Raw genomic sequence first — 55,708 nt, 5'->3', positions numbered from 1 at the left:
GCCTCGACAGGTCGTCGAGGCCGGGGACGGGGTTCCGGTCCGCGGCGGCGCCTGGGCGCGACAGGACAGATGTCAGCGCCGCCGCGGACCGGAAGTCTGGCTCAGACCCGGGCGCCGGACAGGCGCTCCACCGCCCGGAGCAGGGCCGAGTGGTCGAGCCCGCCGTCGCCCTGCGCCCGCAGGCTCGCGACCAGCTGGGCGACCACGGCCCCGACGGGCAGGGCGGCGCCGACCGCGCGGGCGGCGTCCGTGACGATGCCCAAATCCTTGTGGTGCAGGTCGATCCGGAAGCCCGGCTCGAAGTCGCGGTTCAGGAAGTTGTCCTTCTTGCGCGCCAGCACGGTGGAGCCGGCCAGACCGCCGTTCAGGACGTCGAGCGCCGCCTTCAGGTCCACGCCCGACTTCTCCAGGAAGACCACGGCCTCGGCGCACGCCTGGATGTTCACGGCGACGATCAGCTGGTTGGCGGCCTTCACGGTCTGGCCCGCGCCGTGCGGTCCGCACAGCACGATCGTCCTGCCGAGCGCCTCGAAGATCGGCCCGGCCTCGTCGAAGTCGGCCTGCTCGCCGCCGGCCATGATGGACAGCACGGCCTCGACCGCACCGGCCTCACCGCCGGAGACGGGCGCGTCCAGCACGCGGATGCCCTTGTCCCGGGCCGCCTTCGCCAGGTCGACCGAGGTCTGCGGGGTGATCGAGGACATGTCGATCAGCAGGGCGCCGGAGCGCGCGTGCTCCAGGATGCCGTCCGGTCCGTACGCGATGGCCTCGACCTGTGGGGAGGCGGGAACCATCGTGATCACGACGTCGGCGTCCCGGACGGCCTCGGCGATCGAACCGGCGGCCGTGCCCCCGGCGGCGGCCAGCCGGTCCAGCTTGTCCCGCTCCAGGGTGAAGCCGGTGACGTCGTAACCCGCCTTGAGGAGGTTCTCGGACATGGGGGAACCCATGATGCCCAGCCCTATCCAGGCGATCTTCGGGAGGTTCGTGGTCATGCGGGTGCCTCTCTGACTGCGGTTCTACGTCGATGAGCGGGCGCTCAGCGAGCGGCTCGGGCCTCGGCGGGCAGCCAGTCGAACGCTGCCGCGCTCGGGCGGTCGCCCGGCTTGTACTCCAGGCCGACCCAGCCCTCGTAGCCGGCCTTGCGCAGGTGGCCGAGGAGGTCCGCGAGGGGGAGTGATCCGGTGCCCGGCGCGCCCCGCCCGGGGTTGTCGGCGATCTGCACATGGCCGGTCTTGGCGGTGTACCGCTCGATCACCGACGGCAGGTCCTCGCCGTTCATGGCCAGGTGGTAGAGGTCCATCAGGAACTTCGCGTTGCCGAGTCCGGTCGCGTCGTTGACCTTGTCGACGACGCCGATGCCGGCCGGGGCGCTCACCAGCGGGTAGAGCGGCGACTCGGTCTTGTTGAGGGTCTCGATCAGGAGGACCGCGCCGATCCGGTCGGCGGCCCGGGCGGCGAGGACCAGGTTCTCCAGCGCGAGCGCGTCCTGCTCGGCCGGGTCCACGCCGTCGACGCGGTTGCCGTACAGCGCGTTGAGCGCCGTGCAGCCCAGGCTCTCGGCGAGCCCGGCCGCCACGTCGATGTTGGCGCGGAACCGCTCCGCCTCCGCGCCCGGGACCGACAGGGCGCCGCGGTCGGGGCCGGGCAGCTGTCCGGCGTAGAGGTTCAGGCCTGTGAGCCGGACGCCCACGTCCACGACCGCCCTCCTCAGGGCGTCGAGCTCGGACCGGTCGGGGGCGGGGGAGTCGGCCCAGGGCCACCACAGCTCGACCGCGGTGAAGCCGGCCGCGGCGGCGGCCGCGGGGCGCTCCAGGAGCGGGAGCTCCGTGAAGAGGATCGACAGGTTGACGGTGAAGCGCTGCTCTGCGAGGCGCTGCTCTGTGAATCCCATCAGGCCGGCGCTCCCTTCCGTAGCAAGTTTCCGTATTGTGGAAGTTCTTTTCTGCTTATTGGAAGACTGCCGTCGGGTGTCGGAGCTTGTCAAGAGGGCTCGGCGGAAACGGCGCGCACGTCAGGCGGTGGGCGGCGGAGGCGGCCGGCCGCCGGGGCGGTGGGTGCGAGGGCGCGCTCGGCGGCCGGTGGTCCGTCGGCGGGCGGCCGACGGCGGGCGGGAACGGTGCGGGCCCTGCCCGGCGTCTTCGCGTGACGAAGGGCATGACGAAGAGCGTGACGAAGCGGAGGCGCCTCGGCGGGACGTGTGGGCTAGGGTCGGCTGTGCGGCGGCCCGGACTGAGCCGTCGTGAGGGTGATGACCTGCGACGGCGTCACGGCGACCGGCGGCCGGCCGGTCACGCGTCACGCCTCCCGTGCCGTGCGCCTGCGGGCCGGGGACACACGCGGGCCGCTGCGATGCCATGGGGGCACAGTGCGACTGAGAGTGGAGTTCACGACCGAACCCTTCGACCTCGACGAGGCGCCCGCGCACGCGGTGGTGGCCCGCGAGGTCGTCGAGGCGGCCGACCTGGACGCGGTGGACGTCGGCCCGTTCGGCAACACGGTGGAAGGCGGTGCCGACGCCGTGCTCACCGCCGTGGACGTCCTGCTGCGCCGGACCCTGGAATCCGGCGCCACCCGGATCTCGCTCCAGCTCAACGTGATCGGGGAGAGCGTCGCCGGTCGGGGCGTCGCCGGAGAGGGCGAGAAGTGACCGCCGCCGGGGACGAGCCCTTCATCGCGGCCGTGAAGCCGCTGGTCGACGCGATGGGCGGCGAGCTGCTCCCCTCCGACGAGGCCGGCCCCGACGACGTGGTGCTCTCCTGGGAGGGCGTCGACGTCGTCGCCGTACGCCTGCCGCAGCTCGCGGACTCCCTCGATCACATCCTGGCCGCCCTGGAGCGCAAGAAAGGCAAACCCCTGGCCGATCTGGACCGCAAGGCCAAGCAGGAGGTCGTGCGGATGCTGGAGGCGCGCGGCGCCTTCTCCGTGCGGCACGGGGTGGAGACCGTGGCCGGCGCGCTCGGAGTCAGCCGCTTCACGGTCTACAACTACCTCAACCGCGAGAAGGAGTCCTGACCGGCGGGCGGTCCCGGCGGGCGGGCCCGGCTTCCGGGCGGGAAGGGCCTTCGGGCGGGAGGGGCCTTCGGGCGGGAGGGGCCTTCGGGCGGGAGGGGCCTTCGGGCGGGCCGGGCTGCGCTGTCCGGACCGGGCTTCGTTACCCGGAATTTTCAACAAAATGTTGACGCCGTCTTCGGGAGAGCGTTAGCTGGCGGCAGTCCGATCAGCACGAAGGCCGTTCCCGGCCACGGAGGCTCCCGTGACGTCGACTTCCACGCCCCCGGGTCTGGCCCGGTTCAACGCCCTGGAGGAGCACGCGGCCTACGCCGCGCTGCACGAGGTGTGCGCCTCCACGGCATGGGCGAAGCGGCTGCTCGCCGCCCGCCCCTACGCCACCGCCGACGAGCTCTACGCCGTCAGTGACGCGGCGACGGCCGAGCTGACCGCCGGTGACCTGGCGGAGGCGATGGCCGGACACCCGCCGATCGGCCGCCCCCGGCCGGGCGATCCCGCCTCCGCACGCGAACAACGCGGCATGGCCGGCGCCTCCGAGCAGCTCAAGGCGGAGATGCTCGAACTGAACCTGGCCTACCAGGAGAAGTTCGGCCACGTCTTCTTGATCTGCGCCACCGGCCGCACCGGTGAGCAGATGCGGGACGCGGCCAGGGAGCGGATCGGGAACCCGCCGGAACGGGAGCGGGAGATCGTCCGCACCGAGCTGGGCAGGATCAACCGGATCCGCCTGGCCCGCATCGCCGGCGAGAACTGAAGAAGCCGGAAGAGGACGGACGAGGACGGAAGAGGACGCCTGACATGAGCACCAGCACCACCGCCTCGGTGTCGACGCACATCCTCGACACCAGTGCCGGCCGCCCCGCCGAGGGCGTCGCCGTCCAGCTCTCCGCCCGCCTCGGGCGGGACGCGGACTGGCAGGCGCTCGGCGGGTCCGCGACCGACGCGGACGGGCGGTGCAAGGACCTCCCGGCGCTGCCGGAGGGAACCACCCACGTACGGCTCGACTTCGCCGTGGAGGCGTATTTCGAGCCGGACGTCCAGCACCAGCGAGCCGATGCGCAGCAGGACGCCCCCGCGAATCGGGACAGCGGCCCTGGAGTGTTCTTCCCGGAGGTGGCGATCACGTTCGCCGTCGTGCCGGGCGAGCACTACCACGTGCCGCTGCTGCTCAACCCGTTCGGCTACTCCGTTTACCGAGGGAGCTAGCAGACCATGGCAGACACTTCCCGCCCGGCCCGTCCGGTGTTCCTGGGACAGAACCAGTACGGCAAGGCCGAGAACCGGGTCGTCAAGATCACGCGGGACGGCGCCACCCACCACATCAAGGACCTGAACGTGTCCGTGTCGCTCAGCGGCGACATGGACGAGGTCCACTACTCCGGCTCCAACGCCAACGTCCTGCCGACCGACACCACCAAGAACACGGTGTACGCGTTCGCCAAGGAGCACGGCATCGAGTCCGCCGAACAGTTCGGCATCCACCTCGCCCGGCACTTCGTGACCTCGCAGGAGCCGATCCACCGGGCCCGGATCCGGATCGAGGAGTACGCCTGGGAGCGGATCGAGAACGCCGGTGAGGGCGCGCACTCCTTCGTCCGCCAGGGCCAGGAGACCCGGCTGGCGCAGATCACCTACGACGGCTCGTCGTGGGAGGTCGTGTCGGGGCTGAAGGACCTGGTCGTGATGAACTCGACCGACTCCGAGTTCTGGGGCTACGTCAAGGACAAGTACACGACGCTGCCCGAGGCCCACGACCGCATCCTGGCCACCCAGGTCTCCGCCCGCTGGCGCTTCGGCTGGTGCGACGACGCCCGGCAGCCGCCCCAGTGGGACGAGTCCTACGAGCAGACGAGGAAGCACCTGCTCGAGGCCTTCGCCGAGACGTACTCGCTGTCGCTCCAGCAGACCCTGTACCAGATGGGCGCGCGGATCATCGACCACCGCGACGAGATCGACGAGGTCCGCTTCTCCCTCCCGAACAAGCACCACTTCCTGGTGGACCTGGAGCCGTTCGGGCTGAAGAACGCCACCGACGACGGAGCCGTGTACCTCGCCGCCGACCGGCCCTACGGCCTGATCGAGGCGACCGTCCTGCGGGACGGCTGCGAGCCGAGGATCCCGGTGGACCTCACCAACCTCTGATCCGCCCCCTGCTCGGCGCCCGTGGCCGGGGGAACCCTCCCCGCCCGCCCCGGCCACGGCACTCACCTCTCCAGGGTCCTGCCGTGCCCTTTCCCCAGAGACGGCAGAGACGACAGACGACAGAGAGCAGTGAGACCGCAGGACCGGCGTGAGACCCCAGGGATGCAGTGAGACCACTGAGACCACTGAGCGAAAAGGACGCATCATGGCAGCAGACCGGCGCATCGTCATCGAGAACTGTGCGATCGCGACCGTCGACGCCCACGACACCGAGTACGCGAGCGGACACGTCGTCGTCGCCGGCAACCGCATCGAGTCGCTCGGCGCGGGCAGGGCCCCCGAGGGCCTGGAGAACGTCGACCGCCGGATCGACGCCACCGGGCACCTCGTGACCCCGGGCCTGGTCAACACCCACCACCACTACTACCAGTGGATCACCCGGGGCCTGGCCACCGACCACAACCTGTTCGACTGGCTCGTCGCGCTGTACCCGACCTGGGCCCGCATCGACGAGCGGATGGTCCGCGCGGCCGCCCAGGGCTCGCTCGCGATGATGGCCCGCGGCGGCGTCACCACCGCCATGGACCACCACTACGTGTACCCGCGGGGCTCCGGTGACCTGTCTGGCGCGATCATCGGCGCCGCCCGCGAGATGGGCGTCCGCTTCACCCTCGCCCGCGGCTCCATGGACCGCAGCGAGAAGGACGGCGGGCTGCCGCCGGACTTCGCCGTGGAGACACTGGACGGCGCCCTCGCCGCCACCGAGGAGACCGTCGGGCAGTACCACGACGCCTCCTTCGACGCGATGACCCAGGTCGCCGTCGCGCCCTGCTCGCCCTTCTCCGTCTCCACCGAACTGCTCAGCCAGGGCGCCGAGCTGGCCCGCCGCCTCGGCGTACGGCTGCACACCCACGGCTCGGAGACCGTGGAGGAGGAGCAGTTCTGCAAGGAACTGTTCGGCATGGGCCCCACCGACTACTTCGAGTCCACCGGGTGGCTCGGCGAGGACGTGTGGATGGCGCACTGCGTCCACATGAACGACGCCGACATCGCCGCCTTCGCCCGTACGAGGACCGGTGTCGCCCACTGTCCGTCGTCCAACGCCCGTCTGGCCGCCGGGATCGCCCGGGTCCCCGACCTGCTGGCGGCCGGCGTCCCGGTCGGCCTCGGCGTCGACGGCACGGCGTCCAACGAGTCCGGCGAACTCCACACCGAGCTGCGCAACGCGCTCCTCATCAACCGCCTCGGCGCCCACCGCGAGGCCGCCCTGAACGTCCGCCAGGCGCTGCGGCTCGGCACCTACGGCGGCGCCCAGGTCCTCGGCCGCGCACGCGAGATCGGCTCGCTGGAGCCCGGCAAGCTGGCCGACCTGGTGCTGTGGAAGCTGGACACACTGGCCCACGCCTCCATCGCCGACCCGGTGACCGCACTGGTCCTCGGCGCGGCGGCCCCGGTCACGGCCTCCTTCGTGAACGGCCGCCAGATCGTCGAGGACGGCCGGCTGCTGACCGCGGACGAGGACGCCATCGCCCGCTCCACACGGGCGGAGGCGCAGCGGCTGGCGGCCATCGCCGCGCGGTGACTCCGTAGTCACGCACGGCACTTGAGCCCCGGTCGGGAGGGACGGCTCCCGACCGGTGGCCGTGGACCCGAGCGGGGTCCACGGCGGCCGCGTCCGGGGCACGCACTTCCGTGCGTGCCCCGGAACGGTCACGGTCCCGCACGCGGCGAGGCAGGGGGGCGAACGTCACCCTCGCCCGAACGCCTGGCAGGGCCGGGGGTCCGGCAGCCGCCCGGTGCAGAACGACCCGGGCGGCACACCCATCAGGGTGCGGACGTCGGACGTCATGCGCGACTGGTCGCAGCAGCCGGTGACGGCGGCCGCTTCGGCCCGGGAAGCGTCGGCCGCGTGCGACGCGGGCGTGGTGATGCGGCGAGATTCCGACGCCGTCGCCGAACAGGATGCGCGACTGCCGTCCCCCCCACCGCCAGTTCACGGTCCGCCTCGCGGCGTCCCGGGGGCGTGATCCGGCCGGGTGGACAGGGCGTCGACGGCGGCGCGCGCAACAGCCGGGTGCGCGCGTCGGTGGCGGCCGGGGTCAGCCGTGCGGGCAGCGCGCCCAACGGCACGGCCCGCCCGGCGAGTTCGACCGTCGGCGTGCCGAGCAGTGGGCGCGCGGTCCCGGGCCGAGGCGCACCTGGACGCAGGACATCACGCGCTTGTCCGCGTCCGCGGGCCGGGGGGCCGGGTGCGCGGAGCGACGACCAGGGTGTCGCGCCGTCCCTCGACTTCCACCCCGGCCGGCCGGCTTCGCCGCGCGGGGGACGGCACAGGACACCCCGGCGGGCGCCCGGCTCAGAGGCCGAACAGGCTCGGATCCGACGCCAGTTCCTTGAAGTGTGCCCGCGGATCCGCCACCAGCTTGCGCGCCTTGAGGTCCATCAGGCCGCCGACGGCCGTGATCTCGGCAGCCACCGTGCCGTCCGTCCGGCGGATGGTCTGCTCGATGCGGAACGTCCTGCCCTCGCCCCAGACGAAGTCGCACGTCACCTCGACCTCGTCGCCGGCGAGCAGTTCGCGCCGGTAGCGGATGGTCGTCTCCAGCGCCACGGGGCCGACGCCTTCGCCGATGAGACCGGTCTGGCTGATGCCGGCCGCCGCGAGCAGCGACCAGCGGGCGTGCTCCGCGTAGTTGATGTACACGCTCTGGTTGAGGTGGCCCTGCACGTCCGTCTCGTACCCTCGGACGGTCACCGGGACGGAAAACGGTTCGGTCACGGCTTCCCCTTCTCGTCGTGGACGTTCTGCTCCACTGATCTTGGCATGCTCATCACGCCCGGCGGGGGGACGCCAGCAGATAGCGGGCCCTCGTCCGCGGCTCCGTGTGCTCGCCCGCCTGCCAGCCCGCCTTCTCCAGGGTGGCCGCGCAGGCCCGCAGCTCCTCGGTGTCCGGCGCGTGCACGGCGACGGCCTCCGGCTGCGGGGTCGCGCGCACCCGGTACCCGTCGGTGCCGTTCCGCCCCGCCGGGCGGTGTCCGGCGGCCTCCAGGGCGAGCGCGGCGGCCTGCACCAGATGCGTACGCTCCCAGCCGCACGGCTGGTCCGTGGCCCCGTCGGGCCGGGTCATCCGGCGCAGCTCCAGCATGCCCTGCCAGGCGCTGTGCACCTCACGCGTCCGGGACGGGCCGGCCTCGGGGGCGTCCGGTTCACCGCCCACCCGCGCGGCGAACACCCCGGACCCGGCGCTCTCCACGGGAGCCTCGGGCGCCGGCGTGACCTCCTCCCGTATCCGATGCCCGGCCGGGGTCAGGAAGTGGTCGTGCGGCGGTCGCGGATGCCGGAAGGCGAGCCCCTGCCTGACCAGCGCCGCCAGCTGTGCGTCCGTCCCCCTGAGCCGCCCGGTGACGGGATCGGCGGCGTCGATGACACGCCGCTGCGCGGCGGTCGGCGGTCGGGTCACGGCACGCTCCTTCCCGGTGCGGCGGAGGACGCCGGACCCCCGCCCGGACCCCGGGTCCGGGGCCCCTTTGCCAGTACGTCCGAGACTACGACGGGGCTCTGACATTCCACCCGGCGATCACCGGCCGCCCGTGCTCCGTGCCCAGCCGGCTCAGCGCCCCCGTGGCCAGTTGGAACAGCGCGCCGCCCGACGGCGGCAGCCCGAGCCGGCGGGCCGTGAGGACGCGGAGGAAATGGCCGTGCGCCACCAGGACCACACACCCCTCGGTGTTGGCGAACGCGGCGTCCACCTTGGCCAGCACGCGGTCGGCGCGCTCCCCGACCTGCTCCGGGGTCTCCCCGGGGCGGTCCGGCGGACCCGGCGGCACCCCGTCCGTGAATAGGAACCAGTCCGGCCGGGTGCGCTGGATCTCGACGGTGGTGATGCCCTCGTAGCCGCCGTAGTCCCACTCGTGCAGGTCCGCGTCGACCCGCACGTCGTGCAGGCCGATCAGCTCGGCCGTCTCGCGGGCCCGCTGCGACGGGCTGACGAACGCGGCTCCGATCCGGTGCGAACGGATCAGCGGCACCAGCCGGCGTGCCTCGGCACGGCCGCGCTCGGTCAGCGGGACGTCCGTCAGGCCGGTGTGCCGCCCTGATCGCGACCACTCGGTCTCACCGTGCCGTACCAGAAAGAGATCACTCATGCGGCCCAGGTTAGGAGACCGCCGGCACGATCGAGAAGGCCGGAATCCCCGGGCTCCGGCCCGAGGCGCACGTCACTGCCGATAGCCGCTCAGGAACCGCCCGATCCGGCCGATCGCCGCCTCCAGGTCGTCCGCGTGGGGGAGGGTGAGGATGCGGAAGTGGTCCGGCGTCGGCCAGTTGAAGCCCGTGCCCTGGACGACCTGGATCTTCTCCCGCAGCAACAGGTCCAGGACGAACCTCTCGTCGTCGTGGATCTTGTGCACCTTGGGGTCGAGGCGGGGGAAGGCGTACAGCGCGCCCTTCGGCTTCACGCACGACACGCCGGGGATCTCGTTGAGCTTCTCCCAGGCCACGGTGCGCTGTTCGTGCAGGCGTCCGCCGGGACGCGTCAGCTCGCGGATGGACTGGCGGCCGCCGAGCGCGGCCTGGATGGCGTACTGCGCGGGCGCGTTGGCGCACAGCCGCATGGAGGCCAGCATGGTCAGGCCCTCCAGGTAGTTCCGCGCGTGCTGCTTGGGGCCGGTGATCACCAGCCAGCCCGAGCGGAAGCCCGCCACCCGGTAGGTCTTCGACAGGCCGCAGAAGGTCAGGACCACCAGGTCGGGGGCGAGGGCGGCGGCCGAGTGGTGCACGGCGTCGTCGTACAGGATCTGGTCGTAGATCTCGTCGGCGAAGACCATCAGGCCGTGCCGGCGGGCGAGGTCGAGGATGCCCTCGACGATCTCCTTCGGGTAGACCGCGCCGGTGGGGTTGTTCGGGTTGATGATGACCACGGCCTTGGTGCGGTCGGTGATCTTCGCCGCCATGTCGTCCAGGTCCGGGTACCAGTCGGCCCGTTCGTCGCACAGGTAGTGGACGGCCCTGCCGCCCGCGAGGGTCGTCACCGCCGTCCAGAGGGGGAAGTCCGGGGCGGGGACGAGGATTTCGTCGCCGTCCTCGATCAGCGCCTGTACGGCCATGGACACCAGCTCGGAGACGCCGTTGCCGAGGAAGACGTCGTCGACGTCGACCTCCAGGCCGAGGGCCTGGTAGCGCTGGGCGACCGCCCGGCGGGCGGAGAGGACGCCGCGCGAGTCGGTGTAGCCGTGCGCCCGCGGCAGCATCCGGATCATGTCCTGGAGGATCTCCTCCGGCGCCTCGAAGCCGAACAGGGCGGGGTTGCCGGTGTTCAGCCGGAGGACGCTGTGGCCCGCCTCCTCCAGCGCGTCGGCCTGCTCGATCACCGGGCCGCGGATCTCGTAACAGACCTCGCTCAGCTTGTTCGACTGCCGGAACTCCATGCGCTTACGCCCCTCCGGTATGTGGTGTTGCTTGGTTTTACCAAGTGTGAGCTTGGAAAGTCCAACAACTTGTTTAGACTGCGTCGCATGCCACCTCGCCGAAGCTACGACCAGTACTGTTCCGCCGCCCGGGCGCTCGACGTCGTCGGCGACCGCTGGACGCTCCTGATCGTCCGGGAGCTGCTGGGCGGTCCGCGCCGCTACACCGACCTGCACGCGGACCTGCCCGGCGTCAGCACGGACGTACTCGCCTCGCGGCTGAAGGACATGGAGCGCGACGGCCTGACGACCCGGCGCCGGCTGCCGCCGCCCGGCGCGGCGTACGTGTACGAACTCACCGGGCGCGGGCGGGAGTTGCTGCCGGTGCTCCAGGCGCTGGGGCGATGGGGGCAGGCCGGGCTGGGCGAGCGGCGGCCCACCGACGCCGTACGGGCGCACTGGTTCGCGCTGCCGCTGCTGCGGTCGCTGGAGGGCGAGGGCCTCGTCGACGTACGGCTGGAGGAGGGGAACTTCCATCTGTACGTCGGCGCCGAGGACGGGCCCGTCTACGGCGACGGGCCCGCCCCGCGGGAGCCGGACGCCCGGCTGGTGCTGGACACCGGCACCTGCACGGCGATCGGGCGGGGCGAGCTGAGCGTCCTGGAGGCGGTGCGGACCGGGCGGGTGGAGGTGACCGGTGACGGCACACCGGCGAAGGCGCTCAGGGAGGCGTGAGGATCAGGGAGGCGGGAGGCTTGGGAGGCGTGGGGTTCCGGGAGGCGTGACAGGCATGAAGGCCCGCTGGAGGCGGGCCTTCTGACGCCTCGTCACGCTCCTGGTGGCACCCGTGCCGGCCGCCCCGGCCCGCGGGTCAGCGTGTACCCGCCGACACCGGCGAGCGCGGCCAGCACGCCGCCCACCGCGGTCCACACCCACCGGTCGGACCACCAGCCGGAGGACCAGCCGTCATCGGGGTCGATGCCGGACAGCACGGCGGAGTCCGCCGCACCGTCCTGCTCCGCCTTCGACGTGACCGCGATGCCCGGCACCAGCGGCTCGCCCAGCGAGCCGTCCACCGCGGCCGAACCGCCGATGTCCCGGGAGGCGACCCGCACCTGCGCGTCGACCGGAAGACCCAGGTCGGCGGTCGTGAGGCCGACGGCCGTCAGCCGCACGTAGTACGTCCCGGGCAGCGGGTCGTTCGCCCACGGCTCCGACCAGGCGCGGACCGTGCGCAGCGTGCACGCCAGCCGCACGGAGGCGGTGCCCGCCGCGGCGGTGCGGGTCTGCGCGCCGTACTGGCAGGACTGGCGCCGGCGCAGACCGTCGTACACGTCGAGCTGCCAGGTCTCGGCGGCGTGCGTCCCGGGCAGCCGCACCGTCGCCTCGACGGTGGGGCGCTGTCCCGCGTCCGCCGGGAACGCCCAGTACAGGTAGTCGCCCGCGGACCCGTCCGCCGTGGCCGTCCGCCCCTGCTCGATCTCGGTGGCCGTACGGAACGAGGTGCCGGCGGCGGTGGGCGCGTCGCTGTCCGCCGGGGACGGCGAGGCGTCGGCCGCGGCCGGGGAGGCGGCCAGCCCGAGCATCAGCAGGGATGCGCTCAACACGCGGGTGATCCGCATCAGTTGGTCCTCCAGACCGCGAGCCGCCAGCGCGACAGCCAGCCCCAGACGAGACCGGCGAGGAAGCCGGTGAGGATCAGCGCGCCCAGCAGCCACCAGCCGCGCCCGAGGCCGAAGGAGGCCACGTCGCTCGCGGGCGACGGCCCGTCCACGACGTCGATGGTCAGCTCCAGCGGCAGACCGGGCGTGGTCTTCACGCCGGAGGCCGCCGAGAAGGAGTGGGTGACCTGGAGGCACACGGTCTCGGCGGCGTCGGCGGCGTCGTCACGCTCCGCCTTCGGGTACCGCAGCCCCGTCGAGACCACGTCGGTACGGCCGTCGCCCGCCGCCTCGCCGCGCACGATCTCCCGGCCGTGCGTCGTGACCGCCCGCAGCAGCACCCCGTAGGAGGGGTTCACGGCCCGGTCGGCGCCCACGCTCACCGAGGCCCGCAGCTCCTGGCCGGGCTCCACGTCCACCCGGTACCAGCGCTGCCGCCCGAACTCCTCGCGGTCGGTGTACAGCCCGGACTCGACGGCCGGTGCCGTGGCGCACCCGGTGGCACCCTCGACCGCCACCGGCGTCACCACCGGCTCGGCCGCCCGGTCCACCAACTGGCTGACCTTGTCGGTCAGTTCGTCGGTGTGCCGCACCGACGTGTAGGTGCCGCCGGTGGCCTCCGCGATGCAGCTGAGCTGCTGCCGCATCTTGGTGTTGGGGACCAGCCCGAGGGTGTCGATGGTCAGACCGATGCCCTTCGCGGCGATCTCGCGGGCCACCTCGCACGGATCCAGCGGGGCGCAGGTGTCCTCGCCGTCGCTGATCAGCACGATCCGCTTGGATCCGGTGCCGCCGTCGAGGTCGTCGGCCGCCTTCAGCAGCGCCGGGCCGATCGGGGTCCAGCCGGTGGGGGAGAGGGTCGCCACCGCCGTCTTCGCCTCGGTGCGGTCCAGCGGGCCGACCGGGTAGAGCTGCGCGGTGTCCTTGCAGCCCGTCTTCTGGTCGTCGCCGGCGTAGTCGGCGCCCAGGGTCCGGATGCCGAGCTGGACCTCCTCGGGCGTCGCGTCCAGCACCTCATTGAAGGCCTGCTTCGCCGCCGCCATCCGGGTGCCGCCGTCGATGTCCCGGGCCCGCATGGAACCACTCACGTCGAGGACGAGGTCGACCTTGGGCGCGTCGCCGGTGGGTTCACCGGCGAGGGCCGCGGCCGGAAAGACGATCCCGGCCGTCAGGGCGGCGAGCAGGGCGCACACTCCCGCCGCCGGCCGTTTACTTGTGATCATCGGCGGATCCTATTGACCAGCGGTGCCGCGCTCCAAAACGGCCGTTCAGCGCAGGGGGTTGGGCAGCCCGGTCCACTGGTCGCCCGGTGTCCCCGGAGACAGCCGCATCAACGTCAACGCCTTGGCCGGCAGCGGCCGTTCGCGCAGCGCGGCGAGATCGGGGGTGCGCGGCAGATCCCGTACGGCCGCCTCCAGGGCCCCGCCCAGAGCCGCCGCCGAACCCGCCGTACCCGCGAGCGCGCCGGCCACCAGCGACCCGAACAGCTTGCGCCGCAGGGTCGTTTCGTCGTCGGTGACGATCCGGCCGGTCAGTTCCGGCACCGCGATGCCGTGCCGGGCCAGCCGGGCCGGGCTCACCCGGATGTCGGCGAGATCCCGGTAGACCAGGCGCAGGGGGGTGCCCGTCGGAGACAGGACGACGAGCAGGTTCTGTCCGTGCGCCTCCAGGGCCACGCCCAGGTCCAGCAGCCGCAGTCCCACGGTGAGGGCGAGCCGGGCGAAGCCGGCGAGCCAGGCGGGGTCGGCCGGCAGCCCGGTGGCGGGCAGGGCGGCCACCGGCACCACGCGCTCACCGCTGCCCGGCGCGACGCAGGCCTGCGGCGACTCCCGCAACACCGCGGCGAGGTCGGGGGAGTCGGCGGTGGCCGCGCCCAGGGTGCGGGTGACGTGCAGCAGACCGTCCAGGCGGGCGGCCAGCGTCTGGGCGAACGCCGACAGGGTCGCGGACAGGCCGATCGAGTACACCGAGATGTCCCGCACGGACGAGGTGAGCCGGGCGCTCAGCGCGGTCTTGACGTGCGGCCCCCCGTCGGGCAGCGCCAGCGTGCGCAGGGACATCAGCGGGTGCGCGTCCGGACCGGTCCCGCACGTCCGCTTCAGCACATGCTCCACCTGCCACGGATGCACCGGCAGCAACAGCCGTCCCCCGTCGGTCAGTTCGTCCGGCCAGGCGCCCGTCACCAGGCACTCGCCCGCCGGGACCGGCAGCAGCCCCAGCCGCACCAGCGGCCGGTGCTCGGGCCCGTAGGCGAGCTGCTCGGCCACCGAGAACCCGGGCCGGGCGCGGCAGCCCGGGTGGTACGGATGCCCGTCGACCACCCGCTGCTCCCACTCCCAGTCCTCGCGGGGCCACTGGGTCGCGCGCGGCTCCTCCTGCCCGGCCCGGGACAGCGCCAACGAGGCGACGCTGTGCCCGAGTTCGGCGGCGAAGTCCGTGGCGTGCGGTACGACGAGGTCGGTCATCAGCCGAGCCGGATCGTCGTACCACACGTCGTCGAGCCGTACGGCGGTGACGTACGCCGTCGTGGCGTACGGGTCCGGACGCGGGCCGCGCAGCCGGCGGCCGTCCGCGAGGCGCAGGGTGACGTCGTCCGGGCCGGCCGTGCGGTCCGTGAGCCACGGGAACGGCTCATGGGTGAGCGCACGCCACAGGCGAGTCAGGACGGCGGCGCGGGCACCGGGCAGTTCGGCCGTGTAGCGCGGCACGAGGCCGGGGCGTACGGCGGCCAGTTCCTCGGCGGCCTCGGCCTCGGCGGTGGGGGGACGGTGCACGGTCGGGCTCCTCGGGTACGGACGGGGTGTCACGACAGGTGGTGACGACAGACATACTGATCGTCTCCGCCCGAACGGACCGCAGAGAACGAGTGGAACGCGTGGATCCCTTCCCCCCGACCGCCGCCGATGACGCCGCACCCCGCGACGACATCGCGGACCGCGCCGACGCCTACGCGGCGGCGCCCCTCCTCAACTGCCTGCTGAGGGAGGTGGCCGAGCCCGTCTTGGACCCCGCCGGACCGGGCACACACCGGGTGTACCGGCTGCCCGGAGGCAGACTCCTGCGGGTGCGCGGCGCACGGCGGCCCGCCGCGCCCGAGGTGCACGCGGACGGCGGCTGGCGGCGCGTCGGCCACCCCGAACTGGTCAAACTCGTCGCCGAGGAACTGGTCCGGCACACCGGTCTGTCCAACCCCGACCTGCCCCCCGAGATGATCGACAGCCGGGACGTGGTCGCCGCTCTGCTCACCGCGCGGGCCCGGGCGACACCGCCCGACGACCCGTATCTGCGCTCCGAGCAGTGCCTGGTCACCGGCCATCCCCACCACCCGGCGCCCAAGGCCCGCGGCGGCGGTCCGGTCGCCGGCTGGCTGCCCTACGCCCCCGAGGCGCACGCCCGCTTCCCGCTGACGCTGCTCGGGCTGCGGGAGGACACGGTCGTGGAGGAGGGCGACACCTCGGCCCTCGACGCGCTCGGCGAAGCCCCGCCCGGCTACCGCCTGCTGCCCGCCCACCCCTGGCAGCTCGGCCTGGCCGCCCGCGACCTCGCCCCGGCCTTCACGGACGGCCGCCTGATCCGGCTCGGCACGACGGACTTCGCGGCCTGGCCGACGGCCGCGGTCCGCACGCTGTACGCGCCCGCCCGCGACCTCTTCCTGAAGTTCAGCCTCGACGTGCGCATCACCAACGACATCCGTCGCCTGTGGCGCCACGACCTGTACGCGCTACGCCGGACGGACACGGCGGCACGCCGGGCCCTGGCGGCGGTCGACGGTCCGGCGCGCTGGCTGAGCGACACCGGCTACCGCACCGCGGACTTCGCCTTCGAGGAACTGGCCGTCCTGGTCCGCGAGGGACTGCGCGACCGGTTGGTGTCCGGCGCGACCCCGCTGCTCGCCGCCGGGCTGGCCGAGGGCTTCGACGGCAGTCCTCTCGACGGCACCGCCGATCCGGCGGCCTGGTGGGAGGCCTACCTGGCCCAGGTGGTGCCGCCCGCGCTGGCGGCCTTCGCCGACCACGGCGTCGTCCTGGAGGCGCACCTGCAGAACACGCTGGTCGCCGTCGACGCCGACGGCACACCCGTGCAGGCGCTGTTCCGGGACGCCGAGGGCGTGAAGCTGCTGCCCGAGGTGTCCCGGGCGGCCGGCTGGGAACGGCTCGTGTACTGCCTGGTGGTCAACCACCTGATCGAGGTCGGGGCGGCCCTGGCCGAACGTCACCCGGGATTCGACCCCTGGCCCGCCGTCCGCCGCGAGCTGTCCCGGCACGACTTCCCCGAGGTCGCCGCCCTGCTCACCTCGCCCACCCTCCCCGGCAAGACGAACCTGCTGCTGCGCTGGACCGGCGCGGACGGCGCCGACGCCCGCTACCGGCCGCTGCCCAACCCCCTCGCGGGCTGAGGAGCGGCGGACGGGACCGTCAACTGAGGACGGTCGGCTGAGGACCGTCGGACGAGGAACCGCCGGCTGAGGACCGTCGGACGAGGAACCGCCGGCTGAGGACCGTCGGACGAGGGCCGGCTCAGGTCATCCGGTGGTGCCCTCGTCGGTCTCCTCCCACTCCTCCCGCGCGTCCGTGACCTCGCTGTCGCCGGACGGGTCCGGCTGCGGGTGTCCTTCCTCCTCGGGATGGATGTCGCGCTCACCGGTCTCCTGCTCCAGCGGGGACTCGGGCTCGCGTCCGGTTTCAGGACTGCTCATGATCACTCCTTCCGCTCCAGCTCCCAGAACAGAACGGGCATATCGACTTCCCCTGGGCCGGGAGGCGAAACGCGGCTCCTCACACGCTGAGGGCCGCCCGGACCGTCCCCTCGGCCCGCGCCCCGCCCTCGCCGGAGGAGGTCACCCGGCCCGCTTCCAGCACGTAGTACCGCTGGGCGGCCCGCATGGCGAAGCCCACGTGCTGTTCGACGAGCAGGACGGACAGGCCGCCGCGCCGCGTGAGCGCGAGGATCGTCTCCTCGATCTCGGCGACGACGGAGGGCTGGATGCCCTCGGTCGGCTCGTCCAGGAGAAGGAGCCGCGGGCGCGTGATCAGGGCGCGGGCGATGGCGAGCTGCTGGCGCTGGCCGCCGGAGAGCAGACCGGCGCGGCGGCCGGACAGCTCCCGCAGGACGGGGAACAGCTCCAGTGCCTCGCCGACGGCCTCCTTGCCGCCGGGACGGCCGTCGGCGACGAGCTGGAGGTTCTCCGCGGCGGTCAGGTGCGGGAAGCACTGCTGGCCCTGCGGTACGTACGCCATACCGCGGGCCACCCGCTGGTGCGGGGCTAGGCGGGTGATGTCCTCGCCGTCCAGCAGGACGCTCCCGGCGGTCGGCTTGAGCAGTCCCATGGCGGCCCGCAGGAGGGTGCTCTTGCCGGCGCCGTTGTGACCGAGGACGGCCGCGACGCCGTCCCTGGGGACCGAGACGGTCACCCCGTGCAGCACGGTGGTGCGGTCGTAACCGGCCCGGACGGTGGTGATCTCCAGCATGGGCGTCACGCCTCCTCGGCGACGGGAACGGGGGCGAGGGCGGCCCCGGGCTCGGGACCGGCCCCGGCGCCGGGCTCCGGCTCGGAGGCGCGGCCGAGGTAGACCTCCTGCACCCTGGGGTCGGCCTGGACCTCGGCGACCGTGCCCTCGCTGAGCACCTTGCCGGCGTGCAGGACGCTGACGCTGCGGGCGAAGGAGCGCATGAAGTCCATGTCGTGTTCGATGACGACGACCGTGTAGTCCTCGCTCACCCGGCGCAGCAGGGCGCCGGTGGCCTCGCGTTCGTCGTGGCTCATGCCGGCGACGGGCTCGTCGAGGAGCAGCAGCCGCACGTCCTGCACCAGCAGCATGCCGATCTCCAGCCACTGCTTCTGGCCGTGCGCCAGGGCCCCGGCGGGGCGGTCGCGCAGTTCGCTCAGACCGGTGGTCTCCAGCGCCCTCGTCACCGGTTCCGGTGTGCCCTTGCGGCGCCGGAGCATGGTCAGCGGTCCGCGTCCGGCGCCGGCGGCGATGTCCAGGTTCTGCAGGACGGTCAGTTCCTCGAAGACCGTGGCGGTCTGGAACGTCCGGCCGATGCCGAGGCGGGCGATGCGGTGCACGGGCCTGCCGAGGAGTTCCTGGTCCCCGAAGCGGGCCGAGCCGGTGGCCTTCACCAGCCCGGTGACCGCGTCGACCAGGGTGGTCTTCCCGGCGCCGTTCGGCCCGATGAGGAACCGCAGATCGCCGGGCGGGATGTCCAGGTCCACTCCGTCGACGGCGGTGAAGCCGTCGAAGGTGACGCGCAGGTCGCGGACGGTCAGTCCCTCGCCGTTCATGCTGTCTCTCCCTTCGGGGTGCGGGTGCGGCCGGTGCGGACGACGGCGAGCAGCGACGCCAGACCGCCGGGCAGGAAGCCCACCGCCACGATGAACAACAGCCCCTGGAAGTAGGTCCACCCCGCGGGGAAGGCGTCGGAGAGGGTGCTCTGCGCCCAGGCCACGACGAGCGCCCCGAGCACCGCGCCCACCAGCGAGGCCCGGCCGCCGACCGCCGCGCCGATGACGAAGCCGATGGACGGCACGATCCCGATCAGCGCGGGCGAGATGATCCCGACGGCCGGCACGAACAGGGCGCCGGCCAGGCCCGCCATGCCCGCCGCCACGACGTACGCGACGAGCTTGACGTTGGCCGGGTCGTAGCCGAGGAAGCGGACCCGCTCCTCGGAGTCCCGTACGGCGACGAGGAGTTCGCCGTAGCGGCTGACGAACAGCTGGCGGGCGAGGGCCATCAGGAGCAGCAGAGCGACGGCGATGACGACGTACACCGTCCGCTGGTTGACCGGGTCGTCGAGGTCGTAGCCGAAGAAGCCCTGGATGTCGGTGAGTCCGTTGGTGCCGCCGGTGGTGGCCTGCTGGCCGACCAGCCAGATGGCGAGGGCGGCGGCCAGCGCCTGGCTGAGGATGGCGAAGTACGCGCCCTTGACCCGGCGCCGGAAGATGAAGAACCCGAGCAGCGCGGCGACCGCCATGGGCAGCAGGACGGTCGCGGCGAGCGCGAAGCCCGGACTGGCGAACGGCTTCCACCACCAGGGCAGTGCGTCGCCGGTGCCGTACAGCTGCATGAAGTCGGGCAGTGCCTGGCCGGTGGCGGCGGCGTCGGCCAGCTTGAGGTGCATCGCCATGGCGTAGCCGCCGATGCCGAAGAAGACGCCCTGGCCGAGCACCAGCAGTCCGCCGCGGCCCCAGGCCAGGCTGACGCCGACGGCCACGATCGCGTAGCACAGGTACTTGGCGAGCAGGGAGAGCCGGAAGTCGGACAGGACCAGCGGGGCGACACCGAGGAGGAGCACGGCGCCGAGGGCGAAGCTGGCGGGCACCCGCAGGCGCTCCCGCAGGGACACGGGCGGGTCGGTCACGGCGGTGGGGGCCGGAGAGGTCGTTGTGGTCATGCGAGGCTCCTGGTCCGCAGTGTGTACAGGCCCTGGGGACGCCACTGGAGGAAGGCGACGATCGCGACCAGCACCATCACCTTCGCGACGCTGACCGTGGTCGAGTACTCCAGCACCGACTGCAGGACGCCCAGCACGAAGGCGGTGATCACGCTTCCCCTGAGCTGCCCGATCCCGCCCACGACGACGACCAGGAAAGCATCGACGATGTAGTTGGTGCCCGTCGTCGGACCGATCGGGCCGACCAGCGTGAGCGCGACCCCGGCCACGCCCGCGAGGCCCGAGCCGATGAAGAACGTCATCCGGTCGACCCGGCCGGTGGCGATGCCCGACACCTCGGCGAGGTCCCGGTTCTGCACGACGGCCCGGATGCGCCGGCCGAGCGGCGTCAGCCGCAGGATCAGGGTGAGCGCGAGGACGCAGAGCAGGGCGAGGCCGAGGATGAACAGCCGGCTGTTGGCGAGGGTGATGCCGCCGCCCACGGAGACGTTGCCGGTGAGCAGGTCCGGGGCGCGGGTCTGCACGTTGGGCGCGCCGAAGATGTCCCGGGCGAGCTGCTGGAGCATCAGGGACACGCCCCAGGTGACCAGCAGGGTGTCCAGCGGCCGGGTGTACAGGCGCCGGATGAGCAGCCACTCCAGCAGCATCCCCATGGCACCGGCGACGAGGAACGCCACGGGCAGCGCGACCAGCAGCGAGAGGCCGGCGCCGCTGAGGGACTTCTGCAGGACGTACGTGGTGTAGGCACCGGTCATGATGAACTCGCCGTGCGCCATGTTGATCACGCCCATCTGACCGAACGTCAGGGTCAGGCCGAGCGCGATGAGCAGGAGGACGGCACCGATGCTGATGCCGGTGAAGGACTGGTTGAGGATGACCGTCATGGAGCGGCTCCGGGTCGGGGACGGGGGTGCGGGACGCGGGACGGGACCCGGCCCCGAGAGCGGGCCGGGTCCACCCGGCGGGGCCGGACGGGGAGCCGGTCAGGACAGACCGGCGGCCCAGGAGTAGCCCTTGAGGTACGGGTCCGGCTTGATCGGCTTGCCCGAGTTCCAGACCTCGGTGATCAGTCCGTCCGCGCCGACCTTGCCGATCCGGGCCGTCTTGTGGACGTGCTGGGTCGCGCCGTCGACGGTGACCTTGCCCTCGGGGGCGTCGAGGGTGATGCCGTCCGCGGCCGCCTTGATCTTGGCGACGTCGAAGGAGCCGGCCTTCTCGACCATCTCCTTCCACAGGTACACGGAGATGTAGGCGGCCTCCATCGGGTCGCTGGTCGGCTTGTCCTTGCCGTAGGCGGCCTGGTACGCCTTGACGAACGTGGTGTTCGCCGTGCCGGGCGTGGTCTCGTAGTAGTTCCACGCGGTCAGCTGGTCCTGGAGGTACTGGGTGCCGATGCTCTTGACCTCCTCCTCGGCGATGGAGACCGACAGCACCGGCATGCTCTTCGCGGTCATTCCCGAGGACTTGTACTCCTTGAAGAAGGCCACGTTGCTGTCGCCGTTGAGGGTGTTGAACACCGCGTCCGCGCCGGAGTCCTTGACCTTGTTGACGATGGTGCTGAATTCCGTGGAGCCCAGCGGCGCGTAGTCCTCGCCGACCACCCGCATGCCGTTGGCCTTCGCGTACGCCGTGATGATCTTGTTGGCGGTGCGCGGGAAGACGTAGTCGCTGCCGACCAGGTAGAGCTTCGTCAGGCCCTGCTTCTTCAGGTAGTCCAGCGCGGGCACGATCTGCTGGTTGGTGGTCGCGCCGATGTAGAAGATGTACGGGGACTGCTCCAGGCCCTCGTACTGCACCGGGTAGAACAGCGGCGACCTGTACCGCTCGAAGACCGGCTTGACGGCCTTGCGGCTGGCCGAGGTCCAGCAGCCGAAGGTGGCCGCGACCTTGTCGTCCGTGATCAGGGCCTCCGCCTTCTCGGCGAACGTCGGCCAGTCGGAGGCGCCATCCTGGCTGACGGCCTGGAGCTTCTTGCCCAGCACACCGCCGGCGGCGTTGATCTCCTTGATGGCGAGCAGCAGCGCGTTGTGGACCGTGACCTCGCTGATGGCCATCGTGCCCGACAGCGAGTTCAGCAGTCCCACCTTGACCGTGCTGCCGGAGGTGTCGGCCGTGGTCCCGGACCCGTCGGTCGAGGCGCTGTCTCCGGTCTTGGCGCCGCAGGCGCTGAGGGCCGCGGAGGCGCCGACGGCCGACATGCCGGCCAGCAGGCCGCGTCTGCTGATGCTGAACCCAGACATGCAAAACCTCCATGCCCCGAAGGGCGTTGCGAAAAGAGCGGAAGACCCCGGGGAGGGAATGTGGCACACGGACCGAGCCGTTTCGGGATGACGTCCGGGCTGGTCGCTGAAGTGCGTCCACAGCCTGCGAGGGAACTGTTGCCACGGCGTTTCCGGTTAATTGAGGGTGAGTTTCCAGTGGAAGTGAAAACAACGATCGAAGAAAAGCACCGCCGCTGGTGGACCGGTACCTGACGGCGGATCAGCAACGGCAATTAATACTTCCTCCTGGAAGGATCTATTCTTCCGCTCTCGCTTGTCAGGCGGAGGGTGATCGACGGTAGGCTCCGGACATCCCTGTGACGGGGTGCCGAGGATCCGACCGGAGGAGCGCACGATGGCGAGGCGGCCCGAGGAACTGCTGCGTCTGCTGACGCGCGCCGAGCGTCTCTTCGCACGCCGAGTGCAGTCCGTACTGGAGGAGTTCGACTGTTCCGTGGAGGCGTGGCGGGTCCTGGACCTGCTCTCGGACGGGCAGGGGCACCACATGACGGCCCTCGCCGACCACGCCTTCCTGCCGCCGCCGAGCCTGACCAAGCTGATCGACCAGCTCGTCGACCAGAACCTCGTCTACCGCCGCGTCGACCCCGCCGACCGGCGACGCGTCCTGGCCCACCTCACCCCGCGGGGCGTGCGGCGCCGCCAGGAGCTGGTGCGCGAAGTGCGGGCCGGATGGGGGCAGTCGGGGCCGCTGCTCGCGGAGGCCGACGGCGAGCGACTGCACGCACTGCTGGACCGGCTGGCCTGCGCACTGGAGAACCCGGTCACAACAGATCGTGGGGAGCGCGCAGTTGGGCGAGCACGGTGAAGTCGAGCCCGTCCGCCTGGGCCAGGTAGACGCGCTGGCGCACATGCCGGTCCTGGAGGCGGAGCAGCCCGCGCGGCCCTTGGTACGACACCGCGTCGGCGGCGGCGCCGATCGCGCGGACGTCGAGGGTGCGGGCCTGTCCGACGAGTGCCGCCAGCAGCAGGACCCCTTCGTAGCACGACTCACCGAGGCTGCCCGGCGCGGGCGCCTCGATCCCGAACCGGGCGGCGTACCGGCCGTGGAAGTCCAGGGTGTCCTGGTTCGCCAGTGACGCGAAGAATCCGGCCGTGCTGAACAGGTCGCCGGTCGCCTCCGGGCCGCTGGCCAGCAGCATGTTCTCGTCCATCAGCGTGCTCAGCCGCAGACACCGCCGGTCCAGACCGGAGGCCGCGAACGCCCGGTTGAAACGCACCGCGTCGCTGCCGACCAGCAGCATCAGCACGGCGTCCGCGTCCGCGTGCTCGATCCGCCGCAGCACGTCACGGAGGTCCTCGGTGCCCAGCGGGAGATACGCCTCGCCGCAGATCCGGCCCCGGCACACGCGGGCGTAGCGGCGGGCGGCCCGGGCGGTGCGCCGGGGCCACACGTAGTCGTTGCCGACGACGAACCAGCGGCGCACGCCCCTGGCCTCCGCGAGCAGCCGCATCGCGGGCAGCAGCTGCCAGGCCGGGGTCTCGCTGGTCATGAAGACCCCCTCGGTGTGTTCGCCGCCCTCGTAGAGCGCCGTGTACACATACGGCACCCGGTGCGCGATCCGCGGGGCCATCGCCTGCCGGACCGAGGAGATGTGCCAGCCGGTGACGCCCTGCACCGTGCCCGTCGCCACCAGCGCCTCGACGTCCCGTGCGACCTCCTGAGGATCGCCGCCGCCGTCGATCTCCAGCAGCCGCAGCTCCCTGCCGAGGACACCGCCCGCCTTGTTGACCTCCTCGGCGGCCAGCCGCGCGCACGTCGCACAGGCGGGACCGAAGATCCCCGCGGGCCCCCGCATCGGGTACACGAGCGCGACGTTCAGGACCGAGTCGTCGGCGCTGACCCACTCGGGGGTGCGGAGGCTGGGCGGCGGCCGGTGCATGGCCACATGATCGCCCGGCCGTCACCGCCGCCCAAGCGGCGGAGCGGATCGAGACCGATTCGTAGGATCGGGCTGTCCGCCCGGTCCTGTCCGCCTGTCCGACCGTCCGACCGTCCGCCCGGTCCTGTCCGCCTGTCCGACCGTCCGCCGGAGTGGTCCGCCTGTCCGACCGTCCGCCGGAGTGGTCCGCCTGTCCGCCCGGAGTCGTCCGCCTCGCCCCGCCGGCCCGGTCCGGTCCGCACGGCCCCCGCCCCCAGGACGTCGGCGCTCATATGTGAGGCGTCGGCGACAGAAGTAACGTGCTGAGGCTTATCTGCGTGTTTGCCGGGAACTCGCAGACCGCAGCGGTCGCCGCGGGTCTCCGCCCGCACAGGCGATCGTCCGGTACGGGTGAGGGAGATGCCGTGACCGTTCGTGTAGGGGTAGAGGAAGAGTTCCACGTGCTGGACGCCGAGAGCGGGCTGCTGGCCCCACGCGCCGGTGCGCTCCTCGGCCGCCTGGACACCTCCGGTTTCACGACCGAGCTGCAGCAGTCGGCCGTGGAGTGGAACAGCCGGGTGCACGCCACGCTGGACTCCCTGCACACCGACGTGACCGGGGCACGGCGGCTCCTCGACGCGACCGCCTCCCGGCTCGGTCTGGCCGTCGTCGCGGCCGGGACCGTGCCGTTCGCCCGGGTGGCGTCCGGCGAGGCCACCGCAGATCCCCGGTACCAGCACATGGCCGACGAGTACCGCACCGTCGCCGACGAGCACCTCGTGTGCAGCGCGCAGTTCCATGTGGACATCCCCGATCGCGACACGGCCGTCCGGATCATGTGCGCCGTCTCGCCGTGGCTGCCCCCGCTGCTGGCCCTGTCCGCCAGCTCACCGTTCTGGCTCGGCGCGGACACCGGATACGCCAGCTGGCGCACGATGCTGTGGCAGCGCTGGCCCACCTCCGGGCCGGCCGGCTGCTTCGCCGGAGCCGCCGACTACGACGCCACCGTCACCGGCCTGGTCCGCTCCGGGGTGATCAGCGATCCCGGAATGATCTATTACGACATACGGCCGTCCGCCCACCAGCGGACGCTGGAGCTGCGCCTGTGCGACGCGTGCCCGCGCGCCGAGACCGTCGTGCTCGTCGCCGGACTGTTCCGCGCCCTGGTCGAGGACGCGCGGGTCCGGCTGGAGCAGCCGGGCGGCCGGCCGTGCGACGGCCGGCACGAATGGATCCGGGCCGCCGTCTGGCGAGCGGCCCGCGCCGGTCTGGAGGGCACCCTCGTCGACCCGGTCACCCGCTGTCCCGCGCCCGCCGCCACCGTCCTGCGCGGCATGCTCGGGCGGCTGCGCCCCGCCCTGGAAGCCTTCGGCGACTGGGACACCGTGCGCGCACTCACGGAAGAAGCCCTGGCGCGGGGCAGTGCCGCCCGCCACCTGCGCGACATCGCTGAGGAGGACGGCCTGCTCGCCGCCGTCAGGACGATGGTGGCCGAGACCCGTGGCGAGCGAAGGCCGCGCCCCGCGGCCGTGCGCCGGCCCGTCGCGACGGCCGGCGCCGCCCCGCCGGGGACCCTGGCGCCGGGGCCGGGCCCGGTGGAAACCGTCGGCGGCTGACACCCGCGCGGCCATGGAGGAAAGCAGGCACCGGGTGCCGCCCGCGACGGGGCGGCGGGGCGCGGAGGACCGGGTGGACAGCCCGTCCGCCCGTCGTGCCGGTGCCGGTGTCGTCTGTGATCGAGGAGAGTAGTCCGTCATGCCCAGCAGCAGCACCACCCCGAACCGGACCGGATCGTGCCCGCCCGAGGTACCACCGCCGAGTCCGTCCGACGGCGCCCCGCGAGGGGGTGCGGCCTGATGTGCGGCCTCAGCGGAGAGATACGTTTCGACGGGGGACGGCCGGACCTGGCGGCCGTCGAGCGGATGACCGACCGGCTCGCCGCCCGGGGGCCGGACGGCCGGGGCCTGTGGTCCCAGGGTGGCGTCGCACTGGGCCACCGCCGGCTGAAGATCATCGATCTGTCCGAGTGCGGGGCGCAGCCGATGACCGACCCCGCGGGCCGGATCGCCGGTGTCTTCAACGGCTGCATCTACAACTACCAGGAGCTGCGCGAGGAACTGCGCGGTCTCGGGCACCGCTTCTTCTCCGACTCCGACACCGAGGTACTGCTCAAGGCGTACCAGCAGTGGGGAACCGCGTGCGTCGACCGCCTCTACGGCATGTTCGCGTTCGTCATCGTGGAACAGGCCACCGGACGCGTCGTCCTCGGCCGTGACCGGCTGGGCATCAAGCCGCTGTACCTGGCGCAGGCACCGGGGCGGCTGCGTTTCGCCTCCTCCCTGCCGGCCCTCCTGGCGGGCGGCGGCGTCGACACCTCCCTCGACCCGGTCGCGCTGCACCAGTACCTGAGCTGGCACGCCACCGTGGCGGCACCGCGCACCGTCCTCGCGGGCGTCCGCAAGCTGCCCCCCGCCACCGTGCGCGTCATGGAGCCGGACGGCGGCCACCGCGACATCTGCTACTGGCAGCCGTCGTACACGCGCCGGCCCGAGTACGCGCACCTGGGCGCGGACGACTGGCGGGACGCGGTGCTCGACGCGCTGCGCACCGCGGTACGCCGGCGCATGGTCGCCGACGTACCCGTCGGCGTGCTCCTGTCGGGCGGGCTCGACTCCAGCCTGATCGTGGCGCTGCTGGCCGACGAGGGGCAGCGCGATCTCGCGACCTTCAGCGTGGGCTTCGAGTCGGAGGGCGGCGAGGAGGGCGACGAGTTCCACTACTCCGACCTGGTCGCCCGGCACTTCGACACGGACCACCACCAGCTGATGGTGCCCTCGGACCGCGTGTCGACGGCCCTGGACGCGGCCGTCGAGGCGATGAGCGAGCCGATGATCAGCCACGACGTGGTGGCCTTCCACCTGCTGTCCGAGCAGGTGGCGAAGGAGGTCAAGGTCGTCCAGAGCGGCCAGGGCGCGGACGAGGTCTTCGCCGGCTACCACTGGTATCCGGACCTGGCCGCCGTCCCCCGGGAACGGGAGCCCGAGGCGTACGCCGAGACGTACTTCGACCGGCCGCACGCCGACCTGACCGCCGTCCTCCAGCCCCACCTGCTGCCCGGCCACGACGTGTCGGGCCGCTTCGTGCGGGAGCACATGGCACGTCCGGGCGCGGAGACCGCCCTCGACGCGGCGCTGCGGCTCGACACCCATGTGATGCTCGTCGACGACCCGGTCAAGCGGGTCGACAACATGACCATGGACTGGGGCCTGGAGGCCCGCGTCCCGTTCCTCGACCACGACCTCGTGGAACTCGCCGCCGCCTGCCCGCCGGAACTGAAGCTCGCCGACGGCGGCAAGGGCGTCCTCAAGGCCGCCGGCCGCCGGGTGCTGCCCGCGGAGGTCGTCGACCGGCCCAAGGGCTACTTCCCCGTCCCCGCCATCAAGCACATGGCGGGTCCCGTACTGGAACGGGTCCGCGAGGCACTGTCGGCGCCCGAGGCCACCTCGCGGGGCGTCTTCCAGGACGCGTACGTGGCCAGGCTGCTGTCGGCGCCGGACGAGCACCGCACCAGGCGCGGGGCGAACGCACTGTGGCAGGTAGCTTTGCTGGAGATATGGCTGCAAACGCACGGAATCAGCTGACCGGGACGCAGGGCACCGACGCCTCGGGCCCGGTCCCTCCCTTCCGCGCCCCCGCCGACAGGGACACCGACGGCGGGGTGCCGCCGTGGCGGTCGGAGGACCACGGGGACCACGGCCCCGCCCCGGCGGTGACGGCGTCGGCGGCCACCGTGCCGATGCCGGCGTACACGGCTCCGGCGCCGGTGGCCCTGCCCGACGCCGCCGCGCCGCGGGACACCCCGCAACGGCTGACGTCCCACGGCTGCTGGTATCCGTCGGTGGACCCCAGCGGCAGACACGTCGCGTTCATCTGCGACCGCGGCGGGGTTCCGCAGCTGTGGACCGGACCGGTGGACGGACACGAGGTCCACCTGCTGGACTCCGACCCGCACCCGGTCAAGGAGGTGGCCTGGTCCCCGGACGGCCGCTGGATCGCCTACACCACGGCCCCGGGAGGCGGCGAACACACCCGGGTGCTGTGCGTACGGCCCGACGGAACCGGGCGACGCGTCCTGGCCGGCGCCGAGCCCGGCAGCTCCGCGCACCTGGGCTGCTGGCAGCACGACGGCTCGGCCGTGGCCGTCACCGTCGCCGAACCGGTTTTCGGGCGGGGCGAGGCGGACCCGGGAGACCGGCCCGCCCGCGAGGAACCGGGCCTCGCCGACCCGCGCACGTACACCGCCCCCCATCCGGCGGGCTGGGCCACCCGCGACGGCCAGGCCGTGCTGCTGGGCGGCCCGCACCACGGTGACGCGGCGGGCCGCGACGGCGGGCCGGCCGGTGTCACTGGTGTCACCAGCGTCGCTGGTGCTGCCGCTGCCACCGGTGTCGCTGGAACGCGGGGCGTGCCGGGGGCGCACGGCCGGGAAGCCGGCAAGGAGGGCCCGGACGGAACGGCCGGCGGAGGACTGGCCGCCTACCTCGTCGACCCCGAGGGGGTGTCGGCCCCCGCCCTGCTGGCGGTCGAACGGGGCGCCGCCACGCTGCGCGTGTGCGACCTCAGCCAGGACGGACGGCTGGCGCTGGTGCGCCGGGGGCCGCGCGGCCGGCGGGAGGCCCTGGTCGTGCGCACCGCCGACCTGCGGACCACCTGCGCGCTGCCGGTCGCCGACGGTGATCCGTGGATCGGCCGTTTCTCCCCGGACGGCGGGACGCTGTGGCTGCGCAGCGACGCCGCACGCGAGTTCGCCGCTCTGTTCGCCGTCCGCCTCGGTCCCCTGGGCGAGCGGCTGGAGCTGACCGTGGCCGCCGAGCGCGAGGACTGCGGACTGGAACTGCTGGCGTTCGGCCGTGACGGACACACCGCCGCGCTGGCCTGGAACGTGCGCGGTGCCAGTGAGCTGGAGGTCGTCACCCTCACGCCGGCCCCCGCCCGGGACGCCCTGGAGGGCCCGCCGCGGCCGGTGCCGGTGCCGCTGCCGCTGCCGCACGAGGTGGTGACCCGGATCGCGCGCGCCGACGACCGGTCGGGACTGGTGCTGGCGCTGTCCGGGTCGCAGCGCCGCCCGGGTGTGTGGTGGCTGTCCGAGGGAGCCGCGCTGCGCACCGGATGGTCGTCCCGGGACGAGGACGCCGTCCCCCCGGGCCGTCCGCCCGTCCGTCCCGTACCGCTGCGGCTGACGGCACGCGACGGACTGCCGCTGAGCGGCTGGTACTACCGCGCGCCCGGCCGGGGCCCCGCGGAGCCGGCGCCCTGCGTGATCCATCTGCACGGCGGGCCGGAGGAGCAGGAACGGCCCGTGTTCAACCCCCTCTACCACGAGCTGCTGGGCCGGGGCCTGGACGTCTTCGCCCCGGACGTGCGCGGCTCCTCGGGGCACGGCCGGTCCTTCGTCGACGCCGACCTGGGCACAGGCCGGTTCGCCGCGATCCAGGACGTCGCCGACTGCGCGGCCCACGCCGTGGTGAGCGGCCTCGCCGATCCCAGGCGGCTGGCCGTCATGGGCCGCTCGTACGGCGGCTACCTGGTGATGGCCTCCCTCGTGTGGCACCCGGACCTCTTCCGCACCGGCGTCGCGGCCTGCGGCATGTCCGACTTCGCGACCTTCTACGCCGGCACCGAGCCGTGGATCGCGGAATCGGCCGCGCACAAGTACGGCCACCCCGAACGCGACCGGGAACTGCTGCACGCCCTGTCCCCGATGACCCGCGTCGACGCCCTGCGGGTCCCGCTGCTCGCCGTCCACGGTGAGCACGACACGAACGTGCCGTTCGGCGAGTCCGAGCAGTTCGTCCGCGCCGCCCGGGAACGCGGCCTGGACGCCGAACTGTTGACGCTGCGCAACGAAGGGCACGACTTCCTGCGCGCGGACAGCCGGCAGATCTTCCGCCGGGCCGCCGCCGACTGGATCGAACGGCACCTCGCCGACTGAGCGGCGCCCGTACCGGCTGGTTCCCGTGCCGGAGCGGCGGGGCGCGCCCCGAGGGCGTTTTCGCTTCCCCCGGCTGTTCATTTCGAATTCCGGAAGATGACCGGTTTCCCATGGTTCCGCTGTACTGGGTGGCACTTTTGCCTTTGAGAGCGCGTCCACACCCCGCCCACCCCTGCACCGACGCCCTCTTCCGTGGCCCTAAACCCCTCTCTGCGATCCGGCCTGGAATGACCAGTTTTTTTCGAAGCGATCATGTGATCTACGCCCGCGCTGGTATGGTTTTTTTGTGAGCAGATGTGTACTGCACCAGACTCTGCGGCACCGGCTTTCTGCCCGGCGCTGACCACGTCGGCGGTGAACGGGGTGACGGAAAAGATGAGGAAACTTTTTTGAAGCGGCCGCAGCGCCTGCCGTGTCCCCACGCCTCCGCCAGCCAGGGAGAACCTCATGAGCGCAGACGTCTGACTGGGGGGGACGTCGCATGTTCTCCACGACCCCCAGACCCTTTGAAGGAAGTACCTTGTCCGTTCAGAACGGTTCACGCTCCATGCTCGCGCGCGGCCTGAGTATTCTGCGATGCTTTCGGCCGGGCGAACCGGAACTGCCGCTCTCCGAAATCGCTCGTAGATCCGACATGCCTAAAGCGACCGCTCACCGGATCATCACGGAACTCGTCGACAAGGGAATGCTGGAGCGGGGGGAGAAAGGATTGAGACTCGGCGTCGCTCTTTTCATGCTCGGTGCGCAGGTTCCCCGGCAACTGGAGCTGCGCGATCTGGCCTTCCCGTACGCGGAACAACTCCATCACCTCACGCGCGGAAGCGCCTTCGTCTTCATCTCCGACGCGGTCGGCCCCGACGCGGCGCTGGTGGACGCGGTGCGCCGGGGGTACGGCGCGGGCGCCGAACTCGGCGCGGAGGAGGAGACCTGGGCCTCGGCCCAGGCCGCGACCCGGATCTTCCACGCGTTCGGCGCGGACGCGGCCCGCCCGCCCCAGCGAGCACGGGCGGGCGGCCGGGAGGCGGCCCGGGTGCAGCACCAGGGGTTCGTTGCCGTCCGCAGCGGCACCGGCGCCGTGGGCATCGCGGCGCCCGTGCTCACGGTGTCGAACACGGCCGTGGGGGCGCTGGCCGTCGCCGGACCGCAACGCCGATTACAGGTGGTCACGGCCGCCTCCCATCTGCGGGCCGCGTGCGCCGCCGTCTCGCGTGCCCTGCAACGCACCCCCGAGCTGATGCTCGTCCAGTGATCCCCGGAGTTCCGTGGCGCGGCAGTCACGCGGCGGGCCGACCCGCCGCGCGGATGCGCGAGGCCGCACCCCGCCCGCCGGATCCCGCGCCGGTACGTCATGTCAGCCCCGCCTGGCCGTGAACAGAGCGGGCAGCAACCGCCCGGCCAGATACTCCTCGCGGGCCGCTCCGAGGGTGTCCCGGATGAGGTCGGCCGATTCGGACCCGTAGATCCCGGCCACACTGCCCCGGAAGATCCGCACCACCTTGAGCCGCTCGGCGAGCAGCGCCGCCGCCCATGAGGTCAGGTCACGCCGCGCCACGCCGACGAAGCCCGCGCGGTCGAGCTGGCGCAGACGGCCGGTGAGAGCGGTGGTGAAGAAGACTCCCCGCGGATGAGCCGTACGGAACGCCTCGGACGGCGTCCGGCCGTCCGGCGTCAGGCTCACCTCCTCGGTGAGGACCAGCAGCCCGCCGGGGCGCAGCAGCCTCCCTGCCTCGCGCACGACCTCGCCGGGCTCGGGAAAGTGCGGCATCGACCCCGTCACCACCACGACGTCGAGTGAGGCGTCGGGCAGCGGGACAGCCGAGGCCGAGGCGCAGATGTCCGTCATCCCCGCACGTCCCTGCGCGCGGCCGATACGGCGGCTGACGGCGCAGTGCTCGGCGACGAGTTCGACGCCGTAGGCGCGCCGCACGACGAGTCCGCGCGCGGTGAGGCGGTCGACCGTGTAGCGCAGCGCGCCGCCGAACCCGCTGCCCAGTTCGCACAGATCCACCGTGGCGCCCTCCACGGCCCCGGAAGCCCCGGAAGCCCAGGCGGCGACGGCGTCGGCGACCAGATCGCAGCCGTGCGGTCCGAAGTGGCCCATCTGATCGAGGCCGAGCAGGCCGTCGGGCCCCTCCTCGCCGGTGAACTCGACGATGGACCGCTCGGTGCGCTCCCAGTCGTGCAACGCGGGGAACAGCTCCCGGTGGTAGCGGTACTGGACCCCCTGCTGACCGGGCGGGACGCCGGGCCGCGCGGTCATCGCGGGTCACCGGGCGAGGCGGAGGCGGAGGCCGCGAAGGTCCTGATGTTCGGCACAGCGATGCTCCTCGGTATGTGCGGACGGTCCTGCGGGCGGCTGTGGGCCGGTACCCGCCCGGAGCCGGGCTCCGGGCCGGCTCAGGGCGCCGCCGCCGCCGGTGCGCGGAATTCGTCGGGCACCGCCGCGCAGACGGCGTCCAGCGTGGCGAGCGCCTCCTCGGCCTCCTCGTCGGTGGCGATCAGCGGCGGGAGCAGGCGCAGGACCTCCGGCCGCCCCAGGCAGGGGGAGACCACCAGGCCCTTGCGGCCCAGCTCCATCAGGACGTCCCCGGCCACGGCGGGAGCGCTGAACTCCACACCCCACAGCAGCCCCCGGCCGCGTACCTCGGTGATCAGGGCGGGGTGGCGCCGGGCGAGCCGCGCCAGGCCGGCGGCGAACAGCTCCGCGAGACGCTCGCCGCGCGGCGCCAGCTCCTCGACCGCGGTGAGCGCCGCGAGGCCGGCCGCCGCGCCCAGCGGATGCCCGGAGAAGGTCGTGGTGTGCAGGAACGGGTCGGCGGTCAGCGGTGCGTACAGCTCGGGCGTGGCCACCACGGCGGACAGCGGCTGCACCCCGCCGCCGAGCGCCTTGCCGAGCAGTACGGCGTCGGGCCGCACCCCGGCGTCGGTACTGACCAGCCGGGGCCCGCATCTGCGCAGTCCGCTCTGGATCTCGTCGGCTATCAGGAAGGCGCCGTTCTCGTGCGCCGCGTCCGCGAGGGCCCGCAGGAACACGGGGTCCAGCGGACGTACGCCGCCCTCGCCCTGGACGGGTTCGACGAGCACCGCGGCCACCTCGCCGTCCGCGAAGGCGCCCGCTATCGCGGCGGTGTCCGTCGCGATGTGGGTCACGCCGCCGAGCAGCGGTTCGAGCGAACGGCGGTAGCGCGGGTTCCAGGTCGCGGCCAGAGCGCCGAGGGACTTGCCGTGGTAGGCGCCCTCGACGGCCAGGACGCGGGTGCGGCCCGTGGCCAGCCGTGCCAGTTTGAGCGCCGCCTCGACGGCGTCGCAGCCGTTCAGCCCCAGCCACACCTTCGTCAGCCGCCCGGGGTCGGCCCAGGAGGCCAGCGCGCCCGCGAGACCGGCGGTGGTGCCGTTGCCCAGGACGCGGGTGGACACCGGCATGGCGTCCAGCTCGCGGCGTACCGCGGCCACGACGCCGGGATGCCGCTGGCCGAGCAGAGTCACCGCGTAGCTTCCGAAGTCGAGCGCGCTGCGGCCGTCGGAGAGCCGCACGCGAGCCCCTTCGCCGCTCATCTCGATCGCACCGGAGCCGTTCATGCCGTAGACCAGAGCCAGTTGAGGCGAGAGATGTCTTCGTGTCGCGTCGAGCGCACCCCGGGCGATGCCGTTTCCGGCGGTCGCGGTCATCGGGAACGTCCTCTCCTCGTACGGTGGTTCCGGTCCCGTCCGGTCAACTTGTAACCCCCCGTCCACGCTCGTGAGAAGTCGCGTTCCGGCTGCCGGAACGTTCGTTGATCCGCACCCGAGGCGCTTGACAGGCTGCGGGAGACCGCGGGTTCCCGGGGCTCCGCAGACCACCGGGGACACGGCCCGGGGAAGGGCCCGCCGCACCGTCGCCGTCCGCAGCCGAAAGGTGCACCGACCGCATGGAGACCACGTCAGCCGGCGCCGTCGCGTTCCCGGATTTCGGCACCCTGGAAAGGCGTCTCGACGCGTTCCTGGAACCACGCGGGATCAGCAGGACCGCCGTGCTCGGGGAAGCCGACCAGGGCATGGGCGCTCCGGCGCTCGCGGTCGTCGCCGGATCGGTGCTCGCCGGGTTCGGCAACCACCGCAGCGATCTCGACCTGCTCGTCCTGGTGGAGAACGACAAGCTCACCCGGTTTCCCATCCAGTCGCACGAACACGGCGCGCTGATCGACGTCAACGTCCGCTGGGCGAGCGGGGTCCGGGACAGCGCGGACGAGCTGGCCACCGAGACCTGGCCGCGGTTCGCCACGGTCACCGAGGACGCCTGGAACCACCGGCGCCGCACCCTCAACACCGTGAACCGGCTGGCGCTCGGGCTGCCGCTGATCGCTGTGCCGCCGTGGGACGACTGGCAGGCGGGGCTGCGCCGGCCGTGGCTGGCCGACGTGCTGGAGCAGTGGTGGACGGTGGAGGCGCACCGCCTCGCGCAGGCCGCCCGCTGGCTGCTCGACGCCCGGCCCATGGCGGCGGCGGTCCGTGCCCGGGAGGCCGTGGTCGCCGCGCTCAACGCGCGGACCACGGCGGCCGGGACGCTGTACTTCGCGGCGAAATGGGTGGGCGAGAAACTCAGGTCGCTCGGGGACGACGAGGGCCTCGCCCTGCTCCGCGAGGCCCTGGCCCCTCCGCTCGCGCCCCGTGAACGGGTGGCGCACTGCCTGGCGGCCGTCGAGCGCCTGATCGGCGACGCCGCGCCCCTGCACGCGGTACTGCGCTGGTCCACCGGCGTCGGGACGACGGCACTGGACGACCGTACGGTCGTCGACCGCTGGCAGCTGCGTGCCCTGGAGGTCCCGCGACGGGACCTGCCGCCCTCGGACGGCGACGCGGTCATCTGGTCCGGCCCGGCCGGGACGTCGCTCCCCGACGACCTCATGCCCCTGTTCGTCCACGGCATGGTGTGGCTCGGTGTCGCCCACCCCGACCCGGAGGTGTCCGCTTGACACACCCAAGTACGTCCGTGACCGCCGACGCGGCCTCCGGCAGGCCCCCGGCGCCGGCCGGCGCGCCCCCGGTCGATCTGCGGCGCCTGCTCGCCTTCCGCGCCCACGGCGCAGCCCGGCTGCTGCTCGGCTGCCGGGCCCGCCTGGAGGACGTCGAGGGCGCCGTCGGAGCCGGGCAGACCGAGGTGGCCGCCCTCATGGCGTACGAGCTGGTGCAGCTCTCCCTGTCCGTACGCGGGCTGCGTACCGAGGGCGAACTGAGCTATGGGCGCGACGAGGTGGCCTTCGACCCCTTCGCCGGTGTCCCGGCCGCGGAGGCCGAGGCCGGGCTGATCCTCGCGGCGCAGGGCCGTGAGGCGGTGGGAGAGCGCGGCGAGGAGTGGCTGGACAGGCTCCGGGACCATCTGCGGGAGACCGAGGCGCTGCTCGGGTACGGCGAGCCGCTGCCCGACGTGCGGTCCGGGAGCGGGCTGATGAAGGGCTTCAAGCTGGCCCGCACCTGGCAGCCGCTGCTGGGACGGGTGGGCCTGCCCGGTCTGCTGCCGGACGCCTGGACGCGCCGTGCCGACTGATCCGCCACCGGCACGGACTGCGCGCCGCGCCGCCGACGGCCGGGCACCGGCACTGGCCATGCGCGCGGTGACCAAGCGGTACGGCCGCACGACGGCCCTCAACGACGTGGACCTGACCATCGCCGACGGCGAGATCGTGGGCCTGCTCGGTCACAACGGCGCGGGCAAGAGCACCCTGATGTCCCTGGTGGCGGGGCTGCTGCGGCCGGACGCGGGGGAGATCGAGGTGCGAGGCTTCTGCTCCGTCCGCGACCCGCGCCGGGCCCGCCGCGAACTCGGCCTGGCACCACAGGAACTGGGCGTCTACCCACCTCTGACGGTACGTCAGAACCTGCGGTTCTTCGCCGAACTGGCGGGGCTGCGCGGCCGGGAGGTCCGGGTGCGCACCGATGAGGTGGCCGAACCCCTCGGCCTCACCGCGCTGCTCGACCGCCGGGTGTCCCGGCTCTCCGGAGGCGAACAGCGGCGTGTGCACACCGCGATGGCGCTGCTGCACCGGCCCAGGCTGCTCCTGCTCGACGAGCCCACCGCGGGCGTGGACGTGGAGACCAGGGCCCGGCTCATCGCCTTCGTGCGGGAACTGGCCGCCGCCGGGACGGCCGTCTGCTACTCCACGCACTACCTGCCCGAGGTCGAGGCGCTCGACGCGAACGTGGCCATCCTGGACCACGGCCGCATGATCGCGCGCGGCACGCTCCCGGAGCTGGTGCGCAGCCACGGGGACAGCGCCGTCGAACTGACCTTCTCCGGCAGCCCGCCCGCGCTGCGCCTGCCCTGGCCGGTGGCCCACGAGGGCGACGTCGTGCGCGTCCGCGTCGAGCAGCCGCACCTGGCGGCGCCCCAAGTGCTCGCGGCGCTGGGCGAGTCGGCGCGGCGGCTGGTCAACCTGCGGGTCGTGCAGCCGAGTCTGGAGAGCGTCTTCCTGCGACTGACCGGACGGTGGTACGCGGACGGCCCGGACCCCGTCGGCGCCCAGGTGACCACGGACGCCACAGGTCCGGAGCGCGACGGTGCCGCCGCGCCAGGGCCGTCCGGCGAGACCGGCGACGGTCCCGCGCCGTCCGGCGAGCAGACCATGGAGGCGGGACGCCATGGGTGACGGTTCCCTGGGCCGGATCGCGGCACTGGTCCGGCAGGACGGGCGGCTGCTGGCGCGCGACCCCGCGCCGCTGATCATCCGTACGGTCATGCCGCTGCTCCTCATGAGCTTCATGCAGCCGCTGTTCCGCACCGCGCTGCTGGCCGACGACGTGCGCGGCGCCACCGGCGCCGAACAGGGCGTGCCCGGCATGGCGGTGATGTTCCTGTTCTTCCTCGTGAACGTCGTCGGCTTCGCGGTGTTCCGGGAGCACGGCTGGAACACCTGGGACCGGCTGCGGGCCGGGCCCGCGCGGCCGTTCGAGCTGGTGGCCGGGCGGGTCGTGGTGCCGCTGGCGGTCGCGGTGGTCCAGCTCGCCGTGATGTTCGCCGCGGGCGGGCTGCTGTTCGGGCTGCGGGTGTCCGGTTCGTATCTCGCGCTGGTCGTGGTCGGCGTGCCACTGGCGCTGTGCGTGGTCATGGTCGGCATGGCGCTGGTCGCGCTGTGCCGCACGATCTCCCAGCTCAGCGTCTTCGCCAACCTGCTCGCGCTGCTCTTCGCGGGGCTCGGCGGCGCGCTGACTCCGCAGTCCGCGCTGCCGGACTGGGCACGCCCGCTCGCCCCCGGCGTGCCCAGCTACTGGGCCATGCGCGGGTTCACCACCGTCATCCTCGACGGCGGCGGGGTGCGGGCGGTCCTGCTCCCGGCCGGTGTGCTGTGCGCCTTCGCCGCGGGCCTCACCCTCGTGACCCTGGCCTTCTTCCGTACCGAGGACCGCAAACTCTCCTGGTCGTGAGGCCGGGCCCCGGGCCGGCGCCCGTCCCGCGACCCGCCCCCGGAGCCCGTACAGCGTCAACGCAGCGACCTTTGCGCACCCGAACACCAGAGAGGGACGACAGCCATGCCCGCCGCCGTGGTCTTCGACTGCTTCGACACGCTCGTCATGTCCCGGCCCCTGCCGGGCGCCGAGCACTTCACCGCCAGCCTCGCGGACGCGCTGGAGCTGGACCAGCGGCGCGCGGGCGAGGTCGTGCACACGGTCTTCACCGCCGTGTTCGCCGCGATGTCCGACCGCTCGGCGCTCCAGCCGGCGACCATGGACCTGCTGGACGCGGCCCTGCGGGAGCGCGGTGAGCCGCGGGGGAGAGCCGACCTGGAGAAGGCCCTGTGGAACGCGCTGGGCTGCGCGGACCCGGATCAGTACACGCTGTGCGAGCCGGCGGCTGACGCGATGCGCCGGACCGCCGCGGCCGGTCACACCGTCCGGCTGATGTCCAACTGCTATCTGCCGGGCCCCTTGATGCGCAGGCTGCTGCACCGGCTGAAGGTGCCCGAGGTGTACGACCGGACACTGTTCACCGCCGACGGCGGGCCGAAGAAACCCGATCCGCGCGCGTTCCGGCTGATCGGCGAGGGCGACTTCGAGCGGCGCGTGATGGTCGGCGACTCCGAGGAGAAGGACATCGCGCCGGCCGCCGCGCTCGGCTGGGACACCGTACGGGTCGATCCGGCCGATCCCGACCTGACGCGGCTGCTCACCCTGCTGGACCTGTGAGAACCGGCATGCCGTCCGCCCGGCCGCGGCCGGGGCGATCGGTGTTCCGCACACAGAGACACTCACTGATTTCAGCCGCCCCATCTGCCTACGGTCTACCCGGTACCGCCCGTTGATCCCGTACGGGCCGCCACCTCGCCCTCTCGCCCTTGCGCCCTCACCGCCCCCGCCGTGCGGATGGAGTCGATACGTGCAGTCCCTCTCGCCACCGGCCGCCCGCCCCGAAACCCCGGGCCGGTCCGCACCGCGCCGAACCCGCGGGGGTCGGGCATGAGCGCGCCGAACCCGCAGGGGACAGGCGTGAGCGCGCCCGCCGATGACGCGGCCGGACGGAGCGGCGCGGGCGAGGCCCCGCACCTGGCCCTGCTCGGCGCCGGCTGGAGCACGGCCTGGAGCCCCGCCCCCGCCCGCGAGGGCGCCACCGGCGCCGAGCGCATCCGCGACCTCGCCTCCGGTGGTTACGCGGCCCTGCCGATCCCCGAGGAGTTCGGCGGCGCGGGTGCGACCCTCGTCGAAGTGGCCGCCGCCCAACGCGCGCTGGGCATGGCCGACCCCTCGGCCGCCGTCGCGCTGAACATGCACGCCTTCACGGTCGGGCTGATGGCCGACTACTGGAGGCGGCACCGGGACACGAGCTGGATGCTGCTGGAGGGGATCGCCGGCTCCGGCGCCCTGGTGGCGTCCGCGTTCGCCGAACCGGGCGGCAGCCCCAACTTCATGAGCAGCCGCTCCGAGGCCGTCCGGACCGCCAAGGGCTACCGGGTGTCGGGCACCAAGTACCCCTGCTCGCTCGCCACCACGGCGACCCTGGTGTGCCTGACGGCCCGCGTCAGCGGTACCGACGAGACGATCCTCGCCCTGTGCCCCCGCTCCTCTCCCGGCCTCACCGCCGAGGGGGAGTGGCCCTCGCTCGGCATGACGCAGTCCGACACGGCGCGGTTGGTCCTGCGCGACGTGGAGCTGGACGACCGGCTCGTCTTCCACCGCGGCCCCGCCGACGTCATCGACGACAACGTCGTCTCCGGCATGGCGTGGTTCGCCGTGCTGCTGACCGCCACCTACCACGGCGTCCTCAGCGGGCTGCTGGACGTGGCGTACCGCCAGGTGACCGGCGCGGGCACGTTCGGGCCGAGAACGGCCCTGCTCGGCCGCGCCACCCGCGAGCTGCTGACGCTCGGCGGCGCCTGCCGCCAGTTCGGCGCGGACGTCGAGTCGGGCGCGATCGGCGGCCACGCGGCGCTGGCCGCCGCGGTGGGACTGCGCGCCTCGCTGAGCGACACCCGCGACCGGGTGCTGACCGCCGTCACCCCGGTCATCGGCAGCCGTCTCTACGGACGCGGACAGCGGGCCGCCGGCCTCCTGATCGACTCGCTCGCCGTCCACCACCACCCACCGTCGCTGCTGACCTGCGACGAGGCAGTCGGCGCCTTCTGCACGGGGCGCGAGATGAGCTTCGACCCGGTCGGCTGATCCACCCCGCCCCGCCCCGCCCCGCGCCCTAAGGAGACACACCGCCATGCCCCATGTCGAGGTCAATCTGCCGATCGAAGCCCCGGCGGCCGACGCCTGGCAGGCCGTCACCCGGCTGGAGGACTACGCCGCGTACATGGAGAACGTCGAGTCGGTCACCGTACTCGGGGAGACGGAGGGCGGCGCCCGTACCAGCGAGTGGTCGGTGCTGCTCAAGGGCTCCGTGCTGGAGTGGGTGGAAGTCGACGAACTCGACGAGGCGAACCGCGTCATGTCGTTCTCCCAGGTCTCCGGCGACCTGGACGAGTTCAACGGGTACTGGCGGGTCGAGGACCGCGGGGACGGGACCTCGGTGGTCACCTTCTCGGTCGACTTCGAGATCGGCATCCCGCTGCTCGCCGACATGCTCAACCCGGTCGCCAGCCGGGCGCTGCGTGAGAACTCCGAGCACATGCTCCGCGCCATCGAGCAGCGGATAACGGCGGTCTCGTGACCACGCCCGCCCGGATCCTGGTGACCGGCGCCACCGGCGCCGTGGGCAGCGCCGTGCGGCGCTCCCTGGAAGCGGCGGGCCACCAGGTGCACGGCGTGAGCCGCCGCGGCGGAGCACAGCCGCGGCAGTACGCCTGGCAGGCCGGCCGGCAGGAGCCGCCGCCCGAGGCGCGCGGCCCGTGGGACGCCGTGGTCCACTGCGCCGCCGACACCAGCTGGAACCTGCCCGCCGGGGAGGCCGACGAGGCGAACGTCGCCCCGCTGCGGGCCGTGCTGTCCCTGATCGGCCCCGGCACCCATCTGATCCACCTGTCCTCGTCCTACGTCACGGGCCTGGAGGGCGGCACCGCCTCGCACTCACCGGACGCCTACCGCAACTCCTACGAGTGGTCCAAGGCCGCCGCCGAACGCCTGGTCCACGCCGAGCGGGACAGCGCCGACATCGTGCGCTTCCCCATCGTGATGGGGACGCGGGCCGACGGCACCCTGGACCGCTACAGCGGCTTCTTCTGGCTGCCGTCCTCGCTGTGCAGCGGCGCCGTCCCCGCCCTGGTGGCGGAGAAGGAGGCGCTGCTGGACATCGTCAGCACCGACGACGTCGCCGACCACGTGACGCGGCTGGTCGCACTGGGCCCGCCGCCGGGCCGGAGGCTGTCGGTGCTGGGGCGCGGCGACCGGGCCCAGCGGGTCCAGGAGGCGTTCGACACCATCCTGGACGCCCTCAACTCCTGGCGCGCCGAGCAGGGTGTGCCGCTGCTGGACCGGCTTCCCTATGTGACGCCCGACCAGTGGAACCGCTTCTACCTGCCGTTCGCCGAGGAGTACCTGGACCGGGCGCAGCTGCTGCGGGTCACCGCCCTGCGCGCGTACCAGGGTTATCTGTCGGTCACCGAACCGTTCGAGGTCACCGGCCGGGTGCCGGACACCGAGCAGGTGCTGTTCCGCTCGATCCGGCGGTGGGCCGAGACCCATGAGAACTCCGCCCGCCGGGTGCCCCGGCCGTGGAAGCCCTGACGTGCCGCGCACGGCGCGGGCCCCGCGTCCCGCGACGGCGCCCCGGGAGCCGTCGGCTCACGTTCTTCTCCCCCGCCCCGGACGCGTCCGGAAGCGAGGGCGAGGCAGCCCAGTAGTTGGTGTCCGCGTGGAAAGGAACAACCTGTCATGAGTCCCATACGTGTCGCGCTCGCCGGCGCCGGAAATTGCGCGTGGAGCTTCACCCAGTTCGTCGCCCTGGCCCAGGCGGACCCCGAAACCCGCCTTCCGGGCCTGATGTGCCACACCGTGGGCGGCTACCGGCTCGCCGATGTGCGGGTCGTCGCGGCGTTCGACGTGGACGCGGCGAAGGTCGGGCGGCCCCTGTCCGAAGCGTTCACCGCCCCCGCGATCTCCGCGACGGGCTTCGTCGAACTGGGCGGGGACCGCCACGCCCCGGTCCTTCCCGCCCCGGTGCTCGACGGCCTCACGGGACCGCTCGGCTCCGTGGTGGAACTGGCCGCCGCCGCGCGCGACGCCACCTCGGAGGACGTGGCGAAGGCACTGGTCGAACACGAGGTCGACGTCCTGGTCGTCGCGCTGCCCACCGGAGCCTCCCAGGCCATCCGCATGTTCGCGGACGCGGCCCTCGCCGCCGGGGCCGCCGTCGTGAACTGCACCCCCGAGGAGCTGGCCCGCGACGAGGCCGTCAGCCGCAGATTCGCGGACGCGGGCGTCGTCCTCCTCGGCGACGACCTGCGCAGCCACCTCGGCGCGACCTGCCTGCACACCGCCCTCATCGAGCTGCTGCTCAGCCGCGGCCTGGAGCTGGCCAGTACGTACCAGCTCAACGTCGGCGGCAACACGGACTTCCTGAACCTGGCGGACGCCGGCCGCTCGGCCTCCAAGTTCGCCTCGAAGGCCAACGCGCTGCGCGCGGCGGGCATGACCGACGTCGACGGGGTGGCCGGGCCCACCGGGTTCATCGGGCATCTCGGCGACAGCAAGGTGTGCTTCGCCAACGTCAGGGCCAAGTCCGTGCTCGGATCCGAGGTCCAGATCGACATCAAACTCACCGTCGAGGACAGCCCGAACGCCGCCGGTGTCATCGCCAACGCCGTACGCGCCGCGAAGACCGCGGCCGACCGGGGCCTGTCCGGCAAGGTGGACGCCCCGTCCCCGCTGCTCTTCAAGAGCCCCCCGCACGGCCTGCCCGAATCGCAGGCGCGGACCGCCTTCCTGGACTTCGCCTCCTGACAACCGCCGGTCATCGAAGAGAGGAACGGTCAATGCTGTCGATACAACGGGACTCCCGATCGGTCGAGGACCTGCCCTACGAGCTCGTCGAACGCAAGGGGGTGGGACACCCGGACACCATGTGCGACGCCATGGCGGAGCGCATGTCGCGCTACTACTCCCTCCACTGCCTCAAGGAGTTCGGCGGCGTCGCCCACCACTGGTTCGACAAGGTGACGCTGTACGGCGGCGGCGCGGACACCGACTACGGGCGCGGCGAACTCACCTCGCCGTACCGGGTGATGGTTTTCGGCAAGGCGGCCTTCCGGGTCGGCGCCGTCGAGATCCCGGTGCGGGAACTGATGTTCCGCGCCGCCGCCGACGTACTGGCCGAGGTCACCACCGGGTTCGACGCCGCTCGCCATCTGGTCGTGGAACTGGGCGTGGTGGACCACCAGGGCTCGGGCCGCGGCCGCTCGCGGTACCAGCCCGCCTCGGCGGACGGCCTGGTGCCGCTGCGCTCCGGCGGGCTGGTCTCCAACGACACCAACCTCCTGCACGGCTACGCCCCGCTGTCCCGCCTGGAGAGCGTCGTACTGGGGCTGGAGGAACTCATCAACGGGTTCGCCTTCAAGCGGCGCCACCCGGACTCCGGCTGGGATGTCAAGGTGTTCGGCAGCAGACGGCAGGGCGCGTTCAGCCTGGTCGTCAACATGCCCTTCCTCGCGTCCCGCATCGAGTCGATGGACCACTACCTGGCACGCAAGGCGGTGATCCGCGACGAGCTGGAGGAGTACGTCCGCTCGCTCGGCATCCCGGACTGCGACCTGCTGATGAACGCCACCGACCGCAACGGCCGCCCCTACCTCACCGCGCTCGGCTCGGTGGCGGACACCGGGGATGTGGGCGTCGTGGGCCGGGGCAACCGGGTCAACGGGCTCATCACCCCCATGCGCCCGATGAGCATCGAGGCGCCCGCGGGCAAGAACCCGCTCGACCACACCGGCAAGATCTACAACGTCATGGCCATGCGGCTCGCCCAGCAGGTGCACGACGAGTTCGGCGGACCGGCGCAGGTGCACATCTTCACCTCCAAGGAAGCGCCGCTGGAGCGCCCGGACGAGGTCGTCGTCACGACCGCCGGTGCGGACGAGACGGCCCTGCGCGCCCTGGTGGAGGCCGCGGTCGCGAGCTCGGGGGACCTGACGGCCGAACTGATCGAGACGGGCGTCACCCTGTGGTGACCGCCGAGGACGCCCGGACCCTGGTCACCGGCGCGCGCGCCACGGGCCGGCGCACGGACACCGGCCGCCCGCAGGCGCCCGCGCCCGGGACCGGCAGCCACTTCGTGGTCCTGGTCAAGCCGGAGGTCATGACCGCGGCCCGCGCGGGCGACGCGCTGGCGGAGACGGTACGGGTGCTCGGCGGGGGGGACGTGAGAGTTCTGCGCGGCGCCGTGATGCCCGCCGGGGACTTCGCCGCGCGCGGATACCTGCTCGGGCACTACCCGCGCCTGCACCGGGTCGCCGCGGACGGCCCCCGCGCCCTGAACTCCAGCGCCCGCAAGGAACTCACCTCGCTCATGAGCGCGTCGCGCACCGCCGAGGCGATCGGGGCGTACGAGGCGATGACGCGCGAGGCGGACCTGTCCCCGCAGGCGCTGGAAGAGCGCTGCCGGGAGGCGGGCATCCACAGACTGGGCTCCGGATCGTACGCCTCGGTGACCGCGCTCAACGGGCGCCGGGTCACGGTGCTGAACGGCTTCCTGCCGGCCCTCGCCGCGGGGTACACCGCCCCCGGAGCCCTGGTCGGCCTCCTCGAATGCCACAGCGACCGGGAGATCGAGGAGCTGCGCGGCGAACTTCTGGGAGCTCTGCACCCGGCCGACGCCGACCGGGAATCGCTGCGCGGCGCGCTCGGCACCCTGGCCGCCGGGCACGCGATCGCCCTGTCCGAGGGCCGCAACGCCGTCCATCTGTCAGCGGGCCACCTGGAGGGCATGTTCCAGGTCTGGCGGTATTTCACGGCCCCCGACGGACAGGGCGTCGAGAGCACCGCGTTCGGCCGGTCACTGGCCGCACGGGGGGTGTCCCCGGCGACGACGGCGGCCACGGCCGCCGACCACAACCTCGCCGAGGGCTCCGGGGAGACGGTGGCCCCGCACGGCGCCACCGAGAACCTCCACCGTGCCGCCGCCCTCGATCGGGTACAGCAATGGGCCGCCACGACACAGGAGTGGGGAACGTGACCGGGTTCGCGCGAGGACTCGCCGGACGCACCGCGGTGGTGACCGGCGGCGCGCAGGGAATCGGCGCCGCGGTCGTCGAGCGGCTGTGCGCCGAGGGCTGCCGTGTCCTGATCTACGACAAGAGCGCCGAGCACGGGCACGCCGCGGTGGACACGTGGCGTCACAAGGGCCACGAGGTGCGGCTGGCCGTGGGCGACGTGACGGACTCGGCGGCGGTGACGGCGGCGTACGCCGGTGTACCGGACGACTGGCCGGCGCCCACGCTGCTGGTGAATCTCGCCGCGGGCTTCGTGTTCAAGGGCCTGGAGGCCACCGCGGAGGACTGGCACGCCGCGCTGGATCCCACCGTCATCGGCCTCTCCCTGGTCATCCGGGAGTTCGTCGCCGGGCTGCCGGAGCGCGACGCCGACGCGGCGATCGTGAACATGGCATCCATCTCGGCGCACATCTCGCAGAGCGGCTACCTGACGTACAACACCGGCAAGGCCGCCGTGCTCGGCTTCACCCGGTGCGCCGCAGAGGAACTGGCGCCCCGAGGCGTGCGGGTCAACTCGGTGAGCCCCGGAACGGTGTGGAACGCCAACAACGAGCGCTACCACCGCGAGGCGCTGGGCCTCGACCGGGCCACGGCCGAGGCCGCCGCGGAACACGGCGGAAAATTCCTGCTCAAACGGTTCGCCGACCCGTCCGAGGTCGCCGCGCCGATCGCGTTCCTGCTGTCGTCCGACGCCAGCTTCATCACCGGCACCGACCTGCCGGTCGACGGCGGATACCTGGCGGTATGACGTCATGATCGATCTGCACACCCACCACAACCGCTGCGGCCACGCCACCGGCTCCCTGCGGGACTACGTCGTCGCCGCGCTGGACAAGGGCGTCAAGGTCCTGGGGCTGTCCGACCACACCCCGATGTTCGCGGCCGACGAGGACCACGCGCTGCCGCCCGTGGCGATGCCCAAGTCGCAGTTCCCCTCCTACGTCGCCGAAGCCCTGGCGCTGAAGGAGGAGTTCGCGCACAGCATCGAGATCCTCGTCTCCACCGAGGCCGACTTCTTCAGCGGCCGCATGGACCCGTACACGAAGGCGCTGAGCGCCCACCCGCTGGACTACGTCATCGGGTCGGTCCACATGTTCGAGGGCCGGGACATCTTCGACGTCACCCGCTGGGAGACCGCCGAGGCGCAGGACCTCGCCGCCGTCAAGGCGCGGTACTTCCGGGCCATGGCCGAATGCGCGAGGTCCGGGCTCTTCCACGTCATGGGGCACGTGGACGCCCTCAAGGGCAACCACCCCGAGCTGGGCGCCGCCCCCGCGCCCGCCGCCGCCGACGAGATGCTGCGCGCCATCCGGGACTCCGGCGCCGTGATGGAGATCAACACCTCGGGCGGCACCAAGAAGTGCGGCGGCTGGTATCCCGAGTCCGACCTCCTCGAACGCGCCCACCACTTCCGGGTCCCGATCACCTTCGCCTCCGACGCGCACGTGCCCGAGCGCGTCTGCGACCAGTACCCCGAAGTGGTCAGGGTCCTCGGCGACATCGGGTTCCGCACCTGGACGGTGTTCCGCCGCGGCACCGCCCGGACCCTCCCCCTGTTCTGACCCGCGCCGAGCCGTTGTCCCGAGCCGAGCCGCTGCCCCCCGCCGACGACGATCCGGCCGTGACGGTGTTCCGGCCGGCCGACCCTTCCTTCTGGAGCCTCCATGCCCGTGAGCGAACTTGCCGCCGATGCCCCCGCCGGTGCGACCACCCGGCATCTGCTGGTCCGCGACCAGCCGTTGAGGACGGTCACCACCTCCGCCGAAGCCGACGCGCTCGTGACGGAGACCTTCTGCCCGCCGGGGATGCTGGGCGTGACCGAGACCCCCCACGCGCCCGATCCCGATCTCACCGTGGTCGACCTGACCCGCGAACCCGCCGAGATCCACGCCCTGCTCCGCGAGGCGGCCGCCACCGCCGTGCCGGGCGAGTACGAACTCACCCGCGGTCACCGGCTGCCGCGGTACGACGACGACACCGGCACGGTCTTCACGCTCCGGGACGTGAACGCCGACGAGACGGCCGCCCTGATCCGCACCGAGCGCCGCGTCACCCTGCTGCGCCCCCGGTCGGGCCTCGGCGACCGGTGGCTGACGCGGATCATCCGCGATGTGGCCACCCGTATCGCCAAGGCCGACGGATCCCTGGTCCTGCACTCGTCGGCGTTCGTCCACGACGGCGGCGCCCACCTGGTGATCGGGGACTCCGGGGCGGGCAAGTCCACCACGGCCATCGCGCTGGCCCGGCTGCTGCCCGCGTCCGGCTGGATGGGCAACGACCGCATGCACCTGGACCGGAGTGAGGAGGGCTACCGGGTGACGGCCTGCCCCCTGCCGCTCGCCGTCAACAAGGGCTCCCTCGACGTCATGGGCGTCACCGACTTCGACGCCTGGTCGGTGCGCGCGGGCTTCCCGGCGCCCGGATCGGACTGGGACCGCTTCCAGGGCGAGGACAAACTGAAACTGAGCTCCCAGGAGGTCAGCCGGTACCTGGGCGTCCGCGTCGTGCCGAACGCCCCGCTCGCCGGTGTGATCCTGCCCCGCGTCGACCTCGCGGCGGGCTACTTCCTCGAACCCGCCACGCCCGGACACGCCGCCGAGGTGATCAGGAGGAACTGCTTCTCCCTCGACGACAACCTCTACGGCGAGGACTGGCTGAACGTCCCCGTCCGGCGGCGGGCCGCGCCCCCCTCGGTCGACGCCTTCCTGGCGCACCTGGCCCGACTGCCCGTGCTGCGCTGCTCGGTGGGCAGCCCCGCCGACGTGGCGAAGCTGGCGGTCGACTTCCAGGACGCCGTACGGGCCTGACGGCTCTGGGGGCCGCGCTGCGGGCGGGGAGCCGTCAGCGGTCGCGGCCCGCGTCCGTCTCCAGCGCCCGCGCCGTGGAAGCGAGCAGCTCCAGGTTCTGCCGGAACCGCGCCCAGAAGCGCGAGATCCAGCCGAGGTACCACGGCCCCAGGCTCGCGTCGCGCTGCCCCAGCAGCGTCACATGGCCGTGCCTCGGCAGGAACCACAGAGCGCCGAGCCGTGCCAGATCGGCGGCGCTCGCGTACGGCACGCGCAGACGTGTGTGCAGGTGGGTGAGGAAGCGCCGGAGCGCGTGGGGGTCGAGTACGAAGTCACCCCGGCCGGCGCGGCAGGAGAGCCACAGCGCCTTGCCCGCGTCGGCCGGACGGCGGGAGAAACCGGCCTCGTCCCAGTCGATCACGGTCATCGCCCGGCAGGCGCCGGTGATCAGGTTCCGGCCGTGCAGATCGCCGTGGTGCACCACCAGGCCGTCCGGGCTGGTCAAACGCGTCGCCCCGGACCGCAGTTCGCCGATGTGATCGTCCATGGCGCGCGCCAGATTCGCCCACTCGCCGGCCAGGAGCGGCGCCACGAGTGCGTGCTCACGCCCGGCGTCGGACACCCACGCAGAGGCGTAGTCCCCGACCAGTTCCTCGTCCGCGCTCACTCCGTCCGCCCGTTCCGAAAGGCCGACGAGCACGTCGACGACCTCGGGGATGTGCCGGCGCGCGTCGTCCGAGGCCGTCCCCGGCACGTGCGGCCGGATCACCACCAGCCGGGGGCGCCCGGCCTGGTGGAACCCCATGCCGAGCACCGGCGGGTACCAGGGCGTCCCGCGCAGCGCCTCGTCCACGCGCCCCAGACGCCGGAACTCGGTGCCGGACGACCGGTCCGCGCAGTGCACCTTCACGGAGAGCGCCCGGCCCGCCTCGGTGACCCGGTACGAGGTGTTCAGGCCGCGCCCCTCAAGAGGCTCGGCGTCACCGGCCGCGACGAGCTCCATGGCGCGGCCGACCGTCAACGGTGCGGGCGCGGTCATGGCCGGCGGCCGCCCGCGGCCGCCTCGCCGCCGAGCCAGTCGGTCACGGCGGCGACCAGCCGGTCCAGCGGCTGGGCGCTGTCCAGCCGCAGCACCGGGCAGCTGAGCCCGGCGAGCCAGCGCTCGTCCTTGGACCGGCGGCTCGGGGCCCCGGTGTCCTCGTAGCCCCGCGCCCAGTCCATGAAGTCGTGGTGGGCCGCCTCATGGGCGCCGCCGTCGCCGATGGCGTCGCCGTAGCGGACGAGCTCACGGCGTCTGAGCCGGTCCATGCGGGCGTCCGCCCCGATGGTCAGGAACACGACACCCTCCACCTGCGCGATGACGCTGTCGCCCCAGCCCCGCAGCGTTCCGGAGAGCACCCAGGCGGGGCGTGGCACGAACAGGGCGTTCATCAGCGCGACGCGTTCCTCGGCCGGGCGCTTGTGGGCGTACGGCGGAGAGGTCGGCAGCCAGAGGTAGTCGTCCACATCCGCGTGCGGTACCGCCGCCAGGGTCGCCAGCGAACGGCCCAAGGTGGTGCTGCCCGCTCCGCTCGGACCGGTCACGAGCAGCCGGTGCGCGCACATCCGCTGCCTCCCCTTCGCCTGGTTCTCCGGTGGCTCTCTGTGCCGGCCGGGTCCAACGAGCCTATACCGCGGTCGCGTTGAGCAGCCCGATGTACGGGGTGCGCGGGTGCGGCGTTCCGCTCTCGCGAACGATCCGCCCGTCGTCCCGGACAGCTCACGGCGAAGGGGCTACGCTCCCCGGCATGCCGAGCGCGCTGGTCACCGGTGTCTCCCGAGGTCTGGGGGCACATCTGTGCCGTGCGCTCAAGGCGTCCGGCTACCGGGTGCTGGGAGCGGGCCTGGCCGCCTCGCCGCAGACCGAGGCCCTGGACGACTACCAGGTGGTCGATCTGCGCGAGCCGCTCGCGGACGACCTGTTCCCCGGTGTGGACATCGACGTACTCGTCAACAACGCCGGGGTCTACCTGGACGACCCCCGTGGCGGGTACGGCGACCTCTTCGCGCTCACCGTGGACGATCTGCGCGACACCTTCGAGGTCAACCTCTTCGGCACCGCGCGACTGGTCCTGGCGTACGCGCCGCGCATGCTCGCGCGGGGGGCGGGCCGGATCGTCTGCGTCTCCTCGGGGATGGGCAGGCTCCAGGACGCCGACGGGGCGTCGTTCGCCTACCGTTCGTCCAAGCTGGCGGCCAACTCCCTGGTCCTCACGGTGGCCCGGCACTTCACGGCCGGCTCCGCCGACCTGTCCGCCTTCTCCTACTGCCCGGGCTGGATACGGACCGACATGGGCACGGAGGCGGCCCCGCACGAGCCCGGCCCCGCCGCCGACGATCTGGTGCGGCTGCTGGACCTTCCCGCCGCCCGCTCCAACGGCAGGTTCTTCCGAGGGCTGAGCGAACTGGGATGGGACACCCGCGGCCCGCTGGTGACGGACCCCGGACCGGGTTCGCCCTGACGTCCCACGTCCGTTCCGCTCAGCGGAATCGCCCGGGACAGGCCGCCGAAACCTTGTCATGATCGAACGAGAGGCCCGTACACCGGTCTTCACACCGGCTCCGTCCCGCGGCCCCGCCCGGCCGCCGACGGCCCTCGCTCCAAGGGGACTGCCGCGGACAACGGCCCGGCCCCCGGGGCGTACACGGACACGGGCCACCGACACGCGACACAGACACGGGGGTGACGCACGCAGTGCAACCGAGCAGCCCGACGCGCCGGTACACCGTTGGTTCACGTTTCGCGAGCACCGGCCTCACCTGCACGCGGTCCGTGGCGGAGCGCATCGACCGGCTCGCGAGCCCTTACCTGACCGTCGGACCCGGCGCGTCCGACCCGGGCACGTGGCAGGTCGTCGCGGACACCGAGCCTCCAAAAGGCGCCGTACCCGAATCCGTCACCGCCCAGGGCGAAGTGGCGGTGGACTACGCGGTCGACCACGCCCGCAGAACCCTCTACCATCTCGCCCCGCGGGGCGAGGCGTGGGTCACCCAGTCACTCCTGCGGGCCACCCGTGCCGTGCACCGCTCGGCGGCGAGCCGGCAGGGCGCCCTGCTCCTGCACGCCGGGCTCGTCGAGATGAACGGCCTCGGAGTCGCCCTGGTGGGCGGCAGCCGGGCCGGCAAGACCTCCTTCATCATGGCCGCCGTGCTGCACGGTTCGGGTGTGATGGTGTGCAACGACGACGTGAGCCTGACGGCGGATCCCGGCGGCGCCGGAGTGCTGGGCGCGGGCTGGCCCCGGTCCGTCTCGGTCCGGCTGGACACCCTGGACCTGCTGTTCGGACGCGCCCGTGCGCGGGAGGTCAGGTCCGCGCTGACCCACCCCGCCAACCAGACGCTGCTGAGCCTGCGGGAGTCGGGGATCGAGGATCACGGGACGGCTCTCATCTACCCCTGGGAGTACGCGGACCTGCTGCACACGAGGATCGGGCGGTCCGCCCGGGTCGACGCGATCGTGCACCTGAGTCTCGCCGACGACCCCTCGGAGGCCGAGGTGGCTCCCGTACCTCCGTCCGAGCGTGCCGAACTGCTCGGTCGGCACGTCCTGGACCTGCCGAACAAGCACCTCAACATCTTCGGCCACGAGCCCGCCCCGGACAGCTTCGCACGCACGCGGGACGCCCTGACAGCGTTGCCGACCTTCCGTTTCCGCTACGAGTTCCGCGACGTGCGCCGGCAGGTCGAGCGGCTCGCCGGCCACCTCGCCGACCGGGTCGCGGGGCCGGACGGGGCAGCGGCCCACCGTCTTTTGGACCCGACCGCGCCCGACGGGCCGCAAGCCCGCCGCTGAGCAGCCCCGCCTTCCGTCCGGCCCGTCCGGCAACCCTTCACACCGGCAGAGAGGGGCAGAGCAGCCGTGCTCTCCTTCCACGCACACGTTTCCCCGGTCGACGGCATGGACGACTTCGACGAAGAGGCCGTACTGGAGAAGATCCATCTCGTCGGCACCGACATGCTGATCCTGTCCGGCTCCCTCGTGGACGGATCGGGCACCCCGTCGTCCGACTTCGACTTCAGCGTCATCGCGCAGGAGCGGGACGAGAGGTTCCACCGGGACACGTTCCCCCGCGAGAGCCACATGAGGTACTACACGAGCGGCGACCGCGTGAAGGCCAGCTTCGACTACCTGCCCCACAGTCTGCTCGGGGTGGACGTCGAGTACTGGACGGTCCAGGAGATCACCGGCATGCTCGCCTCGCACGGGCGGCTGTACGCGCACATGCGCAGCCGCGCCCGCAAGTCCTCCAGTTTCGCGGCCTCCGCCGTGGACTTCCGTCTCCTGTCCCGGCTCACCTACGCCGTGGCGCTGACGAACGCCGCCGAGTTCGAGAAGATCGCGGGTGAGGTGCGTCCGGGCGAGATCGCGTACACGGCGTTCCGCACCGCCGTGGGCAGCTATCCGGACTTCCGCGACCTGGCCGGTATGTGGGCACAGGGCGACTACGAGACCGCGCTGATCGCGGCCCGCAAGCTCGGCGTCGACACCTTCCGGGGCCTGACGCACGCGTACGGCAACACCAACCGCAACCCGAAGTACCTGCCGCGCTTCCTGGCCCGGCTCCCCGAGGCGCTGTCCCCGCTGACCGCACGGTTCCGCCACCTGAACGCCTACGGGATCGCGGGCCCGGCCGACGCGGCCGACGCCGTCCTGGAGTGGCTCGACCTCGTCGACCTGGCCTTCGCCGAGATCCGCCGGGTGCGCGACGAGGCCGAGGCGTTCGTCGGCCGGCAGGACTACCTCGGCCTGCTGAAGGGCGAACTGCACCGGACGATGAGCTGGAACGCGGAGATCTCCAACGAGTACTGCTTCCGGGCACGGGAGGCCGAGGCCGACGTCCCCTCGCTGCGCGAGCTGCTGACGGCCATGACGGCGCGGCGCGCGGCCGGGCACTGCCTGCCGCTCCAGGAGTGGGCCGCCGGCCGCACGGCGCCCGCCGGGGAGAACAACAAGGCTTCCTGAGCAGCCACCAGCCTTCGCCGACCGCCAGGGGAGACGCACGTGTGCCGGATCTACGGCTACTTCGGACCTGACCTCGATGTGACCGCCCTGGACGCCGCGCGCAACGCCCAGGTGTCGGGCGGCCCGGACCAGCAGCACCACGCCCGCGGCGACGACTGGGGGCTGGGCTGCAACCGCCTGTCGATCCAGGACCCGTCCCACGGCCGCCAGCCGTTCACCAACGCCGACGGTTCGGTGCACGCCGTGTTCAACGGCGAGATCTACAACTTCCGCGCGATCAGGGAGGAACTCGCCGGACACGGCGTGCACGTCGACGGCGACTCCGACGGCTCGGTCCTGGTGCCGTACTACGAACTGCACGGCGACCGGTTCGTGGACCGGCTCGACGGCATGTACGCCATCGCCCTGGTGGACCTGCGCGGCGGGCGGCGGCTGAAGCTGTGGTGCGACCCGCTGGCCGTCAAGAGCCTGTACTACTCCGCCACGCAGGACGGCGTCATCTTCTCGTCCGAACTGAGCGGTCTCACCGCCCTGCGCACCAAGCCCCTCGACGTGGACCCGTTCGCCGTCGACCACTACATGAACTGGCAGTGCCTGCCCAACGGTTCGCCGTGGTACACCGGGGCCTCGTCCCTGCACCCGGGGGAGCAGCTGGTCCACGACGGCCGGACCGTCACCGCCCTGCGGCCGCGGCGGACCGCTCCGCCCCCGGCGGACGACGAGTGCACCCCGCAGAGCCTTCGCGCACTGCTGACCGCGGAAGTGGCCCAGATGTCCCAGCAGTTAGCGCCGGTGGCCGTCCAGGTCTCGGGCGGGCTCGACTCCGCCGTCCTCGCCACCCTGCTCGCCCGGCGGCGCGCCGACGTCACGGGCTTCCACGTGACCCACGAGGGCAGCCACACCTCGGACGAGGAGAGCTACGCGCGCGAGGCCGCCGCCCACGCGGGCATCCCGCTCGAAGTGGTGGAGATCCGCGAGGCGGAGCTGCCCGAGCTGATCCCGGCCATGGTGACGGCGCTGGGCACCCCGAACGCGACCCCGCACGCCCTGAGCGCGTACGCGCTGTTCCGGGAGATCTCCCGCGGCGGCTTCCGGGTCTGCTTCGTCGGGGACGGGGCCGACGAGCAGTTCGGCGGCTACCGCCGCTACAGCACCAGCCTGGCGGCCGCCGACGCACAGTGGCCGGCCCGCTACCTCGACCGGCTCTCGCTGGTCCCGCAGGCGCGCTACCGGCAGCTCTACACCCCCGAGTACCGCGCCCTGCTCGACGCCGGCGGGAGCAGCCGGCAGCGGTCCCTGGAGCTGCTGGACCGGCCGGCCCCCTCGCGGGTGGAGCAGCTGCTGGCCTTCGACCGGCTGCACAAGCTGCCCAGCCTCAACCTGCGCAAGCTCGACCACCTCTCCATGGCGCACGCGGTCGAGTGCCGCGTGCCCTACTGCCAGCCGTCCGTCACGGCGTTCGCGCGGCGCACCCCCGACGCGCTGAAGGTCACGGACTCCCGGCGCAAGCGGATCCTGTGGGACGCCGGGGAGGGGCTCGTCCCACGCGCCGTCCAGGAGCGGCAGAAGCAGCCGTTCACCTTTCCCGTCGGCGCCTTCCTGACGCCCGGCACCAAACTCTGGGACTTCGCCACCGACGTCCTGGCCAGACCCCGGATCTGCGACGCCGGCTTTCTGGGCGAAGCCGCCGTACGCGACGTCCTCAGGGAACACGCGCGGGGGCAGGACCACGCCCGGCTGCTGTGGGGGCTGATGATTCTGGAACTGTCCTTCCGCTGACGCCCGCCCGCCGTGCCCCGTGCGGTACGGTCCGGCATCCGGCCGAATCCCCTGCCAAGACCCCCGACCGCAACGCCGAACAGAGAGGTACGCGCTGGTGCGCAGTATCCACGTCGTCACCCACCCTGAGGCGAGCCATCATGTCGAGGGACTGGTCGGAGGGTGGTACGACTCGGACCTCACCCCCGCCGGCCGGCGCCAGGCGGCCTCCATCGCCCGGGCCCTGCGCGCCGAGATCCCCGAGGACACCCGGGTCGAGCTGTTCTCCTCGGACCTGCTGCGGACGCGGCACACGGCGGAGGAGATCGCCGCGCTGTTCGGCGTGGAGCCGGCCTTGGACCGCCGACTGCGGGAGAAGTCCTACGGGGAGGCGGAGGGCAAGCCCCAGGCGTGGCTGGACAAGCGCTTCGTACCGCCGCCCGCCACCGGCGACCGGATGGGACATGACGAGGGCGTCCCGGGAGCCGAGACCAAGGCGGCGCTCGCCCGGCGCGTCTACGCGGCGATGGACGAGATCCTGCGACGCCCCTGCGAACACCAGATCGTCGTGACCCACGGCTTCGCCCTGACCTTCGTCGTGGCGTCGTGGATCGGGATGCCGCTCGACTCGCTCGGTCACGTCAATCTCCGGGCACCCGCGGGCAGCATCACCCACCTGCGCGAGGACGACTTCTTCCACAACCGTCAGGTCGCCCGGCTCGCCGACACCCGGCACCTCGAAGGCTGACGCCACCCGCCCGCCCGCCCGTACCCGACGCCGGAGAGGCCGGAGTGGCCAGTGACCGTGGCTCGGTGGCTCGGTTTCGGGCACTCCTCGCCGGCGGTCACCCTCGGTTACTATGCTCACTTCATACCGGAGGCCGCAAGCAAGGCCCTGGAGCGATGCAGCTTCAGCGGCCTCTGACCAGCGCAGATGAGTCTTTCCGGGTCTTTCAGAGGCGCGCCGTCTGATGTATTCGACTCTCCCCAGCCGCTCCCCAACCGCTGATCCTCCCCAGATTCCCCCCAGGGCGGGCCGCCGTGACGGACGGCGGGAGACCGAATCTCAGCGTTGCCGCAGGCACGCTGAGTAACTGTAGCGGGTGCTCAGTCGGCGTTCCAGGCACTCGTCCGGCCACTGAAACGAGAAGCCGGCCGGCTCCGCATCCGGCCTCCCGCGTGGTGCCCGGACCTGTTGCGCGCTACCAGACCGGTCCGGCATGCGGGAGGCCAACGTCTACGCACCATAAGGTCTCGGCCTCGAAAACGTTCTCCCCGGACACCGATGCAACGCCCATGAGCGGGAGGTACGCGGATCCTCAGTACATCCACAGAGATACAGGTCAGGCGCACCGGTACGACCGGTGCGCGCGCTGCTCGCGGTGCCCGACACAGCGCGTTCTTATGTTGATCGTCCACTGTCGCGTCAGGTGACCGGCCGAGGGGCCGGACTTGGACCAGGGGAGTCAGCGACGATGACCGAGCTCGATGCGGGGAAGACCGAGGCGCAGCAGCCCGAGCGGGAGGCCGGGCGCCGAGCCCACGCGAGCCGCCGCAACTTCATGCGCAAGGTTTTCTTCGCCTCCGGAGCTACTGCCGTGGCGACGATGGGTGGCGCGGGAGCCTGGGCGGCGCTCGCCGACGACACCTCCGGCACGACCGACGCCTCCGCCTCGCCCAGCGGCGCCCCGAGCGGTGCTCCCGGCGGCGGGGCAGGAGGCCCCGGCAATCAGACGATCACCGAGGACTTCTTCGGACTGACAACCGACGGCAAGCGGATCGACGACCTGTTCACGATCCA

At 72.7% G+C, this 55,708-nt stretch carries 53 protein-coding genes (1 of these 53 running past the window's edge); 33 read left to right on the top strand and 20 right to left on the bottom strand.

The annotated features are described in order from the left end of the window. Positions 1-101: 101 nt before the first annotated feature. Together ACWD0J_RS12010 and ACWD0J_RS12005 are read right to left on the bottom strand one after the other, a co-directional pair. On the bottom strand, positions 102-995 hold the full coding sequence (locus ACWD0J_RS12010) for a 2-hydroxy-3-oxopropionate reductase (protein ID WP_451495648.1): 894 nt from the start codon (positions 993-995) through the stop codon (positions 102-104). Between the two features lie 44 nt (positions 996-1,039). Continuing rightward, complete coding sequence (locus ACWD0J_RS12005; RefSeq protein ID WP_451495647.1) at positions 1,040-1,894, bottom strand: TIM barrel protein; 855 nt, start codon at positions 1,892-1,894, stop codon at positions 1,040-1,042. Positions 1,895-2,368: 474 nt separating this feature from the next. On the opposite strand from ACWD0J_RS12005, the gene ACWD0J_RS12000 reads away from it, so the two are divergent. From ACWD0J_RS12000 to ACWD0J_RS11975, 6 genes are all read left to right on the top strand, one after another. Then, a complete protein-coding gene (locus ACWD0J_RS12000) occupies positions 2,369-2,650 on the top strand; it encodes a hypothetical protein (protein WP_451495646.1) in 282 nt (93 codons plus the stop codon). Then, positions 2,647-3,015, top strand: coding sequence for a helix-turn-helix domain-containing protein (locus ACWD0J_RS11995; RefSeq protein ID WP_451495645.1), 369 nt, complete (start codon positions 2,647-2,649; stop codon positions 3,013-3,015). The genes ACWD0J_RS12000 and ACWD0J_RS11995 overlap by 4 nt, the downstream gene beginning before the upstream one ends. 241 nt (positions 3,016-3,256) lie before the next feature. Further along, the gene (gene uraD / locus ACWD0J_RS11990; RefSeq protein WP_451495644.1) at positions 3,257-3,766 is read left to right on the top strand and encodes a 2-oxo-4-hydroxy-4-carboxy-5-ureidoimidazoline decarboxylase; all 510 of its coding nucleotides are present in this window, start codon (positions 3,257-3,259) and stop codon (positions 3,764-3,766) included. A gap of 44 nt (positions 3,767-3,810) precedes the next feature. Continuing rightward, positions 3,811-4,218, top strand: coding sequence for a hydroxyisourate hydrolase (gene uraH, locus ACWD0J_RS11985; RefSeq protein WP_451495643.1), 408 nt, complete (start codon positions 3,811-3,813; stop codon positions 4,216-4,218). A 6-nt stretch (positions 4,219-4,224) separates the two neighbouring features. Then, positions 4,225-5,154, top strand: coding sequence for a factor-independent urate hydroxylase (gene pucL / locus ACWD0J_RS11980; protein WP_451495642.1), 930 nt, complete (start codon positions 4,225-4,227; stop codon positions 5,152-5,154). Between the two features lie 205 nt (positions 5,155-5,359). Continuing rightward, positions 5,360-6,736 (top strand): 8-oxoguanine deaminase, encoded by a 1,377-nt coding sequence (locus ACWD0J_RS11975; RefSeq protein ID WP_451495641.1) that lies wholly within the window; start codon positions 5,360-5,362, stop codon positions 6,734-6,736. A gap of 774 nt (positions 6,737-7,510) precedes the next feature. Here ACWD0J_RS11975 and ACWD0J_RS11970 read toward each other — a convergent pair. The 4 genes from ACWD0J_RS11970 to ACWD0J_RS11955 form a co-directional block, all read right to left on the bottom strand. Next, positions 7,511-7,933 (bottom strand): acyl-CoA thioesterase, encoded by a 423-nt coding sequence (locus tag ACWD0J_RS11970; protein WP_451495640.1) that lies wholly within the window; start codon positions 7,931-7,933, stop codon positions 7,511-7,513. A 52-nt stretch (positions 7,934-7,985) separates the two neighbouring features. Continuing rightward, positions 7,986-8,615: a hypothetical protein gene (locus ACWD0J_RS11965; RefSeq protein WP_451495639.1), complete on the bottom strand. Its 630-nt coding sequence runs from the start codon at positions 8,613-8,615 to the stop codon at positions 7,986-7,988. 85 nt (positions 8,616-8,700) lie between these two features. Next, complete coding sequence (locus tag ACWD0J_RS11960; protein ID WP_451495638.1) at positions 8,701-9,300, bottom strand: histidine phosphatase family protein; 600 nt, start codon at positions 9,298-9,300, stop codon at positions 8,701-8,703. A gap of 72 nt (positions 9,301-9,372) precedes the next feature. After that, entirely contained in the window at positions 9,373-10,581 is a 1,209-nt protein-coding gene (locus ACWD0J_RS11955; protein ID WP_451495637.1) for a pyridoxal phosphate-dependent aminotransferase, read from the bottom strand. 87 nt (positions 10,582-10,668) lie between these two features. Between ACWD0J_RS11955 and ACWD0J_RS11950 the strand changes: the two genes are divergently transcribed. After that, entirely contained in the window at positions 10,669-11,295 is a 627-nt protein-coding gene (locus ACWD0J_RS11950; RefSeq protein WP_451495636.1) for a winged helix-turn-helix transcriptional regulator, read from the top strand. A gap of 92 nt (positions 11,296-11,387) precedes the next feature. Here the strand turns inward: ACWD0J_RS11950 and ACWD0J_RS11945 are convergent, their stop codons facing one another. Genes ACWD0J_RS11945 through ACWD0J_RS11935 form a run of 3 tightly spaced genes read right to left on the bottom strand, consistent with a single transcriptional unit; the run spans position 11,388 to position 14,995 of the window. Further along, positions 11,388-12,182, bottom strand: coding sequence for a hypothetical protein (locus ACWD0J_RS11945; RefSeq protein WP_451495635.1), 795 nt, complete (start codon positions 12,180-12,182; stop codon positions 11,388-11,390). Continuing rightward, positions 12,182-13,444, bottom strand: a complete 1,263-nt coding sequence (locus tag ACWD0J_RS11940) for a vWA domain-containing protein (RefSeq protein ID WP_451495634.1) — start codon at positions 13,442-13,444, stop codon at positions 12,182-12,184. Before ACWD0J_RS11940 ends, ACWD0J_RS11945 begins: the two co-directional genes overlap by 1 nt. A 45-nt stretch (positions 13,445-13,489) precedes the next feature. Then, entirely contained in the window at positions 13,490-14,995 is a 1,506-nt protein-coding gene (locus ACWD0J_RS11935; protein WP_451495633.1) for an IucA/IucC family protein, read from the bottom strand. Between the two features lie 92 nt (positions 14,996-15,087). Here ACWD0J_RS11935 and ACWD0J_RS11930 point away from each other — a divergent pair, with 92 nt between their 5' ends. After that, complete coding sequence (locus ACWD0J_RS11930) at positions 15,088-16,617, top strand: IucA/IucC family protein (RefSeq protein ID WP_451495655.1); 1,530 nt, start codon at positions 15,088-15,090, stop codon at positions 16,615-16,617. A 126-nt stretch (positions 16,618-16,743) separates the two neighbouring features. Here ACWD0J_RS11930 and ACWD0J_RS11925 read toward each other — a convergent pair whose 3' ends face one another. From ACWD0J_RS11925 to urtA, 6 genes are all read right to left on the bottom strand, one after another. After that, positions 16,744-16,917: a hypothetical protein gene (locus ACWD0J_RS11925; RefSeq protein WP_451495632.1), complete on the bottom strand. Its 174-nt coding sequence runs from the start codon at positions 16,915-16,917 to the stop codon at positions 16,744-16,746. 79 nt (positions 16,918-16,996) lie between these two features. Continuing rightward, complete coding sequence (gene urtE / locus ACWD0J_RS11920; RefSeq protein WP_451495631.1) at positions 16,997-17,689, bottom strand: urea ABC transporter ATP-binding subunit UrtE; 693 nt, start codon at positions 17,687-17,689, stop codon at positions 16,997-16,999. Positions 17,690-17,694: 5 nt separating this feature from the next. Then, positions 17,695-18,504, bottom strand: coding sequence for an urea ABC transporter ATP-binding protein UrtD (gene urtD, locus ACWD0J_RS11915; RefSeq protein ID WP_451495630.1), 810 nt, complete (start codon positions 18,502-18,504; stop codon positions 17,695-17,697). Further along, entirely contained in the window at positions 18,501-19,616 is a 1,116-nt protein-coding gene (gene urtC, locus ACWD0J_RS11910; RefSeq protein ID WP_451495629.1) for an urea ABC transporter permease subunit UrtC, read from the bottom strand. Before urtC ends, urtD begins: the two co-directional genes overlap by 4 nt. Further along, entirely contained in the window at positions 19,613-20,500 is an 888-nt protein-coding gene (urtB, locus tag ACWD0J_RS11905) for an urea ABC transporter permease subunit UrtB (protein WP_451495628.1), read from the bottom strand. The genes urtC and urtB overlap by 4 nt, the downstream gene beginning before the upstream one ends. A gap of 99 nt (positions 20,501-20,599) precedes the next feature. After that, positions 20,600-21,856: an urea ABC transporter substrate-binding protein gene (urtA, locus tag ACWD0J_RS11900; protein ID WP_451495627.1), complete on the bottom strand. Its 1,257-nt coding sequence runs from the start codon at positions 21,854-21,856 to the stop codon at positions 20,600-20,602. 376 nt (positions 21,857-22,232) lie between these two features. Between urtA and ACWD0J_RS11895 the strand changes: the two genes are divergently transcribed. Continuing rightward, on the top strand, positions 22,233-22,703 hold the full coding sequence (locus tag ACWD0J_RS11895) for a MarR family winged helix-turn-helix transcriptional regulator (protein WP_451495626.1): 471 nt from the start codon (positions 22,233-22,235) through the stop codon (positions 22,701-22,703). Here the strand turns inward: ACWD0J_RS11895 and ACWD0J_RS11890 are convergent. Further along, positions 22,660-23,778, bottom strand: a complete 1,119-nt coding sequence (locus tag ACWD0J_RS11890) for a substrate-binding domain-containing protein (protein WP_451495625.1) — start codon at positions 23,776-23,778, stop codon at positions 22,660-22,662. The two genes, ACWD0J_RS11895 and ACWD0J_RS11890, sit on opposite strands and share 44 nt — an antisense overlap. Positions 23,779-24,182: 404 nt before the next feature. On the opposite strand from ACWD0J_RS11890, the gene ACWD0J_RS11885 reads away from it, so the two are divergent. The 4 genes from ACWD0J_RS11885 (at position 24,183) to ACWD0J_RS11870 (ending at position 30,998) form a co-directional block, all read left to right on the top strand. Beyond that, the gene (locus tag ACWD0J_RS11885) at positions 24,183-25,373 is read left to right on the top strand and encodes a carboxylate-amine ligase (RefSeq protein ID WP_451495624.1); all 1,191 of its coding nucleotides are present in this window, start codon (positions 24,183-24,185) and stop codon (positions 25,371-25,373) included. Between the two features lie 240 nt (positions 25,374-25,613). Continuing rightward, the gene (locus tag ACWD0J_RS11880; protein WP_451495623.1) at positions 25,614-27,398 is read left to right on the top strand and encodes an N-acetylglutaminylglutamine amidotransferase; all 1,785 of its coding nucleotides are present in this window, start codon (positions 25,614-25,616) and stop codon (positions 27,396-27,398) included. Beyond that, positions 27,371-29,749, top strand: a complete 2,379-nt coding sequence (locus ACWD0J_RS11875; protein ID WP_451495622.1) for a S9 family peptidase — start codon at positions 27,371-27,373, stop codon at positions 29,747-29,749. The genes ACWD0J_RS11880 and ACWD0J_RS11875 overlap by 28 nt, the downstream gene beginning before the upstream one ends. Positions 29,750-30,296: 547 nt before the next feature. Then, positions 30,297-30,998 (top strand): IclR family transcriptional regulator, encoded by a 702-nt coding sequence (locus ACWD0J_RS11870; protein WP_451495654.1) that lies wholly within the window; start codon positions 30,297-30,299, stop codon positions 30,996-30,998. A gap of 102 nt (positions 30,999-31,100) precedes the next feature. Here ACWD0J_RS11870 and ACWD0J_RS11865 read toward each other — a convergent pair whose 3' ends face one another. Then, positions 31,101-32,009 (bottom strand): class I SAM-dependent methyltransferase, encoded by a 909-nt coding sequence (locus ACWD0J_RS11865; protein WP_451495621.1) that lies wholly within the window; start codon positions 32,007-32,009, stop codon positions 31,101-31,103. Positions 32,010-32,146: 137 nt separating this feature from the next. After that, positions 32,147-33,418 carry an aspartate aminotransferase family protein gene (locus ACWD0J_RS11860; RefSeq protein WP_451495620.1) on the bottom strand — a complete coding sequence of 424 codons (1,272 nt, stop codon included), beginning with the start codon at positions 33,416-33,418 and terminating at the stop codon, positions 32,147-32,149. A 239-nt stretch (positions 33,419-33,657) separates the two neighbouring features. On the opposite strand from ACWD0J_RS11860, the gene ACWD0J_RS11855 reads away from it, so the two are divergent. From ACWD0J_RS11855 to ACWD0J_RS11790, 14 genes are all read left to right on the top strand, one after another. Further along, positions 33,658-34,701, top strand: coding sequence for a hypothetical protein (locus ACWD0J_RS11855; RefSeq protein ID WP_451495619.1), 1,044 nt, complete (start codon positions 33,658-33,660; stop codon positions 34,699-34,701). Next, the gene (locus ACWD0J_RS11850) at positions 34,698-35,273 is read left to right on the top strand and encodes a hypothetical protein (RefSeq protein ID WP_451495618.1); all 576 of its coding nucleotides are present in this window, start codon (positions 34,698-34,700) and stop codon (positions 35,271-35,273) included. The genes ACWD0J_RS11855 and ACWD0J_RS11850 overlap by 4 nt, the downstream gene beginning before the upstream one ends. Positions 35,274-35,331: 58 nt before the next feature. Beyond that, positions 35,332-36,372 carry an ATP-binding cassette domain-containing protein gene (locus tag ACWD0J_RS11845; protein ID WP_451495653.1) on the top strand — a complete coding sequence of 347 codons (1,041 nt, stop codon included), beginning with the start codon at positions 35,332-35,334 and terminating at the stop codon, positions 36,370-36,372. Further along, positions 36,365-37,147 (top strand): ABC transporter permease, encoded by a 783-nt coding sequence (locus ACWD0J_RS11840; RefSeq protein ID WP_451495617.1) that lies wholly within the window; start codon positions 36,365-36,367, stop codon positions 37,145-37,147. Before ACWD0J_RS11845 ends, ACWD0J_RS11840 begins: the two co-directional genes overlap by 8 nt. Positions 37,148-37,252: 105 nt before the next feature. After that, a complete protein-coding gene (locus ACWD0J_RS11835) occupies positions 37,253-37,906 on the top strand; it encodes an HAD family hydrolase (protein WP_451495616.1) in 654 nt (217 codons plus the stop codon). 300 nt (positions 37,907-38,206) lie between these two features. After that, positions 38,207-39,376: an acyl-CoA dehydrogenase family protein gene (locus tag ACWD0J_RS11830; RefSeq protein ID WP_451495615.1), complete on the top strand. Its 1,170-nt coding sequence runs from the start codon at positions 38,207-38,209 to the stop codon at positions 39,374-39,376. Between the two features lie 46 nt (positions 39,377-39,422). Then, positions 39,423-39,869 (top strand): type II toxin-antitoxin system RatA family toxin, encoded by a 447-nt coding sequence (locus ACWD0J_RS11825; protein ID WP_451495614.1) that lies wholly within the window; start codon positions 39,423-39,425, stop codon positions 39,867-39,869. Then, positions 39,866-40,882, top strand: a complete 1,017-nt coding sequence (locus ACWD0J_RS11820; RefSeq protein ID WP_451495613.1) for an NAD-dependent epimerase/dehydratase family protein — start codon at positions 39,866-39,868, stop codon at positions 40,880-40,882. Before ACWD0J_RS11825 ends, ACWD0J_RS11820 begins: the two co-directional genes overlap by 4 nt. Positions 40,883-41,029: 147 nt before the next feature. Next, a complete protein-coding gene (locus tag ACWD0J_RS11815) occupies positions 41,030-42,097 on the top strand; it encodes an inositol-3-phosphate synthase (protein WP_451495612.1) in 1,068 nt (355 codons plus the stop codon). Positions 42,098-42,129: 32 nt separating this feature from the next. Further along, on the top strand, positions 42,130-43,320 hold the full coding sequence (locus tag ACWD0J_RS11810) for a methionine adenosyltransferase (protein ID WP_451495611.1): 1,191 nt from the start codon (positions 42,130-42,132) through the stop codon (positions 43,318-43,320). Continuing rightward, on the top strand, positions 43,317-44,324 hold the full coding sequence (locus ACWD0J_RS11805) for a hypothetical protein (RefSeq protein WP_451495610.1): 1,008 nt from the start codon (positions 43,317-43,319) through the stop codon (positions 44,322-44,324). Before ACWD0J_RS11810 ends, ACWD0J_RS11805 begins: the two co-directional genes overlap by 4 nt. Continuing rightward, complete coding sequence (locus ACWD0J_RS11800) at positions 44,321-45,109, top strand: SDR family NAD(P)-dependent oxidoreductase (RefSeq protein WP_451495609.1); 789 nt, start codon at positions 44,321-44,323, stop codon at positions 45,107-45,109. The genes ACWD0J_RS11805 and ACWD0J_RS11800 overlap by 4 nt, the downstream gene beginning before the upstream one ends. Before the next feature lie 4 nt (positions 45,110-45,113). Next, positions 45,114-45,923: a histidinol-phosphatase gene (locus ACWD0J_RS11795; protein ID WP_451495608.1), complete on the top strand. Its 810-nt coding sequence runs from the start codon at positions 45,114-45,116 to the stop codon at positions 45,921-45,923. Positions 45,924-46,031: 108 nt separating this feature from the next. Next, positions 46,032-47,168, top strand: coding sequence for a hypothetical protein (locus ACWD0J_RS11790; RefSeq protein WP_451495607.1), 1,137 nt, complete (start codon positions 46,032-46,034; stop codon positions 47,166-47,168). Between the two features lie 34 nt (positions 47,169-47,202). On the opposite strand, the gene ACWD0J_RS11785 is transcribed toward ACWD0J_RS11790, so the two are convergent. Both ACWD0J_RS11785 and ACWD0J_RS11780 read right to left on the bottom strand, forming a co-directional pair. Next, positions 47,203-48,186 carry a phosphotransferase gene (locus ACWD0J_RS11785; protein WP_451495606.1) on the bottom strand — a complete coding sequence of 328 codons (984 nt, stop codon included), beginning with the start codon at positions 48,184-48,186 and terminating at the stop codon, positions 47,203-47,205. Then, positions 48,183-48,752 carry a hypothetical protein gene (locus ACWD0J_RS11780; protein WP_451495605.1) on the bottom strand — a complete coding sequence of 190 codons (570 nt, stop codon included), beginning with the start codon at positions 48,750-48,752 and terminating at the stop codon, positions 48,183-48,185. Before ACWD0J_RS11780 ends, ACWD0J_RS11785 begins: the two co-directional genes overlap by 4 nt. Positions 48,753-48,934: 182 nt before the next feature. Here ACWD0J_RS11780 and ACWD0J_RS11775 point away from each other — a divergent pair, with 182 nt between their 5' ends. The 6 genes from ACWD0J_RS11775 to ACWD0J_RS11750 form a co-directional block, all read left to right on the top strand. Next, a complete protein-coding gene (locus tag ACWD0J_RS11775) occupies positions 48,935-49,648 on the top strand; it encodes an SDR family NAD(P)-dependent oxidoreductase (RefSeq protein ID WP_451495604.1) in 714 nt (237 codons plus the stop codon). Positions 49,649-49,959: 311 nt separating this feature from the next. After that, positions 49,960-50,979: a hypothetical protein gene (locus ACWD0J_RS11770; RefSeq protein ID WP_451495603.1), complete on the top strand. Its 1,020-nt coding sequence runs from the start codon at positions 49,960-49,962 to the stop codon at positions 50,977-50,979. A gap of 66 nt (positions 50,980-51,045) precedes the next feature. After that, positions 51,046-52,149: a hypothetical protein gene (locus ACWD0J_RS11765; protein WP_451495602.1), complete on the top strand. Its 1,104-nt coding sequence runs from the start codon at positions 51,046-51,048 to the stop codon at positions 52,147-52,149. A 39-nt stretch (positions 52,150-52,188) separates the two neighbouring features. Further along, the gene (asnB, locus tag ACWD0J_RS11760; RefSeq protein ID WP_451495601.1) at positions 52,189-53,928 is read left to right on the top strand and encodes an asparagine synthase (glutamine-hydrolyzing); all 1,740 of its coding nucleotides are present in this window, start codon (positions 52,189-52,191) and stop codon (positions 53,926-53,928) included. A 97-nt stretch (positions 53,929-54,025) separates the two neighbouring features. Next, positions 54,026-54,655 (top strand): histidine phosphatase family protein, encoded by a 630-nt coding sequence (locus tag ACWD0J_RS11755; protein WP_451495600.1) that lies wholly within the window; start codon positions 54,026-54,028, stop codon positions 54,653-54,655. Between the two features lie 727 nt (positions 54,656-55,382). Beyond that, a protein-coding gene (locus ACWD0J_RS11750) for a DUF3500 domain-containing protein (RefSeq protein WP_451495599.1) crosses the window boundary here: on the top strand, positions 55,383-55,708 show its 5' end (the start). The gene runs 1,009 nt beyond the window's last position; the window shows 326 of its 1,335 coding nt (coding positions 1-326); it begins with the start codon at positions 55,383-55,385; its stop codon lies off the right edge, out of view.

This window comes from Streptomyces sp. NPDC003011, assembly GCF_053591515.1.
This window is presented reverse-complemented; position numbering and strand designations above follow the sequence as displayed.

What these genes read in the sequence shown, in the direction of transcription:
- uraH (WP_451495643.1), top strand. Translation starts at nt 3,811, where the DNA reads ATGAGCACCAGCACCACCGCCTCGGTGTCGACGCACATCCTCGACACC.
- ACWD0J_RS11975 (WP_451495641.1), top strand. Translation starts at nt 5,360, where the DNA reads ATGGCAGCAGACCGGCGCATCGTCATCGAGAACTGTGCGATCGCGACC.
- urtA (WP_451495627.1), bottom strand. Translation starts at nt 21,856, where the DNA reads ATGTCTGGGTTCAGCATCAGCAGACGCGGCCTGCTGGCCGGCATGTCG.
- ACWD0J_RS11815 (WP_451495612.1), top strand. Translation starts at nt 41,030, where the DNA reads ATGAGTCCCATACGTGTCGCGCTCGCCGGCGCCGGAAATTGCGCGTGG.
- urtE (WP_451495631.1), bottom strand. Translation starts at nt 17,689, where the DNA reads ATGCTGGAGATCACCACCGTCCGGGCCGGTTACGACCGCACCACCGTG.
- ACWD0J_RS11860 (WP_451495620.1), bottom strand. Translation starts at nt 33,418, where the DNA reads ATGACCGCGACCGCCGGAAACGGCATCGCCCGGGGTGCGCTCGACGCG.
- pucL (WP_451495642.1), top strand. Translation starts at nt 4,225, where the DNA reads ATGGCAGACACTTCCCGCCCGGCCCGTCCGGTGTTCCTGGGACAGAAC.
- ACWD0J_RS11960 (WP_451495638.1), bottom strand. Translation starts at nt 9,300, where the DNA reads ATGAGTGATCTCTTTCTGGTACGGCACGGTGAGACCGAGTGGTCGCGA.
- ACWD0J_RS11940 (WP_451495634.1), bottom strand. Translation starts at nt 13,444, where the DNA reads ATGATCACAAGTAAACGGCCGGCGGCGGGAGTGTGCGCCCTGCTCGCC.
- ACWD0J_RS11880 (WP_451495623.1), top strand. Translation starts at nt 25,614, where the DNA reads ATGTGCGGCCTCAGCGGAGAGATACGTTTCGACGGGGGACGGCCGGAC.
- ACWD0J_RS12010 (WP_451495648.1), bottom strand. Translation starts at nt 995, where the DNA reads ATGACCACGAACCTCCCGAAGATCGCCTGGATAGGGCTGGGCATCATG.
- ACWD0J_RS11855 (WP_451495619.1), top strand. Translation starts at nt 33,658, where the DNA reads ATGGAGACCACGTCAGCCGGCGCCGTCGCGTTCCCGGATTTCGGCACC.
- ACWD0J_RS11925 (WP_451495632.1), bottom strand. Translation starts at nt 16,917, where the DNA reads ATGAGCAGTCCTGAAACCGGACGCGAGCCCGAGTCCCCGCTGGAGCAG.
- ACWD0J_RS11875 (WP_451495622.1), top strand. Translation starts at nt 27,371, where the DNA reads ATGGCTGCAAACGCACGGAATCAGCTGACCGGGACGCAGGGCACCGAC.
- ACWD0J_RS11775 (WP_451495604.1), top strand. Translation starts at nt 48,935, where the DNA reads ATGCCGAGCGCGCTGGTCACCGGTGTCTCCCGAGGTCTGGGGGCACAT.
- urtD (WP_451495630.1), bottom strand. Translation starts at nt 18,504, where the DNA reads ATGAACGGCGAGGGACTGACCGTCCGCGACCTGCGCGTCACCTTCGAC.
- ACWD0J_RS11795 (WP_451495608.1), top strand. Translation starts at nt 45,114, where the DNA reads ATGATCGATCTGCACACCCACCACAACCGCTGCGGCCACGCCACCGGC.
- ACWD0J_RS11890 (WP_451495625.1), bottom strand. Translation starts at nt 23,778, where the DNA reads ATGCACCGGCCGCCGCCCAGCCTCCGCACCCCCGAGTGGGTCAGCGCC.
- urtC (WP_451495629.1), bottom strand. Translation starts at nt 19,616, where the DNA reads ATGACCACAACGACCTCTCCGGCCCCCACCGCCGTGACCGACCCGCCC.
- ACWD0J_RS11825 (WP_451495614.1), top strand. Translation starts at nt 39,423, where the DNA reads ATGCCCCATGTCGAGGTCAATCTGCCGATCGAAGCCCCGGCGGCCGAC.
- ACWD0J_RS11810 (WP_451495611.1), top strand. Translation starts at nt 42,130, where the DNA reads ATGCTGTCGATACAACGGGACTCCCGATCGGTCGAGGACCTGCCCTAC.
- ACWD0J_RS11840 (WP_451495617.1), top strand. Translation starts at nt 36,365, where the DNA reads ATGGGTGACGGTTCCCTGGGCCGGATCGCGGCACTGGTCCGGCAGGAC.
- ACWD0J_RS12005 (WP_451495647.1), bottom strand. Translation starts at nt 1,894, where the DNA reads ATGGGATTCACAGAGCAGCGCCTCGCAGAGCAGCGCTTCACCGTCAAC.
- ACWD0J_RS11780 (WP_451495605.1), bottom strand. Translation starts at nt 48,752, where the DNA reads ATGTGCGCGCACCGGCTGCTCGTGACCGGTCCGAGCGGAGCGGGCAGC.
- ACWD0J_RS11785 (WP_451495606.1), bottom strand. Translation starts at nt 48,186, where the DNA reads ATGACCGCGCCCGCACCGTTGACGGTCGGCCGCGCCATGGAGCTCGTC.
- ACWD0J_RS11955 (WP_451495637.1), bottom strand. Translation starts at nt 10,581, where the DNA reads ATGGAGTTCCGGCAGTCGAACAAGCTGAGCGAGGTCTGTTACGAGATC.
- urtB (WP_451495628.1), bottom strand. Translation starts at nt 20,500, where the DNA reads ATGACGGTCATCCTCAACCAGTCCTTCACCGGCATCAGCATCGGTGCC.
- ACWD0J_RS11865 (WP_451495621.1), bottom strand. Translation starts at nt 32,009, where the DNA reads ATGACCGCGCGGCCCGGCGTCCCGCCCGGTCAGCAGGGGGTCCAGTAC.
- ACWD0J_RS11870 (WP_451495654.1), top strand. Translation starts at nt 30,297, where the DNA reads ATGCTCGCGCGCGGCCTGAGTATTCTGCGATGCTTTCGGCCGGGCGAA.
- ACWD0J_RS11845 (WP_451495653.1), top strand. Translation starts at nt 35,332, where the DNA reads ATGCGCGCGGTGACCAAGCGGTACGGCCGCACGACGGCCCTCAACGAC.
- ACWD0J_RS11945 (WP_451495635.1), bottom strand. Translation starts at nt 12,182, where the DNA reads ATGCGGATCACCCGCGTGTTGAGCGCATCCCTGCTGATGCTCGGGCTG.
- ACWD0J_RS11950 (WP_451495636.1), top strand. Translation starts at nt 10,669, where the DNA reads ATGCCACCTCGCCGAAGCTACGACCAGTACTGTTCCGCCGCCCGGGCG.
- ACWD0J_RS11895 (WP_451495626.1), top strand. Translation starts at nt 22,233, where the DNA reads ATGGCGAGGCGGCCCGAGGAACTGCTGCGTCTGCTGACGCGCGCCGAG.
- ACWD0J_RS11835 (WP_451495616.1), top strand. Translation starts at nt 37,253, where the DNA reads ATGCCCGCCGCCGTGGTCTTCGACTGCTTCGACACGCTCGTCATGTCC.